We start from the raw sequence: 49,061 nt of genomic DNA, 5'->3' as shown, positions 1-49,061 counted from the left end.
TACTCCGCCTCCACCCCCGGCCCCGGCAACGGGCCGGCCACCGCCAGCATCGGCGACCACCCGGGCAGGTCGGTCCGAGGCACAGAATCCGCCGAGAAGCGCGTACTCATATACACCAGCATCCCCCCACACCCACCAAGCGGCGAATCAAACACCCGACCCCGCCCCGCCCCGGCCGCCCGATTCTCCGGAATCGCCGGGTCCGCGTAACGTCAGTGGGTGCGGGAGGGACTGCACGGTGTCCGCCACCCTTCGTGGGAGCAGCCATGAGTTCGATCGCGATCGCCGACTACGCACTGATCTCCGACCGCCATTCCGCCGCGCTGGTCAGCAGGGACGGCTCGGTCGACTGGCTGTGCTTCCCCCGGTTCGACAGCCCATCGGTCTTCGCGCGGCTGCTGGACGGGCAGGCCGGTCACTGGTCGGTCCGCCCGTCGGTCCCGTACGAGGCCTCGCGCCGCTATGTGGATCGCTCCATGGTGCTGGAGACCACCTTCCGCACCGCATCGGGGACGGTCACGCTCACCGATGCCCTGCTCGTCGGCGCCGACAACAACGGACACCGCCTCGGTGCGGGCGCGCCTCGTCTGCTGGCCCGCAGGCTCACCTGCACCGAGGGAGAGGTGCCGGTCGAGACGGAGTACCGTCCGCGCCCGGAGTACGGACTCATCGCGCCGATCCTCTCCGAGACGACGGGCGGGGTCACGTCGCGGGGTGGCGCCGAGTGGCTGGTCCTCAGCACCCCGGACCGCATGACCTTCACCGACGCCACGGCCCGTGGCTCGCTGACCCTGCGGGCCGGCGAGTCCGTCTGCTTCGGCCTGCACCGTTCCACCCTGGAGGAGACCCCGGCCCGTGTCTGGCCGCAGGAGGAGCTGGCCGCCCGTCTGGACTCCACCATCGCGGCGTGGCAGTCGTGGTCGGACCTGCACCAGGCCTACGACGGCCCCTGGCGGGACCTGGTGCACCACAGCGGCCGGGTGCTGCAGGCGCTGTCGTTCCAGCCCAGCGGTGCCATCGTCGCCGCCGCGACCACCTCGCTGCCCGAGGGCGTGGGCGGCGAGCGCAACTGGGACTACCGCTACACATGGGTCAGGGACGCCTGCCTCACCATGGAGGCACTGTGGGTCGCGGCCTGCCCCGACGAGGCCCACGACTTCTTCGCCTTCCTGGCGACCGCCGCGCCGTCGCTGAGCAAGGACAGAACGCTGCAGATCATGTTCGGCGTCGGCGGCGAGCACGACCTGACCGAACGCACGCTCCCCCATCTGCGCGGCTGGCGGGACAGCCGGCCCGTGCGGGTCGGCAACGGCGCGTGGTCCCAGCAGCAGATCGACGTCTACGGCGAGCTCCTCGACGCCGCCTACCGGCTCGAAGACCAGCTGGACAGGATCGACGACGACACCCGGCGCTTCCTCATCGCCTGCGCCGACGCCGCGGCGGAGCGGTGGACCGAGAAGGACCAGGGCATCTGGGAGGTCCGCGGCGAGCCCCGCCACTTCCTGTACTCCAAGGTGATGTGCTGGACGGCGCTGGACCGAGCCGTGCTGCTCGCCGAACGCCTCGGTGCGGACCGGGACAAGGTCGCCGGATGGCGGCGGACCCGCGACACGATCCATGAGACCGTGCTGCGCGAGGGCTGGAGCGACGAGGCAAACGCCTTCACCCAGTTCTTCGGCTCCACCGCCCTCGACGCCTCGAACCTGATGATGCCGATCGTCGGGTTCCTTCCCGCCCGCGATCCGCGGATGCTGGCCACCATCGACGCCACCGAGCGGAAGCTCACCGACGACGCGGGATTGGTGTACCGGTACCGCACCGAGGGCGGCGTCGACGGGCTCGCCGGCGAGGAGGGCACCTTCCTGCTGTGCACCTTCTGGCTGGCCCAGGCGATGGCCCTGGCGGGCCAGGCCGAACGCGCCAGTGACGTCTTCGCCCGCGCCGCCGGCTACGTGAACGACGTGGGGCTCCTCGCGGAGGAGGTCGACCCGGCCACCGGCGAGCTGCTGGGCAACTTCCCGCAGGCGTTCAGCCACATCGGCCTGGTCAACGCCGCCTGGGCGATCAGCGAGGCCCGGCAGCCCGTCGCCGCGTGACCGGCGGCGCCGGCGTGCGTCACGGTGAACGGGAACGGCGACGGCTGCGGCTTCGGCTTCGTCTGGGAGGTGGCCCCATGGCCCGGTTCTTCGCCTTTCTGCGGCGGCACCTGCGGCCGTCGATCGCCGCGTGCGTCGTCGTGGTGGCACTGGGCGCCTTCGCGCCGGTCTACTTCCAGCCGCACAAGCTCTTCATCAACGAGACGGTCGACGACCCGCCGCCCACCGACGCGGGGACGGCGACGGAACGTCCGGGTCCCGGCGGGAGCGTCGCCGTCCTGTCCGCCGGATAACCGATCAGCCGTGGTCACCCGGGCTCCGGAACCGCCCGTGTGCTGCGCCTTCCGGACGGTTCGCGCGTCCTGCGGCTGGAGGACCTGCGGGTGGAGAACGGCCCGGACCTGCGCGTCCGGCTGACCGCCGCCGGTCCCCGCGCGCCCAACGACGACTTCGGGCACGACCTCGCCGATCTCGGGGCCCTCAGGGGCAACCTGGGCAACCAGACCTACGGCATCCCCGGCGACCTCCGGCTCGACCGCTTCCACGCCGTGGTGATCCGGTGCCGCCGCTTCACCTACGCCTTCGCCGCGGCTCCGCTGTCCTCAGCCGGCGCGCCTTCGGTCACGGCGCCGGGGGCTGCTCGCTGACCCGCCGCCGCGCCTGCGGCCATCGCGTCCCCCCCACCACCGCCGACCGGAGTACGGACACAGGACAGGAGCGGCTCGGGGCCGATCGCCGGGGGCCACTCCGGGGCCCCGAGCCCGCTGACCACATCACACACCCGCCGGCGCGTTCCGGCGAGCCGGACTGATCCACCCGGGCTCCGCCGAGCCGTCGGGGCGCACTCGGAGCACTCAAGTCGTCACGGGACAGGACGGCATGACGCGGCGTCGGCAGGACCGCGGAGCGCTGCGGCCGGCCGTGTCACCCGGCGGCGTCCTTGACGCCAACATGCCACCGGTCCGCGGTGACACGATCGGCGCCGGCCGGGAAGGGGGGCCAGGCCGGCGCCGGATCGGAGCGGGGCCGTTCTCCTGCTCCGCGGGGCTCCGTGGGGGCCGGACCGCTCTCCGGCCGCCGTGGAGTCCCACCGCAGGTCTCCCGCGCCTGATGCAACCGTCAACCGGACGCGGTCATTCCCCGCCCCGTCCGGCGTCGGGGTGCCGCCGCCTCCAGTCGGCGGCGAGCAGGCCGAACAGCAGGTCGTCGGTCCACTCGCCCTTGATCCAGGTGTGGGCCGGGCGGCGGCCCTCCGCCCGGAACCCCACGCGCTCCAGCAGCCGGGCCGAGGCGCCGTTGCGGGCATCGCACTCGGCGGAGACGCGGTGCAGCCCGCCCACGGTGAACAGCCGCTCCAGCAGCGCACCGACGGCCTCGGTGGCGTAACCGCGGCCCTGGTGCTCGCGCGCGACGGTGAAGCCGAGATCGGCCTGCATCCGGTTGTCGTGCAGGCACACCCCGATGTCACCGATCAGCTCACCGGTGGCGGCGAGCTCCACCGCGTACTGGAACCAGCCCGGGTCGGCCGGATCTCCGGCGGCGAATTCCGCCACCAGTTCCTCGGCGGCCTCCGGCGGCACCGGTTCGCTCCAGCTCTGATAGCGAGCCACGGCCGGGTCGGAACGGTAGGCGGCCAGCGCCGGCGCGTCGTCCGGACGGAAACGGCGCACACGCAGCCGGGAGGTCTCCAGGAACATGCCCGCGATGCTCTCACGCCGGGGCGTCCCCGGCGGCGGCCCGGGAGTCACAGCCCCAGGGACACGGCGAGCCGGGTCAGCTCGGCGGTGCTGGTGATGCCCAGCTTGGCGCGGATACGGCGCAGGTAGGCGTCGACCGTGTGCTTCGACAGTCCCATGTGGCGGGCCGTCTGCAGATACGTCTGCCCGGCGGCGATGTGCCGCAGGGTCTCCCGCTCCCGCGGGGCGAGGGCCCGGGCGGCGTCTGGGGTCTCGGCGTGCGGCTCGGGGGCGTGGTTCATGGGGACTTCCTCCGGCGGATCGGATCGCGTCGGTTCGGTCCGGCCGCCCCTGCCCACGCCCTCGAAAGCAGGGAACCATTGCCGGATCGCCTTGGTTGCCCTTCTTCACGTCGGGCGAGGTATGTCCGGTTCCACACCGTTCCACACTTTCTGATGATTCTTTTACCTCCGCTGCTCAGTGCCCCTGTCCCGCCCCGGAGGCGGCGCCCCTGCCGGCACAGCGGCGCCTTGCGTTGGTGCTCGCCCGTCACAGGGATGATGCTGGTCAGTGGATGCCCTGGCCGAACTCGGTTCCTCCGCCCCAGCGGGGGAAAGAACCTAGCGAGGGCGTGATGACAGCCATGGAGCCACTTCCCACCGCCGCCGGTGACCAGCCGGACCCCCGCGGCACCGACGGCGCCACCGCCTACACCGCCACCGCCACGCTCGACGATCACGGGATCGTCACCGGTTGGAGCGCTCAGGCCCATCATCTGCTCGGCCACACGCCCGCCGAGATCATCGGGCATCCGGCCACACTGCTTCTCGCCGAGCCGCCGCCCGACACGCCCTCCCCCACGACGCGGCGCTGGGCCGGTACGCTCGCGCTCCGGCACCGGGACGGGCACACGCTCCACCTGCGCCTCCTCGCCCACCACCGTTCCGCCGACGCCACGGGGGCCGGCCACGACGGCGCAGACGGCGGCGACGCCCGCGGCAACGGCGGCTGGCTCGTGGTCGCGGCCGTCCCGGCGTCCGCCGGCGATCCACCGCCGCACGACGCCGTCCGCGCCTGGGCGTTCGCCCAGTCCCCCTGCCCCCAGGCGGTCTTCGACAGCGGCCTGCGCCTGACACGTGCCAACGCGGCCTTCGAGGACACCCTGGGCCTCGGCGAGGCCCAGATGCGCGGCCTCCGGCTGCCCGACCTCGCTCCCGGTGACACCGCCCGGCAGACCGAGACCCACATGCGGAACGTCATGAAGAGCGGCCGCCCGCAGCACGTACCGGCCCCCTTCACCGCCAACGGCTCCCCCGCCACCGCCGTGAAGCCTCCCGGGGCGGCCGACACCCCGGTCGGGCACAGCGGCACCCCGGACACCGGACCCCACGGCACCGGCCGGGCCGCCGGCGAGACCGGGACCTGGAAGCGCGCCGACACCGACCGGGACCTGCAGGCGACGCTCACCCCTCTCGCGGACGCCACCGGCGGCGTGCGCGGGGTGGTGCTGACCACCCACCCGGCCGCCGAGGACCCGCAGGTCCAGCGCCGCACGCAGCTCCTCCACGACGCCGCCACCCGCATCGGCACGACGCTGGACACCACGCGCACCGCCCAGGAGCTCACCGACATCGCGGTCCCCGAGCTCGCCGACTTCGCCGCCGTCGACCTGATCGACTCCTCCCCCGCGGCCCAGGCGGCGGGGGGACCGGTCACCGTGACCAGGACCGCCGCCACCTCCATCCTGCCCGGCACCCCCGAAGCGCTCATCGCCCTCGGCGACACCGCGACCTACCCCCCTGGCTCACCCCCCGCGCAGACCCTGGAGACCGGGAAGGCCGCGCTCTACGACATCACCGACGCCACCCTCGCCCGCTGGGCCGCCCAGGACCCCCGCGCCGCCTGGATCCGTGAAGCGGGCACCCATTCCGTCATCGCCATCCCCCTCACGGCCGGCGGCAACACCCTCGGCCTCGCCGTCTTCAGCCGCCACCGCAACCCGGTCCCCTTCACCGCCGACGACCTCGCCCTGAGCGAGAAGCTCGCCCATCGCGCCGCCACGGCGATCCACAACGCCCGCCGCTACGCACGCGAGCGCACCACCACCATGGCCCTCCAGCGCAGCCTGCTCCCGCACACCCTCCCCCAGCAGGCCGCCCTGGACATCGCCACCCGCTACCTCCCCGCCACCACCCACGCCGGGGTCGGCGGCGACTGGTTCGACGTGATCCCCCTGTCCGGCACCCGGGTCGCGCTCGTCGTCGGTGATGTCGTCGGGCACGGCATCCGCGCCTCGGCCACCATGGGCCGGTTGCGCACCGCGGTGCGCACGCTGGCCGACGTCGACCTCCCCCCGGACGAACTCCTGACCCATCTCGACGACCTCGTCATCCACCTCTGCGCGGACGACGAGGACGGCCAGGACACGGACACCGCGGGCGGCATCGGCACCACGTGCCTGTACGCCGTGTACGACCCCACCACCCGCCAGTGCAGCCTCGCCCGCGCCGGACACCCTCCGCCCGCCGTCGTGACGCCCGACCACGCCGTCCACTTCCTGGACGTCCCCGCCGGCCCCCCTCTCGGCCTGGGCGGACTGCCCTTCGAGACCATGACCACGAACCTCCCCGAGGGCACGGTCCTCGCCCTCTACACCAACGGGCTCCTGGATCCGCACCACCACGACATCGACCAGTCCCTGGACAAGATGTTCACGGCCCTCGCGCACCCGGCTCAGTCGCTCGACACCGTCTGCGACCGGGTGCTCACCACGCTCATCACCCACCGCCCGACCGACGACATCGCCCTCCTGGTCGCCCGCACCCGTACGCTCCCGCCGGACCACATCGCCACGTGGCAGCTGCCGAACGATCCCGCGACCGTCGCCCGGGCCCGCCACCACGCCACCACCCAGCTCACGTCGTGGGGCCTGGAGGACGCCTCGTTCACCACCGAACTCCTCGTCAGCGAGCTCGTCACGAACGCCATCCGCTACGGCAAGCCCCCCATCCAGCTGCGCCTGATCCACAACAACACGGCCCTCATCACCGAGGTCACCGACACCAGCAACACCACCCCCCACCTCCGTCGCGCCCGGACGTACGACGAAGGCGGCCGCGGTCTGCTCCTCGTCGCCCAGCTCGCCCACCAGTGGGGCACGCGCCACCACCCGCGCGGGAAGACGATCTGGACCGAGCAGGCCCTCACCCCCGCCTAGTACGAAAATCCCCCGTACCGGCGCGCGCACGAGAAGGAACTGCACCTGATCCTCGCCTCACGCGACCTGACCACGTTCCGCCATCTGCATCCGGCCCGGGCGGCCGACGGCACGTGGAGCACCTCCGTCACCCTCCCCGAGGCCGGCGACTACCGGGTCTTCGCCGACTTCACCCCCGCGGGAGAGGACAGCGGGAACCTCACGCTCGGCGCGGACCTCTCCGTGGCCGGCGAGTACCGGCCGGGCCGCCCCGCCGAGCCCTCACGGACGGCGACCGTGGACGGCTACACCGTGACCCTCCACGGCGGACTGCGGCCCGGCTCGCCGGAGGAGCTCCGGCTCAAGGTGGCCAAGGGCGGCCGCGAGGTCACCGACCTGCAGCCGTACCTCGGCGCCTGCGGTCACCTGGTCGCCCTCCGCTCCGGCGACCTGGCGTATCTCCACGTCCACCCCGACAGCGCGCCCGGCGACGGCGCCACCGCGCCCGGGCCGGACGTCTCCTTCACCGCCACGGCACCGAGCGAGGGCTCGTACCGTCTCTTCCTCGACTTCAAGCACGAGGGCAGGGTCCGCACCGCCGCCTTCACGGTCACGGCCGGACCGGCCGACGCGCACGCGGAGGACGGCGGGGGCACCGGCCACGGGCACTGACGGCGGGCGGGGCCGGGCGCGGGCCGGGCTCAGTTCGAGCGGCGGCGCAGGCGGCGCGCGCCGAGGACGGCTCCCGCACCCGCGATCAGCGAGGCTCCGGCGATGCCGCCGAGGCCGGTGATGTCGGGCCGGCGCTCCCCGGTACCGGTGTCCGCCAGCGTCGCGCGGCCGGACCCGGCGGCGGTGGCGGCCTGGAGGATCAGGTCGGCGACGGCGTCGGGGTGCGCGATCAGGGACACGTGGCAGGAGTCGATCTCCACGGTGTGGGAGTGGGCGCGCTTCGCCTCGAAGCGCTCCTGCTCGGGGTTGATGGTCATGTCCTGGCGGCCGACGAGAGCCCAGGACGGGATGGTCTTCCAGGCCGCGACCTTGGCCGTCTCCGAGAATGCGGTGGTGGCCGCGGGCCGCTGGGTGACCCCCAGCAGGTTCGCCTGGCTCTTCGGCAGGCACGCGGCGAAGACCGGGTGCACCTTGTCGCGCTTGAGGTACAGATCGGTGCCGCTGACGCCGCCGCCCGCCCGGTACGGCACCGCGTCGGTGGCACCGGCCAGGGCGCTGGGGAACCGGGCGGCCAGGGACATGCCGCTCTCGCCGACGTCGGGCATCAGCGCGGAGATGTACACCAGCGACTTCACCTGGGGGTGACCGGCCGCCGCGGAGCTGATCACGGCTCCGCCGTAGGAGTGGCCGGCCAGCACGATGGGGCCCTTGATGCTGTCCAGCACGGAGGAGATGTAGGTGGAGTCGCTGTACAGGCCGCGCAGCGGGTTGGCCGGGGCCATGACCGTGTAGCCACGGCGCTCGAGGCGTTCGATGACCCCGTTCCAGCTGGAGGCGTCCGCGAACGCCCCGTGGATCAGGACCACCGTGGGTTTCGTCCCGGTAGTGCCCCCGTCCGCGGCAGCCGGGACTGCCGGGGCGGCGCACAGGGCCAGGGCGCACCCGGCAGCAGTGACGTGGGCTCGGCGTATGCGACGCCGGGAGCCGGGAACCAGAGTTGCCGCCATGCCGTTCTCGCTTTCCTCGAGGCTTACGGCACGTGAGTCTTCACGGCTCCGCGGCGACAGGCCCGGCCGCGTCCGCCGACCGGGTCACGGAGGTGGGCCGTCGGGGTGAAAGCGGCGCGGCACGGGTGGGGGGGCCTCCGGCGTCAGCCGTGGTCCAGGAAGCGGTGCGGGTGCGCCGGGTACACACCCATGATCCGCACCTCGGAGGAGAAGAAGCGCAGCTCCTCCAGGGCCAGCGCCACGCTGCCCTCGTCGGGGTGTCCCTCGACCTCGATGTAGAAGCGGCTGGCCTTCAGCCCGGCGCCGGCCTGGTAGCTCTCGATCTTGGTGAGGTTCACCGCGTTGCTGGAGAACCCGCCCAGCGCCTTGTAGAGCGCGCTCGGGATGTTCCGTACGGAGAAGAACAGGCTGGTCATCATCGGCGTGCCCGCGTCCGGCGGGAGCTCGGCGTCCCGGGACAGGACGACGAAACGGGTGGTGTTGTCGGGGGTGTCCTCGACGCCGCCGCGCAGCACCTGCAGCCCGTACAGGGACGCCGCGCCGGGCGGGGCGAGCGCCGCGTGCCGGAGGTCGCCGAGCTCCGCCACCTCGCGGGCGGCGCCCGCGGTGTCGTCGCTCACCAGCGTCTGCCAGCCGCCCTCACGGACGACCTTCCGGCACTGGCCCAGGGCGTGCACATGGCTGCGGACGCACTCGACGTCGTCCAGGGAGGCACCGGGCACGCCCATCAGGTCGAAGCGGATGGGCAGGAAGTACTCCGCGATGATCGACAGGCCCGCCTCCGGCAGCAGGTGGTGGACGTCCGCGACGCGTCCGGCGGCGGAGTTGTCCACGGGGATCACCGCCAGATCCGCGGTGTCCAGCGCGACCGCCTCCAGGGCCTGCTCGAAGGTCGTGCAGGGCAGTTCCCGGCTGCCGGGATACAGCCGCGACGCGGCGGAGGCGGAGTTGGACCCGGGTTCTCCCTGATAGGCGATGGTCACCATGTGCGTATCGGTATCTCCGGATCGGGGGCTGTGCGTTCGGCGGGGCCGCGCCTCGCATGCTACTGCGCCCTCCGCGCGCGCCTCGTTCCCGTCCGAGGGCCGGACGGCCGCAGCGGGAACACCAAGCGCAGATCAGTCGCGGTGCGGGCGGGTGACCCCGGTTGGTCGGCGCCGCCCGGGGGTACCACAGGTTCTGCACCGCCACGACGGTGGCGATGGTCCGCGCCTCGGTGAGCTGGGCGTCGGAGACACCGCTGAGCCCGAGGTGGCGGATCAGTCCCTGCTCGCAGCCCGGCCAGGGTGCCGAACTCCGCGGCCAGGGAGTCGTCGCTGGCGCCCTCCACCGAGCCGGGACGCAGAGGGACCACGTCGAGGGCGTCCAGGCCGAGGCGCCGCAGGTTCTCTCGGACCTGCACCCTGAGGTCCGCGGGCTCCGGGGACGGGATCCAGCTGCCGTCCTGGCCGCGCCGGGCGCCGACCTTGGCGGCGATGCGGAGACCGGCCGGGTAGGGGTGCAGGGCCTCCTTGATCAGTTCGTCGACGACGGCGGGGCCGTAGAAGTCGCTGGTGTCGATGTGGGTGACGCCCGGCTCGACCGCCTCACGGAGCACCGCGAGGGACTGGTCGCGTCCCGGGCGGGCCGAAGACCCCGGGGCCGGCCAGTTGCACGGCGCCGTAGCCCATGCGGCTGATGCCGAGGTCGTCCGCGAGCCTCAGGTCGCCGGCGGGCACATCCGGGGTGGGGCTCATGCGTCGCACCTGTCGCGCGTTGACGTGATGTGGATGACGGACCAGGTCGGCCCTGGACGTCCTCCACTGTGCGCGGCGTCCGGCGCAGGCGGCAGTGCCCCGTTGTTCCTGGGGGTGAGGGGACCGTTCACCTCACCCGGGAGGGCGAGGCGGCCGGTGTCGGGGCGGCGAGGCCGGCGGCCCCCCTCGCGCCGTGAGGTGGAGACCCCACGGCGCGATGACCCCTTCGCGGCCCTGGCCCTCGCGACGGGTCGCGTCGACGCTCGGGCCGCCCGGTGGCACACGGGCGTGCCTCAGCTGAGCGTCCTGAGGGCCGCCGCCTCGTACGGGGCCAACTCGTCGAACCGGCCGCCGAGCACCTTCGCCGCCCACTCGGGGTCCTGGAGCAGCGCGCGGCCGACGGCGACCAGGTCGAACTCGTCGCGCTCCAGGCGGTCGAGGAGGTTGTCGATGCTCTCGACGCGGGCGAGGTCGGCGCCGACCCTCGCGCCGCGCGCGCCCTCGTTCTCCAGGACCTTGATGAACTCGCCGTCGAGGCCGACGGATCCGACGGTGATGACGGGCTTGCCGGTGAGCTTCTTCGTCCAGCCCGCGAGGTTCAGGTCCGAGCCGTCGAACTCCGGGAGCCAGTAGCGGCGCGTGGAGGCGTGGAAGGCGTCCACTCCGGCCGCCGCGAGCGGGGTCAGGATCGCCTCGAGCTCCTCGGGCGTCCCGGCGAGCCGTGCGTCGTACGCGTTCAGCTTCCACTGCGAGTAGCGGAAGATCACCGGGAAGGACGGGGAGACCGCCCGGCGGACGGCGGCCACGACCTCCGCGGCGAACCTGGTGCGGGCCACCGGGTCGCCGCCGTAGGCGTCCGTGCGGTGGTTGGTGCCCGCCCAGAGGAACTGGTCGATCAGGTAACCGTGGGCGCCGTGCAGTTCCACTCCGTCGAAGCCGATCCGTTCGGCGTCCGCGGCGGCCCGGGCGAAGGCGCCGACGACGTCGTCCAGGTCCTGCGGGGTCATCGCCCTGCCGGGGCCGACGGCGTCGTCGAGGCGCAGCCCCGAGGGACCGACGGCGGGGGCGTCCGGGTACGGCGGCTGGCCCTCCCTGCGGGCCATGCCGATGTGCCACAGCTGCGGCACGATCGTGCCGCCCGCCGCGTGCACGGCCTCGGCGACCTTCGCCCAGCCCGCCAGCTGCTCCTCGCCGTGGAAGCGCGGGACGCGGTCGCTCTGCCCGGCGGAGGGGTGACCGACGTAGGTGCCCTCGGTGACGATCAGGCCCACCCCCGCGGCGGCGCGGCGGGAGTAGTACGACGCCACGTCCTCACCAGGGATGCCGCCCGGGGAGAACTGGCGCGTCATCGGCGCCATCACGATCCGGTTCGGAACGGTCGTGCCGTTCAGCGTGAGGGGGCGGGACAGGATCCGGGCCGCGCGGGAGGCGGATTCGGAAGCGGTGAGGGTCACAAAAGCTCCTGAGGGGGGTACGGGAGCGCCGGAGCGCCGCAGGTATGTGCATGCGCATTGAATATTAGAGCCGCCAACCGGCCCGGCCGCTGCGGTATTCCCGCCCGTCCGCGCGATCCGCCATACGCGTCGGGGCACGCCAACTCATCGCATGGGAAGATCAATTGACGCACCGGCAGCATCCGGCGGGGCGGGCAGTCGGTCGGCGCGCGGTCATGGCGCCCGCGTTGTTGATCGGCAGGTCGATCGCCCCGGTCTCCGCGGTCAGCCGGAACTGACCGCCTCGGTCCCGCGGCGGTCGGTTCCGGTAGACCGGCGCGGCGTACGGGTCCGTCGCACGGTCGCCCGCCGGGCGGCGGGCGACCGGCGGGGCGGCTCAGCTGGTGATGGCCTTCGTCTCCAGGAACTCCTCCAGCCCGGCCCGCCCCATCTCGCGGCCGTTTCCTGACTGCTTGTAACCGCCGAACGGAGCCAAGAAGTTGAGCCGTCCCCCGTTGACATCGACCTGACCGGCCCGCAGGCGGCGGGCGATGGCCATGGCGTGCTCCGTCTCGCCAGCGACCGCGCCGTTGAGGCCGTAGACCGTGCCGTTGGCGATCTCGACGGCGTGGTCGTCGCCGGTGTACGGGATCACCGTCAGCACCGGGCCGAAGATCTCCTCCTGGGCGATGACGGACGCCGGGTCGACGTCGGCGAAGACGGTCGGCCGGACGTAGGCGCCGGTCTCGAAGCCCTCCGGCCGGCCCGGTCCGCCGACCACGAGGGTGGCGCCGTCGGCGATGCCCCTGTCGATGTAGGAGGTCACCCGTCGTCGCTGGACCTCCGAGGCCAGGGGGCCCATCCGCGTGCCCTCGTCCGCCGGGTCGCCGACCGCGTACTCGCCGGCCGCCTCGCGCAGCAGCGCGACGACCCGGTCCTGCAGTTCCGCCGGAACCAGCATGCGCGTCCAGGCGCCGCAGGCCTGACCGGCGTTGCCCCAGGCGTACGCGAGGCCGCGGGTCACGGCCGCGGGCAGATCGGCGTCGGGGAGAATGACGTGGGCGGCCTTGCCGCCGAGCTCCAGCGCCACGCGCTTAACCGTCCCCGAGGCGACGGCCGAGACGCGTTTGCCCGCGGCCGTGGACCCGGTGAAGGACACCATCGCGATGTCGGGATGCGCGGCGATGGCCTCCCCCACCACGGGCCCGGTGCCGTGGACGACGTTGAGCACGCCGTCCGGCATCCCGGCCGCGGCGGCGATCTCCGCGAGGATGCGCGCCGTCAGCGGCGCGGCCTCGGAGGGCTTGAGGACCATGGTGTTGCCCGCCAGCAGTGCGGGCACGACCTTCGTCACCACCTGCTGGAGGGGGAAGTTCCAGGGGGTGATCGCGCCGACGACGCCGATGGGTTCGCGGACCACCAGCGAGTTCGCGATGCGCTCCGTCCACGGGAAGCTCTCCGCGGCCTCCACCGCGGCGGTGGCCGCGAGGACGGGGAAGCCCGCCTGGGCCGTCCTGGCGAACGCGATCGGGGCGCCCATCTCGAGGCTGATGGCGCGCGCGATCTCCTCCGTGCGCTCCGCCATGCCCGCGATCACGCGGCGTACGACGGCGATCCGCTCCCCCGGCGTGGTGGCGGCCCAGCCGGGGAAGGCCGCGGCGGCCGCCTCGACCGCCCGGTCGACGTCCTCGGGTGTGCCCTGCGGGACGGTCGCGACGACCGCTCCCGTGGCGGGGTTGACCACCTGGAGCACGGGGCCCGCGGAGAGGACCGGGCGGCCGTCGATCCAGTGGGCGGGGGCGGGGAAAGCGGGGTGGGTGTTGTCGTTCATGGGTCCCAGGGAAGCAACGCCGGAACGTGGTAACCAGGGACAGTCGGTCCCGTGACGCGGGCCACACTCGGGGCGTGCCGGCCGGGCCCCCGCCGTCAGATGAACCGCTCGTCCGTCAGCAGGACTTGCCGGAGCCTGGTGTCGCTCTCGCTGCCGGGTTCCGCGATGAAGACGGTGAGGATCTGGGACTGGTCGAGGTCGAGCAGGCTCTGCCCCCGCACTTCGAGAGTGCCGACCCGGGGATGGTCGATGCGTTTGGGCGGGCAGTACGGCCCGAGCACGGGCCGCTCGGCCCACAACCCGGAGAACTCGGCGCTGGTGTCCAGCAGCGCGTCGACCACGGCGGCGACCCGGGCGTCGCCGCCTCCGCTCGTGTGGGCCGCCAGGAGCTGCGCGGTGAGTGTGCGGCTGTGCCCGGCGTGGTCCTCCGCGGGGAGGGGCCGCCGGGTCGCGGGGTCGGTGAACCAGCGGTACGCCAGTGAGCGCGCGAGGCCCGTGTACCGGGTCTGGTCGCCGACGAGCAGCCGCGCCGGGCGGTTCTGCGCGAGGGTCTCGCCCAGGTGGTTGACGATCTGCGCGGGTGTGTTCTCCAGGCGGCCGAGGATCCGAAGGATCCCGGGGTTGACCTCGTCGGCCGGTCCGCCGCGTCGCGGGGCGGGGTGGCCGGCGAGCCGCAGGAGGTGGTCGCGCTCGTCCGGTGAGAGCCGCAGACCGTCGGCGATCGCCGCGAGCATCCGCTCGGAGGGCCGGGGGCCGCGCTGCTGCTCGATCCGGCTGTAGTAGTCGGTCGACATGTTGCTGAGGACGGCGACCTCCTCGCGGCGCAGTCCGCCGGTGCGCCGGCGGCGGGTGCGCGGCAGCCCCACGTCCTCCGGCTGCAGCGCCTCGCGGCGGCTGCGCAGGAACCGGGCCAGTTCAGCGCGGCTCACAGGCTGATTCCCTCCTCGCCTGCCGGCGGAGTTCATGCACGCTCCCCGGCACGTCGTGCAACCCGCGGGGCCGGCGAGCCTATTCCGCCGGTCCGCGGCGCGCCGTGCCGGCGGGGGCTCCGGACATCGCCGACGGCTGCGCGCGGAAGGCCACTTGAGCATGGACCACCCGTCCTCCGGGCTGCGGGGAGTGCGGGGTGCGGTTCGGCTGCCGGGCGGTACGGGAAGGGTCCCGTTCCGCCGGGGACGAGCGGTGCCACCAGGGGCTTATGCGGCTTTTACCCGACTCCTTCCGGCCGGTCAAGCCCCGAATCCTCGGAACGTGACCGGCCCGGCCGACTCGGGCCTACTGGAGATGCGGGCCTCACCGAGCAGGAAATGAGGCAGCGGGAAGGACGGAGATTCCTCGCCGAGGAAATTCCCTCTTTCGACACCGGAATACATCTGGGGCACCCCGGTCGCCCCTTTCGACTCATAAGGAGAAAGTCCATGACCCGCAACATTCACACCCAGGATGAGGTTCGTCCCCGGCGGCGTGGTTTTCGTTTCGCGGCGCTGTTCGCGTCGGCTGCTGTGATCACCGGCGTAGTGGCGCTGCCGGCCTCGGCGGCGACGCCGGAGACCGCCAGGGCGACGGCCAGCGTGGTCACCGACGGCGGAAAGGGCGGCGCCGGAGGGGCCGGCGGCAGCAGCGTCTTCGGCCCCGGTGGTGCCGGTGGTTCCGGTGGTTCCGGTGGCGGCAGCGTCTTCGGCAACGGCGGTGGGGGCGGCGCCGGTGGTGCCGGTGGCGGCAGCGTCTTCGGCCCCGGTGGCGGCGGCGGTGGCGGCGGTGGCGGCGGCGACAGCGTCTTCGGCAGCGGCGGCAGGGGCGGCGCCGGCGGCACCGGTGGCGGCAGCATCTTCGGCAACGCCGGAAGCGGCGGTGGCGGCGGATTCGGTGGCGGCAGCGTATTCGGTCCCGGTGGCGCCGGCGGCAACGGCGGCGGAGGCGGCAACAGCTTCTTCGGCAACGGCGGCAACGGCGGCAACGCCGGTGGCGGTGGCTCCAGCATCTTCGGGCCCGCTGGGCCCGGTGGAGCCGGTGGGGCCGGGGGATTCGGCATCTGACCGTCCCGGGGTGGGGGCCTTCACGGGCCCCCACCCTTTTCTCTTGCTCGATGGAACGGAGAACAAATCATGTCGAGCCGTTTGTTGAAGCGTCCTTTGATTCTGGCCCTCGCGGCGACCGCATTCGCCACGGGCACGGCGTGCGCCGCGCAGACGCCGCAGAGCGCACCGGAGGGCGCCCGCCCTTCCGCGGCCGCCGGTGATCTCCACGAGCGGCATGCCCACTGCGGCCGGGGCGGCAGGGGCGGCGCGGGCGGCGCACCCGGGCAGCCGGGCCAGCCGGGCCAACCCGGGCAGCCGGGGTGCCTGCGGATCGGTGATCTGCCGGACAAGGCGAAGGACGACCTGTCGATGGTGGACAGGATGCAGATCGTGATGGCGGTGCTCACCGGGGACGTCGAAGGCAAGGAGGTCGCCCGGAAGTACCGGATATCCGAGAAGGAGATCGACAAGTGGCAGGAGCAGTTCCTGGACGCCGACTGGTCCGCGCTCCTCGGAACGGGATTCCCCTGCCGTCCGTGACACCGCGCGCGGACATACGGCCCGGTCGGCCGCCCGACCGGGCCGTCACCGGCTGTGACGGGCCCGCGGTCGACGCTCCGCCGCCGTCCCGGCCCCGTCCGGCGCAACCGCGACGGCCGTCGGCCTGCGCGGCGATCACGGACCGGGCAGCCTGGGGAGCGGAGCCCGCCCGGTCGCCATCGCACGCCGACCGGGCGGGCCGCTGTCGTCGTCATTCCCACGTTCCGGTCGCAGGCCGCGCACCAGACGACGAACCGGTCGTCCACCGTCAGCCCGTGCCCGCGCTCCGGGCACGATCTTCCCGCGTCGTTCTCCATGCAGCCCCTCCCCTTGATCAGCCCGGCCGGGGAAGCGTTGTCGACGGCGCAGACGCCCTTGCGGCCCTGGACGCGGCTACCGCCAGACCGCCGGGTCGGTGCCCCAGCGGCCCGGCGGGCGGGTCCAGTCCGCGGGAGCTCCGCGGTATCCGAGGGGCGGTCGCGCATGCACCAGGCGGCCGTAGGGGGAGTCCGTCTCGGCGAGCCACTGCCCGGCGTCGTAGGCCTCGCCACCGCCGGGTCCGGCGGCACCGGGGCGGATCCCGTGCATCAGCCAGGACGCCGTGCCCGCGAGCGACAGCCGCAGCAGCCGCCCGCCGCCGTGGCGGCGGCCGTCGGTCAGGGCGCGCATGACGGCGGCGGCCAGCAGATAGCCGGTGCCGTGGTCGAGGGCCTGGGCGGGCAGGACCCCCGGGCGGCCGTCCGGCCCGGCCTCGATCGACGCGATGCCGCTTCCCGCCTGCACCAGGCTGTCGAACCCGCGCCACTCCGCCCGGGGACCGGACCAGCCCCATGCGCGGAGCTGGGCGACGACCAGGCCCGGGCGCCGCTGCGACAGTGCCTGCGGCGACAGGCCGAAGCGGTCCAGCGCGCCCGGGCGGTAGCCGGTGATCACCACGTCAGCGGCGGCGAGCAGCTCCTCGAAGACCCTACGGTCCGCCGGCTCGGCGAGGTCCAGCCGTGCCGACCGCTTGCCGAAACCGGTGTCCGCGTGGGCCTCCTCGTCCTCCCGCAGTCGCGGACCGTCGACGCGCAGCACGTCCGCGCCGAGCAGCGCAAGCGTGCGCGAGGCGACGGGTCCGGCGATGACCCGGGTCAGATCCAGCACCCGGACGCCCGCCGCGGGCAGTTCGGCGGGCGTCAGCGCGCGCGCCTCGGCGTCGTCGGTCCGCGCGAACTCCACGAGCGGCCGTGGTTCCGGGCTCGGGGCCCGTACGGCGACGGCCAGCCCGCCCGCCGCGTACACGGTCCTCTCGACCTCCGCCGCCGGTCGCGCCGCCAGCTCGTCCGCCATCCGCCCCGCCAGGACGTCGTCACCGCCGGCGTCGGCGAGGCCCAGGGCGGCCAGCAACCGGGCCCGGTGGTGCGGGTAGTTGGCGTGGGTGCGCACCCACCCGTCCGCGGTGCGCCAGAAGCCGGACAGCGGGGCGAAGGAGGTGACCGCGCGGCCGTCGATCCGCAGATGCCGCTCGCTCACGAAGGCGGTGGCAACCGCCCCTTCGTCCACCCGCACCGGGGGCGGCGACCCACCGGTGCGGAGCGCCAGCAGCTCGGCGGCGGCGAGGGAGCAGACCCCGACCGTGGCCCGTGCCAGCAGGCGCACCGGCAACCGGGCGGGCAGGACTCCCGCCACCTCCCGGTACGCCACGCACTCCGCCGGTTCCGGGGAGCCGCCGAGCGCGTCCCAGGCGTCGGCGGTCGCGGTGTCGGTCATCTCGGGCATGAGGTCGTTCCTCCTGGTGAGGGCGGACGTTCAGCGGGGCGGGCGGCGACGGTACAGGCCCTCCTGGACGACGGAGGCGACGAGGCGGCCGTCCCTGGTGAAGAACTGACCGCGGGCCAGGCCGCGGGACGACGCGTAGCTGGGGCTCTCCATGGCGAAGAGCAGCCATTCGTCGGCGCGGAACGGGCGGTGGAACCACACGGCGTGGTCCAGCGACGCGGCCTGCCGCTCACCGGGGTGGTCCGCGTAGGGCAGGCCGGCCGTCGCCAGCAGCCGGATGTCGGAGAAGTACGTCAGGGCGCAGGCGTGCAGCAGCGGCCCTCCCGGCAGGGAGTCACGGGTGCGCACCCACAGTTGCTGGCGCGGCCCCTGGCCGACGCTGGGCAGGCCCTTCTCCGGGTCCGCCACGCAGCGCGACTCCAGCACGGCCTCGAAGACGGAGGGGCCCCGTCGCGCCCGGGCGTACTCCCAGAGTTCGGGCAGCCCCTCGGGGCCCGGTGCGTCGGGCGCGTCCGCCTGGTGCTCGGGGCTGTCCTCCTCGCGGTGGAAGGAGGCGGAGAGGCTGAAGATCACGTCGCCGTTCTGGATCGCGACCACCCGCCGGGTGGCGAAGGAGCTCCCGTCCCGGGTCCGGTCGACCTCGTAGACGATCGGCCGGTCCGTGCGGCCGGCGCGGATGAAGTAGCCGTGCAGGGAGTGGACGAGCAGATCCGGGGCGGGCAGGGTCGAGCCCGCCGCGATGAGCGACTGCGCCGCGACCTGTCCGCCGAACGCCCGCAGCGGCACTCCGGCGTGGCAGACGCCCCGGTAGAGGTTCTCCTCCAGCCGCTCCAGGCCCAGCAGTTCGGTGAACGGCGTGGCCGGTGCCGCGGGGTCGGGGACGTCGCGCTGCATGGGTTCACCGCCGGGATGCGTATCTCTGTGTACGGCGCACATGGTACGGCCGCTGACCAGGCGGAACACGGCGGGGCCGGGTCGGTACCCCGCCTCAGGACATGTCGGGTTCGGGCATGTCGGGTTCGGGCAGCGAGAAGAATGCCGTGATCGCCCGCACGATCCGTTCCTCGTCGTCGTCTTCGCCGAGCTCCGCCTGCGGCCCGACCACGTTCGCCGCCGTGAGGGCGGGCAGCAGCAGGTCCGGCTCCTCGCCGCCCCGGTGGCACAGAGCCTCGAAGCCGAAGCACGTGATCAGGCGTCCGTCGCGGTAGTACAGGAAGTCGGGGCGGTGGGCCTTGACGCTGCACGGCTCGGTGACGAAGACGACGAGTTCGCCGCCGTCCGCGCACAACGGCCCGTAGGCGGCGGGCTTGTCGCCGCCGGCTTCCCAGCTGTACATGTCGTGCATCATCAACCCCCAATCGGGGCCCTTGCCGTACGCGAGGGGCATCCGCCGCGCCGCGAGGAGTCCTCGCGTCAGCGCGTCCAGGGACATGCCCCGGAAGAAGACGACGTTGGTGTCCCAGGAGTGGTGGAGCGGGCCGGGAATCCAGTGCTTCACGCACGCCGGGCACCGTAGAGAAGCCCTGTGACACGACGTGGGACACGCGCTACCGACGCGCCGCCCAGTGGTTCAGGGGCGTGCCGTCCGGGTCGAGGGTGAGCCACGTGCCGTCGCCGAGCGCCACCGGGTGGGCGCCTCGGACCGGCTGCGCGTAGCCGACCGGGCCCAGCGGACGCAGCGTCAGCGATCCCGCCGTCCTGGCGCAGCAGCGCGTGGGGGACGCCGCGGGAGTGCCGCAGGAGCGCGTGGCCGCCCGTCACCGAGGCGGCGTCGGCCAGTTCGACCGCCCCGGCAGGGCGGGCGTGGATCGTCATGGGGTCTCCTGGAGCAGCTCCGGGGCATCGGCACCGGCCCCTGACCGCGCGTGCAGAACGGCGACCGCCTCCTTGACCCGCCCCCGGCGGATGAGCAACTCCGCCAGACGGATCCGGTGCATGGCGCCCCCGGCCGGCGGCCGCAGGACCTCGATGGCCTCGTCCAGCCGGCCGGCGCCGGCCAGCACCTCGGAGAGGAGATATGCACCGCTCCAGGTGCCGGCGTCGGGGTGGGCACGCAGCTCCGCGATCGCCTGTTCCGTGCGGCCGCAGTACGACAGCAGCCCGATGCGCTCGCCGAACAGATCCGGCGTGGCGCCTCCGGTCCGCGCGGCCAGGTCGTCGATGGTCGCGAACGCCTCCTCGGCGCGGCCTTGGTCGGCCAGAAGCGTGCGGAGCGTGCGGAGGACCCATTCGGGATCGCCGCCCATCGACCGCGGCACGGGGCGCAGCACCTCGATCGCCTCGTCCGCCCTGTCGTTCCGGGTGAGCAACCGGGCGAGCGCGAACGCGGAGTTCGGGGAGCCCGCGGCGGCGAGCGGCCGCAGCGCCTCCACGGCGCCCGCCACGTCTCCGCGCCGCTGCAGAAGATCGGCCAGGCATTCGGCCGCCTCCTGCGCGCCGCTCCCGGCGATGTAGGTCCGCAGGTCGTCGAGCCGGTCGTGCCGTACCAGCAGCTCGGCGACCAGGTCGCGGCCGTTGACCACGACGACGTCGCAGGCGCGCAGCAGGGCCACCGCCTCGTCGACCCGCCCCTGCCGCTCACGCACCACGGCCAGCAGGTGCACGGCGTTCCACGGCTCGGCGTCCCATGGATCGCGTCCCCGTACGGCCTCGGCATGCGCCTCCAGGATCGCGGCCACCTCGTCGTCCCGGCCCAGCCCGGCGCTCACGTCGACGAACGCCTCGGCGAGAGTGCTGTCCTTGGTGTGCGGGCGCAGCAGTTCGTAGGCCTCGGCGGCACCGCCGTGCCGGGCCAGCAGTCTTGTCAGGTGTTCGAACAGGAACGGCATCCCGCGCTTGGCGCTCCGGCGGGCCAGGGCGATCGCCTCGTCCGCGCGCCCGCCGTCCTCCAGGACGTCGACGACCGCTCTGACCGCGCGCCACCAGTCCGCGCCGGCGAAGGGCGCCAGCACGTCCAGTGCGTCATCGTGCCGGCCCTGTCCGACCAGTTCCCGCGCCCACGCCGACGCGCAGACCCAGTCCCCTTCGCGCGCCTGCAGCCGCACCTCGTCGAAGTGACCGCGCTCGATCAGCAAGGACACGAGCGCGGGCGGAATCCACCCCTCGTAGGTGCGGTAGCGCCGTTCCAACTCACCGAAGTCCACGACACCGCACCCTAGTGCCGCTCCGTGGACGTCCGTGGAGGGTGTGATCGCGGCCGTGGCCGCATGGCAGGCTGCTCCGCGTGGTGATCAATGATGCGTCGCACGCCGGCGACGAGGTGTTGCTCGTTCGCCCTGCCCTGACGGACGCGGAGCTCAACGAGTTGTTCACGGTGTCGTGGCCGGATCACCGGCCGACCGCGTTCGCGCCGATGCTCTCCCGGAGCCTCACGTGGATCGCGGCGCGTCGCGCGAGCCGGCTGGTCGGATTCGTCAACGTCGTCGGCGACGGTGGCGCGCACGCCTTCGTCCTGGACACGACGGTGCACCCGGATGAGCGCCGCAAAGGGCTCGGCATACGGCTGGTACGGGCTGCCGCCGACGAGGCGAGGGCACGCGGTGCGCAGTGGTTGCACGTCGACTACGAGCCGCATCTGGAGTCCTTCTACGGGCAGTGCGGATTCCGGCCCACGGCTGCCGGGCTCATGCGACTCTGAGCGGACTCCTGTCGTGGGTCCGGCGGTACGGCCGCGCGGTCTCGTTGTGCCCGATCACGATGGGGACCGGCTCAGCGGGCGACGTCAGGCTCCCGGGGGCGTGGCGGCGGCCCGAAGCAAGCGCCCCGGTCGTGCTGGTGCTGATCATCATGGCGATCGGTCTCGTCACGCCCGCCGACATCCACCTGGCGGCCGCGGTGATCTGCGACATCCACGACGGCCTGCTGCGTTCGCCCATCCTGCCGACCCAGTACAGCTTCATGACGTCTGTTGCCGGAGTTACATTACGTAAGCGTAATGTAACTGGCGCGGGCTTCACCCTGCCGTCGCCCGCCGGGGGCCGCCGGGGTGCCGAGCGGCCGGGGCGCCGCTATCGTACCGACTGGACGGTATGAGCCGATCACCCGCGAGCCCACCAGGGAGCCCCGCATGCCGCGCGCGAAGTCCAACGGTATAGAGCTCGAGTACGACACCTTCGGCAGCCCCGGCGATCCGGCACTCCTCCTCGTGATGGGGCTCGGCGCCCAAATGACGCTGTGGCGGCCGGAGTTCTGTGCCGCCCTCGCGGACCGGGGCTTCTTCGTCGTGCGCTACGACAACCGCGACGCGGGCCTGTCAACGGGCCTCGACGAGCACCCGGTGCCGGACATCGGCGTCGTGCTGTCGGGCGACACCTCCGGCGTGCCCTATCTGCTGGCCGACATGGCGGACGACGCGGTGGGCCTGCTGGACGCGCTCGACCTGAGGGCCGCTCATGTCGTCGGCGCGTCGATGGGCGGCATGATCGCCCAGCAGTTGGTGATCGACCACCCGGAACGCGTGCTGTCGCTCTGCTCCATCATGTCCACCACCGGCGACCGATCGGTCGGCCGCGCCTCGGCGGAGGCCATCGCGGCCATGCCCGGCCCGAACGGCGCCCCGCTGACCCGTGAAGCGGTCATCGACGAAGCGGTGCGGCGGGCGGCCGTGATCGGCTCGCCTGCCTACCCGCCCGCTCCGGAGGCGCTGCGGGAGCGCGTCACCGCCGCCTACGACCGCGCGTACCGGCCGCACGGCTACATGCGCCAGTACGCCGCCATCCTCGCCTCGCCGGACCGCACCCCAGGGCTGCGCTCGGTCGCGGTGCCGACGGTGGTCGTGCACGGCGAGCAGGACCCGCTCATCGACCACAGCGGCGGCCGGGCGACCGCGGCCGCGATCCCCGGCAGCGAACTGCTGCTGATCCCCGGCATGGGCCACGACCTGCCCGAGCAGGTGTGGCCGGCGGTCGTCGACGCGATCGCCCGCAACGCGTGCCGCGCTTCCTGACCGGAGACGTCCACGGCGACCGGCGCCGCCGGGACACGCCCCGCCGCCCCGCCGACGCACCTGCGCCGGCGGGTGGGACGACGTCGAGGCTCCGCTACCGCCCCCCGGCACCGACGCCGGGCCGCCGGGCCTGCAAGGATCCGGCGGGGCAGCGACCGCGGTAGCGGCGCGGGCGCACCGCGAGGAGCTGATCGCCGCGGACAGCGCCGGCTGAGGACGGCCCTATCGCACCGACGCCGCCGGCGGACGCTCGCGCAGCGCGCCGTAGCCGATGAAGTACGCGGGCACCCGCTTCAGCCACGGCGTGGTGTTGAGCAGGCCCGCCAGCCGTTGCGCGCGATCGGTGTCACCGAGCGGGGAGCGTCCCGCCAGCACCGGGGCGATGAACCGCTCGTGGGCCAGACGCTGCAGGGCCTGCGTGGCGGCCGTCGTCGGCCAGCGACGGCGCTGGACGGCGCGTACGTCCCGCAGGCCGACGCTCCCGCGGCGCAGCGGCTCCACCAGGTGGCGCGCGGTGGCGACGGCGTCCTCGACGGCGAGGTTGATGCCGATGCCGAAGACGGGCGACATCGCGTGCGCGGCGTCGCCGATGCAGAGCAGCCCCGGGCGGTGCCACCGGTTCAGGCGGTCGCAACGTACGTCCAGGAGCTTGACCTCGTCCCAGGAGCGGACCGCGCGCACGCGGTCGCCGAGCCACGGCACGGCGGCCGAGAACTCGGCGAGGAACCGGTCGAGCCCCGCCGCCCGGCGGTCGGCATCGGTGCCCTTGGGGATCAGCGCGGCACACTGCCAGTACTCGCCGCGGTCGATCATCGCGGTCAGGAAGCGGTCCCCGACGCCGCCCACCAGCCCCTGCGGATCGCCCGGGTGCCGGGGCACGCGGAACCACCAGGCGTCCATCGGACAGCCGAACCGCCGCAGGCCCAGTTCCGGCCGCGACCGGGCCAGTGACGCCCGGCCGTCGCAGGCCACCGTCAGGGTGGCCCGCAGCTCGCCGGTCCGGCCGTCGGAGGTGCGGTACCCGACCCCCGTCACGCGGCCGCGCTCCTCGATGAAGGAGGTCGCCTCGGTGTTCATGCGCAGGGTGAAGGAGGGCTCGCGGCGGGCCTCGTCCGCCAGCAGGTCCAGCAGGTCCCACTGCGGCACCATCGCCACGTAGTTGTACGGGCCCCGCAGCGCGCCGATGTCCGAGACGGTGACCAGCGAGCGTCCCGCGCCGATCGGCAACTGCACGGTGGTGACGCGGCGTTGCGGGAGCGCGGCGAACCGTTCGGCCAGGCCGAGCTCGTCCAGCAGGGAGAGGGTGGAGGGGTGCACGGTGTCGCCGCGGAAGTCGCGCAGGAAGTCGCCGTGCTTCTCCAGGACGGTCACCGCCACACCCGCCCGGGCCAGCAGCAGGGCGAGCACCATGCCCGCCGGTCCGCCGCCCACCACGCAGCACGTGGTCCGTTCCATCACAGGCCACCCTCCGCCGGCATCTCGACCCAAAAATAACGGGACATATTATAATTGAACGGTGTAATTCACTGCAGCCATGAGGTGCGACGCACTCCCGGAGGCCTGATGAACCAGCAGCCGGTCCGCCTGCCCTACACCGATCCGGCCTTCGTCGCGGATCCCTTCCCCCGCTACAGGGAGCTACGCCAGGAGGGCCCGGTGCGCCGCGCGGTCATCTCGGGCGACCTGGAGGTCTGGCTGGTCACCCGGTACGAGGACGGCCTGGCGGCGCTGGCCGACCCACGGCTGAGCAGCGACGTCCGGGACTCCGCCGACCCCCGGCTGCTGGAACGGCTGCCCACCAACGAGCGCCAGGCGATGCTGCGCACCATGCTGCGCGCCGATCCGCCCGATCACACCCGGCTGCGGCGGCTGGTCTCGAAGGCCTTCACCGCCCGCCGCGTGGCCGAGTTGGAGCCGCGCGTCCAGGCGGTCACCGACGAGCTCCTCGACGCGATCGTCCCGGCCGGCCGCGCCGACCTCGTCGAGGAGTTCGCGCTGCCACTGCCGGTCACGGTCATCAGCGAGCTGCTGGGCGTGCCCGTCTCCGACCGCCACGACTTCCAGCGGTGGACCGACGAGATGATCCTCCAGGGACCGCAGGCGCCGGACCTGGCCAGGTTGGAGGCGGCCTGGCGGCAGATGCACGGGTATCTGAGCGCGCTCATCGACGCGAAGCGGCGAAGCCCCGCGGACGACCTGCTCAGCGCGCTCGTCGCCCGGCACGACGACGAACAGCGGCTGGACGCGGACGAGCTGATCGCGATGGCCTTCCTGCTGCTGGCCGCCGGATACGTCACCACCGTCAGCCTCATCGGCAGCGGCATCGCCGCGCTGCTCGCCCACCCGGCCCAGCTGCGCGCCCTGCGGGACGACCCGGGGCTGCTGCCCGGCGCGATCGAGGAGTTCCTGCGCTACGACGGGCCGATCAACCCCGGCATCACGCGCTTCACGCGGGAGGACCTCACCATCGCGGGCGTGGCGATCCCGCGCGGCGCGACGGTGGTGATCGCCTCGGCCATCGCCGACCGCGACCCGGCGCGCTTCACCGACCCGGACCGCCTGGACGTCACCCGGGAGGACAACGCCCACCTCGCCTTCGGCCACGGCATCCACTACTGCCTGGGCGCACCGCTGGCCCGGCTCGAGGGCAGGATCGCCATCGGCAGCGTCCTGCGCCGCCTTCCCGGCCTCGCCCTGGCGGTGCCGCCCGGCGAGCTGCGCTGGCGGCCGGGCGTACTGCGCGGCCCCGAGCGCCTGCCCGTCACCTTCGGTTCCGGCGGCGGGGCGTGAGACCGCATCCCCACCGCCGGGCCGGTCAGAGGATCTGCTCGGTGTCGATCCGGACGTCGACGCGCTTGTAGGCGTCGGGCTGCTGGGTGAGCACCGGCAGGCCCGTGGACAGGGCCAAATGCGCGGCGTGGGCGGTGGCGATGTCGGTGGCGCGTTCGTGCGCGATCTGCGCGACGGACCAGCACGCGGCCTCACCGAGCGGCCGGAAGACGAAGCACGGCGCCGCCAGCGCGTCCTGGAGCCGTTCGTACACCTCGCCGAGGACGGACTCGGTCAGGCCCTGCGCGAAGGGGACGGCCGGCACGTACAGCGGGACCGCCGCCTGCGCGGAGCGGATGACCCGGGCGACCATGTACGGCCGTCCCAGGGCGAGGGCCCGGACGGCGGTGTGGTCGAGGATGTAGCCGCCGCTCACGCCGCCTGACCCGGGTCGGCGGGAGGAACGGTCTCGAAGCCGCGCCGCGCGTCCGCGGCGGTGACGGCCTCGACGGCGGCGTCCCACTCACCCGGGTGGTCCTGGCGGGCGCGGCCGGCCAGCCAGTCGACGGCGCGCAGCGCGCGCTCGGTGCGCTGGAGACGTTCGGTGACGGCCGCTTCGATGAAGGCGGACCTGTTGCCGCCGGGGCCGCCGGCCAGCTTGTCGACCGCGGCGACGGTCTCCTCGTCGAGGGTGATCGTGACCTTCTGCTTCGCCATACGGCCACCTTACCGACGTATGGCCGAACGGACGAGGATCTTCGCGATGCCGGACGCCCGCGTGTCGGACCCGGATGGGACGATGTCCCTCGCACGCGCAGGCTCAGGGGAAGGCTTCACAGGCAATGGCAATCATCCACCGCACCACGCTGACGCCCACCAAGCTGGAACTGCTCACGGTGTGGCTCCCCCGGCAGCCCTGGTACGCGGGCGCGGGGCGGCAACCGGAACTGGTCAAGGCCGGCGGCTTCCGCCTCGACGACCCCCTCGGTGAGGTCGGGGTGGAGTTCATGGTCGTCACCGACCAGGACGGCGGCGCCTACCACGTACCCCTCAGCTACCGCGGGGCGCCGCTCGCCGGCGCCGCGGACGACGGCCTGATCGGCACCACGGAGCACGGGGTGCTCGGCAAGCGGTGGGTGTACGACGGCACGCACGACCCGGTCGTGGTGGCGCAGTTGCTCGCCTTCATACGGGGTGAGGCCGAGGCACAGGCCCAAAGCGAGAGCGACACGCCCGACCCGACCGTCAGCCGTCACCACACGGGACCGGCGGGGGCCGCCGCGACCGGCGCCGGTTCCGTGACGGACGGGCCGCACGGCACGACCGACATCGCCGTCGACGGCGGCCCCGCCGGACGGCTGGTCCTGCGGGTGGCCCGCGCGCTGCGCCCCGGCACGGCCGAGCCCGCCGGCGATGTGGTCGGGCATGTCGGCGCCCGCTGGCAGCAGCCGGACGGCAGCGAGGCCCGCGCGCTCTTCTTCACCCTGCACAAGGCCCCTGTCGCACACTGAACCCGCCGGCGGGGGCCCTCGCGGGCGCCCGCGAACTCCGTCCGCTCTGTTGAACCGCTCGGCGCCTCGATCAAGCGCCCCGGCGGGGGACTTCGACGCGCTTACGCGCTGCCCCTCCGCGTCGTTTCACGACAAGTGAGGTTTGCCGGCGGCCGGGCATCGGTGCGACGCGATGTGTTCTAACCGAACTCGCCCTCGCGCACACCGTCTCGGAACGCCGCCCATTCCTCCGCGGTGAACCGCAGTGGCGGCAGGTCCCTGCGGTTCGAGTCACGGACCGCGACGGCTCCGCCGCCGAGGTCCGCCACCTCCACGCACTACGGCCTGTAGGGCGTCTGGCTCTTGCTGCTCTTGACCCAGCGCGCTTCCGTCAAGTCGAGCGCGTACAGTTCAGCCTTCCCCGCTTCCATGAGAAGCTCCGTTCGTCGCTCTTTTGTGCGCCTTCAACCACCCTTCTCCTTTTGTTCCACGCTTGCAAACGACGAGGCGGGCACCGGATCGCGACGACCGGGCAAGGCCCGGCCCGGCGGACCGGGGCGCCGCGGAGCGCGCACGAAACCGCGTGAAGAGAGTTGCGCCTGGTACGCATGGTCGCTCTGGCACGGTTCCGGCGCGGGAACACCCGCCGCGTGCGCCACTCCACTGCGCAGGCGGCACTGGTCCATCGGCAGCGGCGGGGGGCGTCACCCGAGGGGCGTCACGCCGCCCAGACGCGGGAGGCGTGGAAGTCGCGGCCGAGGATCTCCTCGATCCGCTCCGAGCGGTAACCGCGTCGCTCCAGGAGCCGGATCAGCTCCCGGAACTGGTCCACCCCGCGCAGGTCGACGACGAAGGGGTGGGTGTCGGCACGCTCCCCGCCGCGCCGACGCCGCCTCGCGGCGCTGCGCCACGTGCCCGGCGAGCGCGGTGCGGTCGGCGTCGAGGTCGTCGACGGCAGTGTTGGTGCCGTCGGTGCCGATGCCGACGTGGTCCTCGGCGCAGACGTTGACCGCGTGGTCGATGTGCTCGACGACGTCGGCGGCGCGGGCGTCGACGGTGAGCCGGTCGCTGGAGGGGTTGAGGTGCGCGGCGGCCTCGGCGGACGCGTGGGCGTTGGGGTTGTCGAGCCGGCCCAGCGCGTTGACGATCAGGGGCGTGGGGTCATCGGGCATCCTCGAACTCGGCGCGGTCGAAGCGGCGTCCGCGCTTGACGGTCAGGGTGACGCTGCGCAGGTTGGCGATGTCCCGCAGCGGATCCTCGTCCAGGACAACGAAGTTGGCGAGCTTGCCTACCTCGACGCTGCCCATGGTGTCCTCGGTGCCCGCGGCACGGGCGCCGATGAGGGTGGCCGAGCGCAGCACCTCGGCTGCCGGCATGCCGCAGCGTGCAACGAGGAAGGCCAACTCCTCGTGCAGGGCCGGGAACGGGGCCTCGGGGGCGGTCTCGTAGTCGGTGCCGGTGGAGATCGCCACGCCGGCCCGGTGCGCCTGGGCGGTGACGGCGGCGGCGAGCGCGGTGTTGGCGCGGGCCCGGGCGGCGTCCTCGGGGCCGTCGCCGGCGAGTTCGTCGCTCTCCCACATGGCGGCGGTCGCGTCCAGGACGGTGCCGCGGCGGCGCATGAGGGCGAAGAGCTCCGCCAGCCGGGGGTCGTCCCCCGCGGCGAACCGGGCGTGGTCGACGGGGGGTTTGTCCTTGTAGCTGGTGAGCGCGTCGGGTGTGCCCTCGAAGGCGAGCAGGGTGACGTGCGAGATCGTGTCGACACCGGCGGAGACGACCTGGCCGGGGGTGGCGGGGAAGACGGTGGCGTGGGCCCAGACGGGGATGTTCTGGCGGTGGGCCTCGGCGGTGACGGCGGCGACCGTGGCCTGGTCGAGGTCGGCGTAGATCTTGATCGCCGCGGCGAACGTGCCGCGCGCCATGGCGACGGCGAGGGGCAGGTCGGTGGCGGCGGTGATCGCCTGCATCCAGGGGACCTCGCCGGGTACGGCCCCCTGGGACACCTGGTGGGTGCGCGGGTCGTCGAAGAAGCCCGGGCCCGCCATCAGCGCGGCGTACCGGATGTCCGGACCGGGGATCTCGCCCACGAGCGTGGCCCGGGCGAGATCGCCGATCTGCCGCAGGTCGTCGGCCATGTCCCGGACGGCGGTGATGCCGCTGAACACGTGGCGGCGCAACGCCGCCTCGGCCGCGGGGCGGTCCGGCGGGGTGGCCAGGTGCTGGTGGGAGTCGATCAGCCCGGGGATCACGAAGCGCCCGTCGAGGTCGAAGACCTCGGCCCCGGTGGGTGCTTGGGCGGCGGGATCCCCGTCGGGGGCGACGGTCAGGATCGTCTGCCCCTCGGTGAGGATCGTCGTCCCGGGCCGGGGCGGGCGGCCGGTGCCGTCGAAGACGGTCGCACCGCGGTACACCGCGATCGTGCCCGCCGTCGGCGCCGCGTAGGGAGTGGGGGCGCCCGAGGGCTGGTCGGCCATGCTCACCTCAGCTGAAGTTGTCGCCTTGTGTTGTTGCGCTGTACGTAACATCTGTATCGTGTGTGGAAACAGTCGGTACTGTACTCCAGAGCCGCCGGAGCACCAGTGAGGAGTGGCCGCGATGCCCGAGGCCCCGCGTACCGCGGTGGACAAGGCGCTCGACCTGATCGAGGCCGTCACGCGCGCGCCGCATCCCGTCCGCCTCACGGATCTGGCCGGCGAAGTGGGCCTGCACCGCGCGACGGCGTACCGGATCCTGCTCGACCTCGTACGCCGGGGCTGGGTGCTGCGGGCCGGCGACCGCTATCTGCCCGGCACCGCGGTACTGCGGATGTCGGCGGCCGCCGCCGGCAACTCGCTCACCGCTCTGGCCCGCCCCGTGCTCCAGGAGCTGTCCGACCGCACGGGGATGATGGTCAACCTCCAGGTGCTGGAGGCCGACCGGGCACGGGTGATCGACGTCGTCCGCCCCGAACGGCTCGCCATGATCAGCCATCTGCGGGGCGAGGCGCTGCCGGCGCACCGGTTCGCCGGCCCCGTGGCGCTGGTCGCCGCCCTCGACCCGGCGGCCCGCGCCCCCTACCTGCGGCCCGCCGAGGCCGACGGGTACCCGCTCGACGGTGACGACGGGCTGCTGGCGGACATCGCCCTCGCCGAGAGCACGGGGGTCGCCGTCGAGCGCGGACGCAACGAGAAGCTGGTCGCCTCGATCAGCCGTGCCGTGACGCCCGGCCCGGGCGCTCCCGTCTGCGCGCTGACCGTCGTCGGACCGGACGCGGAGTTCGACGAGCCCCGGCTCGCCGGGGTGGAACGGCTCCTGCGCGAGGCCACCGGCGAACTCCAGCGCGTTCTGACCAGCCCTCAGGGAGACATCGTATGAGCGACGGCACCCTCGTCCTGGACCGCGCGCAGACCTTCGCCGCCCTCGACCCGCGCCGCGTCGTGGAGGCAGTGGCGACGGCCCTGGTCGCGCTCTGCCGCGGCGAGGTCTCCGCGCCGCCGCGCATCGCCGCCCGCACCCCGGCGGGGCTGCTCGGCGCGATGCCCGGGTACGTGCCGGGGCTGGGTCTGGCCGCCAAGCTCGTCTCGGTGTTCGGCGATCCGTCCCGGCCCGGGCGCAGCTCCCACCGCGGGATGGTCGCGCTCTTCGACGAGCACGACGGGCGCCCGCTGGCCCTGATGGACGCCGAGTCGCTGACGGCGGTGCGCACCGCCGCGGCGGCCACGCTCAGCGCGCGGGCGCTGGCCCGCCCCGGAGCCCGGAGCTACGCCGTGATCGGCACCGGCGCCCAGGCCAGGGCCCAGCTCGCGCTGCTGGCGGAACTCCACCCGGCCACCGCGGTCCTCGTCGGCGGCCGCGACACGCGCCGCGCCCGCGAGGCGGCCGCGCTCCACCCCGGTGCGCGCGTGGCGGGCGGCATCGAGGAGGCGGTGCGTGAGAGCGACGTCGTCTTCTGCTGTACCGGGGCCACCAGCCCGGTCGTACACCGCTCGTGGCTGGTCCCCGGCACGCACGTCAGCTCGGTCGGCGGCTCCCACGGCCCCGAACTGGACGCGGCCACCGTCCGGGACGCCGCCCTGTTCGCCGAGTGGTCCGGCGCGGCGGGCTCACCTCCCCCGGCGGGCGCCCACGAACTGCAGGACCTCTCCCCCGGCCGGTCCGTCACCCTGCTCGGCTCGGTGCTGGCCGGCGACCACCCCGGCCGCGGCCCGGGGAGCACCGGTCCGACCGTCTTCAAGTCCACCGGGCACGCGGCGCTCGACGTGGCGGCCGCCCACGTCGTGCACGCCGTCGCCCGCGCGGAGGGTCTGGGGACGATCGTGGACCTGTGACGTACGCGGGGATCCGGACCCACCTCCCCGCGCACGACGAACGATGCCGTTCCCGACCTGACACAGACCAGGAGCGCGACCTTGCAGCAGCCACAGCACCAGCCGCTCGACGGCGTCACCGTCGTCTCCCTCGAACAGGCCGTCGCCGCGCCCTTCGCGACCCGCCAACTGGCCGACCTCGGCGCCCGGGTCATCAAGGTCGAACGCCCCGGCGGCGACTTCGCGCGAGACTACGACAAGGCCGCGGGGGGCGAGTCCGCGTACTTCGTCTGGTGCAACCGCGGCAAGGAGAGCGTGGTCCTGGACCTCAAGCAGGACGGCGACCGCGCCCTGCTGGACCGGGTCCTGGCGGCGGCCGACGTCTTCGTGCAGAACCTCGCCCCCGGCGCCGCCGAACGGCTGGGCCTCGGCGCGGAGGTGCTCCGCGCCCGCCACCCGCGGCTGATCTGGTGCGGCGTCTCGGGCTACGGCGACCGCGGCCCGTACGCGGCGAAGAAGGCGTTCGACCTGCTCGTGCAGTGCGAGTCCGGGCTGGTCTCGCTGACCGGCACGCCGGAGGCCCCGGCGCGGGCCGGGATCTCCATCGCCGACATCGCGGCCGGGATGTACGCGTACACCGGGGTGCTGTCCGCGCTGTACGAGCGCGAACGCACCGGCGAGGGCAGCGCGTTCGACGTCGCGATGCTGGACGCGCTCGGCGAGTGGCTGGGCCAGCCGCTCTACCACGACCTGTACGGGAGCGCGCCGCTCACCCGCAGCGGCGCCCGGCACCCGTCGATCTCCCCGTACGGGCACTACCGGGCGGGCGACGGCGGCGAGGTCTTCATCAGCGTGCAGAGCGACCGCGACTGGGTCGCCCTGTGCGAGCGGGTGCTGGAGCGGCCGGAGCTGATCCGCGATCCGCGCTTCGCGGACAACCCGCTGCGCCACGCGCATGACGAGGAGCTCACCGCGATCCTGGAGGAGCGTTTCGCCCCCCTCGCCGCGGACGACGTCCTGGAGCGGCTGGACACGGCGGGAATCGCGGGCGCCCGGCTGCGCTCGGTCGCGGAGTTCGCGGCCCATCCGCAGCTCGCCGCCCGCGACCGCTGGCGGGAATTCGGCACGCCGTCCGGACCGCTGCGCGGGCTGCTGCCGCCGGTGACGGTGCGCGGGCGGGAAGCCCCGATGGGGGCGGTGCCGGCGCTGGGCGAGCACACGGACGCGGTGCGCGCGGAGTTCTCCGCCGCACGGGAGGACGGGCGGAGCACCCGGTAAATGATCACGCGGCGCTCCACGCGGGCTGCCAGGGGGAATGCCGGGTCGGCGACGGCCGATGCGCGGTGCGGCCCGCGCCGTACCGCGTTCCGCGGCACCGTCCTGGTCGTCCTCGGCATCGCGGTGCTCTCCCGGTTGTCCCCGGTCGCCGCCGCCGCGCATGTTCCTCCCCGTCAGGGGGGTGATCGTTCAAGTCGCAGCAGAGGGCAGCAAGCGCGGGTCGGCGCCCACTCGCTTCGCGTCACGGGCGGCATGGGCGCATACTCCAGGGCGGCGAAAGGATGCAGTCACCCATGACTTCAGGCAGGATCTCCGCGGCCGCCGCCGGCACATGGCTCCTCGGCGACATGAAGGTCAACCGGATCGGCTTCGGCGCGATGCGGCTGACCGGCAGCGCCGCCTTCCACCTCGGAACCCCCAGCGACCGCGGACGGGCCATCGGCGTACTGCGCCGCGCGGCCGAACTCGGCGTCAACCACATCGACACCGCGGCGTTCTACTTCTCGCGGCTGCGCTCCGCGAACGAGCTCATCAACTCGGCCCTGGCGCCGTACCCGGAGGACCTCGTCATCGCCACCAAGGTGGGTCCCGCGCGGGACGCCTCCGGCGAGTGGGCCACCGCGGCCCGGCCCGACCAGCTGCGCGGCCAGGTCGAGGAGAATCTGCGCCAGCTCGGCCGGGACCATCTCGACCTCGTCAACCTCCGCTTCATGGGCGCGACTTCCGTTGCCGAGCACTTCGGCGCCCTGGCCGAGCTCCGCGACGCGGGCCTCGTCCGCCACCTCGGGCTCTCCAACATCCGTCCCGAGCACCTGGCCGAGGCGCAGGCCATCGCCCCGGTGGTGTGCGTCCAGAACCGCTACGGCATCGACGCGCGCGAAAGCGAGGGACTCCTGCGGGACTGCGGTGCGCAGGGCATCGCCTTCGTGCCCTTCTTCGCCATCGCCGGCGACGGCCGAGAGCAGGGAGCCGGCCGTGCCGAGAGCGACGCGGTGCTCGCCGTCGCGAAGGCCCACGGCGCCTCGCCCGCCCAAGTGCGGCTGGCCTGGACACTGCGGCAGGGTGACCACGTACTGGCCATCCCGGGCACGGGGAACCCGGACCACCTGGTCGACAACCTGGCGGCGGGCGCGCTGCGGCTGACGGACGAGGAGGCGGCGCTCCTCGACGCGTCCGGCCGCCTCGCGGACTGATCCCGGCCGGGACGGCCTGCGCGCCGTCGCCGGCGCCGGGTTCAGTCGTGGGGGACGACCGCGACGGGGGCCTTGGCGTGGTGCAGCACCGCGTGGGTCACCGGCCCGATGTGCAGGCCGGCGGCCGCGTGGCGGACCCGCCTGCCGACCACGACCAGTGCCGCGTCGGCCGCCGCCTCGACCAGGTGGTGCGCGGCCCCGCCGACGAGGGAGTGCTCCACGACCTCGACGGCGGGGTACTTCGCCCGCCACGGCACCAGTGCCTGGGTGAGCGCGTTCGCCTGGGCGTCGGTCAGTTCGCGTTCCAGGTCGAGGGCGATCGCGGCGGGGTTGTAGCCGTAGGAGGCGGGCAGGTTCCAGCCGTGGACGACGCGGAGGCCGGTACGGCGCAGCGCGGCGGCCTCGAAGGCGAAGGCGATCAGGTCGTCGTGGGGACGGGCCAGGTCGATCCCGAGGACCACGTCCCGGAACGGCGTGTACTCGGAGACCAGTCCGTCCAGGTCCGGGCGGTGCTCGCCCTTGCCGGTCTGCCCGGCCCGTACGAGGACGACCGGCCGGGCGGCCTGGGCGACCGTCGCGGAGGCCACCGACCCGACGAGGAACCCGGCGAGCGCACCGAGGCCCCGGGAGCCCAGCACCAGCAGTTCGGACTCCTCGGCGGCCGCCGCGAGGGCCGCCGCGGGCTGCCCGCTCAGCAGCCGGGCGGAGATGTCCAGGTCCGGGTGGCGCCGGGCGAGTTCGGCGGCGGCGTCGCGCGGCACGGACTCGGCCCACCGCTGCTGGGCGTCGGGATCGACCCCGGCCACCGCGCCGGCCAGCGGGGCGTAGACGGAGGCGTACGGCTGCCACTCGTACACGTGCACGAGCTTCAGGGGCAGTCCGCGGCGCGCGGCCTCGCGGGCGGCCCAGTCCGCGGCGGCCAGACTCTCGGGCGATCCGTCGAGACCGGCGGTGACCGTACGGGACATGAAGTGCCTCCTGGCGAACGGGACGAAGGGCGTGGGCTGTTCACTCCCAGCTTCCCGACGGCGGCAGGGCCCGGACAGGGGCCGCCGGGGCCCGGCACGGGGCCGATCGGCCCCGGGTGGCGGGGTACGCCGTCCGGGACGGTGGGAGCAGCTCACCGCTGGGTGAAGCGTACGGGGACGTCCCGGGGTGCGGGGTGCGGGGATCCCCGGGCCGCGCGGGGGAGCCGGCTGAGCAGCGCCGTGCTGGTGCTGGTGCTGGTGCTGGTGGCAACCGCCGCCCTCGCCGCGGCATGGGTGGACTTCCTGTGGAAGCACCACGTCACCGCCGTGATGCTGAGGACCCTGACCCCGGGCACCGCCGCCCGGGCCCCCGCCGCGTGGCCGGCCGGCGGCGCGGCGGCGTCCGCAACACCCGGAAGGGGCGCACCCGGTGTCGCCCGGGCGCGCCGCGGCGGCACGACAGGGCGCCCGTCGCACACGGAGCGACGGACGGACCCGGTCGTGACGATGCAGGGGCGCCCGCCCACCGGATCTCCGCGGGCTCGCGCCGCCGGGGATCCTTCGGGCCACCGGCGCCCTCCGCCCGGGCCGAGTCCCCCGTACGCCCGCCGCGGCTGAGATCAGCGCAGCGAATCGGGCAGTTCCTCCCGGTGGACGATGCCCAGGCGCTGCGTCGCACGGGTCAGTGCCACGTACAGATCACTGGTCCCGAACCGCCCCGGCTCCACCACCAGGACATGGTCGAACTCGAGCCCCTTGGCCTCGCGCGGGCCGAGCAGCACCACGGGACGGGTGAGGTCGGGTTCCGCACCGGCGACGACTCCGTCGAGCGGGGCCGCGATCTCCTCGTGCAGCTCGCGCGGCGCGATCACGGCGAGGCGCCCCACCTCGGGCGTCAGCTCCGCGACGGCCCGCGCCACCGCGCCCGCCAGATCCGCACCGGCCTCCCGCGTCCACGGCTTCTCGCCGGTGGAGCGCACCGACCCGGGCGGCTCGAACGAGGGGTCCCGGTGCTGTACGACCCTGGCGGCCAGGTCCATGATCTCCGCGGGCGTACGGTAGTTGACCCCGAGCCTCACATGCTCGAAGCGGTCGCCGACGTACGGCTCCAGGATCCGCTCCCACGAGCCGACGCCCGCCTCCTCCGAGGTCTGCGCCGGATCGCCGACCAGGGTCAGCGAGCGGGTCGGTGACCGGCGCATCAGCAGCCGCCATGCCATCGGCGACAGCTCCTGCGCCTCGTCGACGACGATGTGCCCGAACGCCCAGGTCCGGTCGGCGGCGGCCCGCTCGGCCGCGCTCCGGTGGTCGGCCTCCTCGTGCCGCTCGGCCATCCGTTCGGCGTCGATGATGTCGTGGGCGGCCAGGACCTCGGACTCCTCGTCCTCGAACTCGTACGTCTCCGACCCCCGGGACACCTCCAGGACGCCCTCCGCGTAGGCGATCCGCTCCTGGCGCGCGGCCTCGGCGGCGGCCCGCTCGGCGCTGTCGTCGTTCCCGAGGAGTTCGGCCGCCTCGTCGAGGAGCGGCACATCGGCCGGGGTCCACTCGCCGTCGCCGGGAGCGCGGCGGATGGCCTCGGCGTCCTCGTCCGGCAGGTACACCGGCTCGGCCAGATAGCCGGCGAGGAACTCCTCGGGGGTGAGCACCGGCCACAGCTCCGCGACGGCGGCCCGCACCTCCTCGCTCGCGGCGACGCCCTTGCCGAGTAGGGCGATGTCGTCAGGGCCGAGGAAGTTGGGGCCCCCGTACGGATCCGCGCCGATGCGTTCGGCAAGCTGCTCGGTGAGGGCGTCGATGACGTGGAACGCGAAGTACGGGCGGGCGAGGTTGTGCGGCAGAAGGGTCTCGCGGGCCGCCTGCCGGGCCTGGTGCGCGATCTCCCAGTCCAGGACGAGGTCCCCGTCGTCGTGCCGGACGACCACCGGCGCGCCGGGTTCGGGCAGCTGCTGCCGGTCGCGCACGGCGAGGGCGAGCGCCTCGGCCATCCCAGCGGCGCCCTTGACGGCCGCCGCACGAGGGGTGTCGGTGCCGCGGGCGTGGACACCGGGGAAGAGCTCGGCCTGCGTCGCGAGCATGACCCCGGTCTCGCCCAGGGCGGGCAGCACCTCGCCGATGTAGCGCAGGAAGGCCGGATTGGGGCCCACGATCAGGACCGCGCGCTTGGCCAGCAGCTCGCGGTGCTCGTAGAGCAGGAAGGCCGCGCGGTGCAGCGCGACCGCCGTCTTGCCCGTGCCGGGGCCGCCCTCGACGACGAGGACACCGCGGTGCGGTGCGCGGATGATGCGGTCCTGCTCCGCCTGGATGGTCCGCACGATGTCGGCCATGCGGCCGGTGCGAGCGGAGCTGAGGGCGGCGAGCAGCACGGCGTCGCCGCTCGGGTCCTCGAAACCGCTGCGTTCGCGGTCCCCGAGATCGAGGATCTCGTCGTGCAGCTCGGTCACCGCGCGGCCCTCGGTGGTGATGTGCCGGCGCCGGCGCAGACCCATCGGCGTGTGTCCGGTGGCGAGATAGAACGGCCGGGCGACCGGTGCCCGCCAATCGATCAGAAGGGGCGTGTGCTCGGCGTCGTCCTCACGAATTCCGATACGGCCGATGTGGTGCGCGGCGCCGTCCTGGAGATCGATCCGGCCGAAGCACAGCGAGCCGTCGACCGCATTCAGGGCGGCCAGCAGACCGGAACGCTCGGCGACGAGCACATCGCGTTCGAGACGGGCCTGCAGGCCGTTCCCCACCGGGGTCAACGCGTCCTCGACGCGCTGGGCGGCGAACCCGCGCAGCGTGTCGACACGGTCGTACAGCCGGTCGACGAATTCCTGCTCCTTCTGCAGTTCGACGTTTTCGCGAGTTGACAAAATCTCCCCCTGTCGGTTAAGGTATTTCTTGTGGCCCCCAGTGAGGGGCTTTTTCTGTAGGCGCACAGAAACACTCAATATACGTGAGGAAATCCCCGTACCGCAATTGCGGTACGGGGATTTCCTGTGTCCGGGACCAACGCTGGGCCGCCCGTCGGCCGACCGGCCGGGTACGGCGAGCCGCGGCCGGCTCCGCGGTCAGCCGTCGCCCGCGGACCCGCGCACCACGGCGACGGGGCAGTGCGCGTGGTGCAGCAACGCCTGGCTGACCGACCCCAGCAGCAGTCCGGTGAAGCCCCCACGCCCCCGGGCGCCGACGACCAGGAGCTGGGCGGTCCTGCTCGCCTCGATCAGGGCCTCACGGGTGCCGCCGCGCACCACCCTCACCTCGACGGTGACCCCCGGGCAGCGCTCGCGACGGCCCGCGATCGCCTCCGCCACCATGCGCTCCTCGGCGCGGGCGAGCTCCCCGGGCGCGCTCGCGTACGGCATCGAGGGGTCCTGCGGCGGCGGCACCGGGGTGTTCCACGGAGTCCAGGCGTGCAGGGCGACGATGCCGGTCCCGCGCATCGCGGCCTCGCCGAAGGCGAAGTCGATCGCGTCCTCGCCGGCCGGGGAGCCGTCGACGCCCAGCAGGACCGGTCCGCCGGCGGCCGGCCGCTCCCGCACCACCAGCACCGGGCACCTGCCGTGGGCGGCCAGGTGCACCGCGGTCGACCCGAGCATCATGCCGACGAAGCCGCCCATGCCGCGGGATCCGACGACCACCAGCTCCGCGGCGCGCGACTGGGCCTCCAGCACGGTCAGGGGCTCACCGGTCACCACGGCGTGGGTGACGTCCACCTCCGGAGACACATTCCTGGCCCGTTCCACCGCCTCCGCCACCACGCGCTGCGCGGTGTTCCGCAGGCCGCCCTCGGCCGGGCCCAGCGAGGATGGGTCCAGCGGGACGTGCATGGCCGGCCAGAGGAAGGCGTGCACCACCCGCAGCCCGGCCCCGCGCCACCGGGCCTCCCGTGCCGCCGTCTCCACCGCGGCGAGACTCGACGCCGATCCGTCCGCTCCTACCACCACCAGGCCGCTCACCGCGCCTCCCGCACTCGCGCCGATCCGTTCCCCTCCCGGCCTCCCCCCGACGCGCGGGGGCGTCCCGGTCCCGTGGGGCCATCGGAGGGGCCGGGGTGCCCCGGATCGCCGGGGCGGCGTATGCGCCGGGCGCCGCGATGGCGGGGCGGCGCCGGCTCAGGCCCTGCGGTGGCCCCACGAGGGGCCGGTCTCCTCCCATTCGCGGTCCCACGCGGCGGCACGGTGGCGGTCGATGCGCACCCGTACGGCCCAGCCGCCCGCGAGCACCAGGGCGCAGGCGCCCGCGGCGGCGACGGTGCCGAACACCACGCCCTGGGCTTCGGCCTGCTCCGGGGTGAGCCGGTTCTGCTGCAGGTCACCGTTCCCGTCCAGCCAGACGCGGGTGGTGGAACCGGCCCGCCTGCCGGGCTCGACGCGGGCCTCGCCGGTGCGGGCGGAACCGTCGGGGGCGGTCCACCGGACGGTGGTGAGGACCTTGCCGATGGCGCCCGTGTACGGGTTCTCCACGGCCTTCCCGGCGTTCTCGGTGAGGACCGCCGTCGCCTGGTGCGTGCCCTGGCTCTGGCGGAGCTCGGAGTGCTCCACCGCGATCGCGGTGGCCGCGCCGACCGCCGGGGCCCCGGCCGCGATCAGCACGGCGGCCGCCGCACCCGTCCAGGCCTCCACGACGTCGCATCGGCGCCGCAGGGGGTTGCGGCGCCACCGCCAGAACACCGCCCTGCCGCCCATGGCCGTGCTCCCTTCCCTGTTCGATGACCGTCGCACGCGGTGGCACTCCGGCAGCAGGGGCCACATGGATCATTTCCGCCCGCGGATGGGTCCGTTCGGCCCATGCCTCCGCGCGCGGCCGGCACGCGCAGCGGATGTGACGACCGTCACTCCCCCACGATCGAACTTCCCCGCCCTCTCCGCGTCCTGTCGGTGTCCTCGACACCCTCTCGACACGGAGTACCGATGCTCACCGCCGACAGCGATCCCCTGGCCCCCGGCACGCACACCTTCGAGGTGGACGGGGTGCTCCAGCGCTACCACGTCCACGGCACCGGCCCGGTGTGCATCGCGCACTCCGGCGGGCCCGGCGTTTTTTGGGAGTACCTGCGCATGCCCGAGGTCGAACGGCACCTCACCGTCGTCTACCCGGAGCCGGTCGGCACCGGCGGCTCGGGCCGCCTCGCGTCGCACCCCCACGGCTACACCCGGGAGCTCTACAGCCGGTTCCTCGGGGCGCTCGTCGATCACCTCGGCGTTCCCGAGGTGCACCTGCTGGGACACTCGCACGGCGGCTTCGTCGCGCAGTACCACGCACTGCGCCGCCCCGGGCGCGTCGCCGGGGTCGTCCTTTACGACAGCGCGCCGGTCACCGGCCCCGAGCACGGGGCCGAGGCGATGCGCATGGTCCAGGAGTTCGCGGCGCGGCACGCCGGTCACCCCGGGCTGCCCGAGGTACTGGCCGCGTTCCAGGCGATCCCCGTCATCTCCGGCGATGCGGAGATGACGGCGGTGATCAAGGGGCTGCTGCCGTCGTACTTCGCCGACTACTGGGGCCGGGAGGAGGAGTTCGCGCCTCTGCGCGCCTCGGTGACCGGCACGCACATCTCCGGACTGGACGAGGACCTCACGCCCGATGTCATCGACGACCGTGAGCACTTGGGCGCACTCGCCGTGCCGGCCCTGGTCGTGGCCGGACGGCACGATGTCATCTGCGGAGTGCGGTGGGCGGAGGAGCTGCACAAGCTGATCCCCCGATCGGAACTGTTGATCCTGGAGAACAGCGGGCACTTCGGCCACATCGAGGAGCCCGGGCTCTTCGCGCAGGCGGTCGTGGGCTTCGTGACGGCCGGCGGCTAGTCGGGGCGGTGGTGGTCCGCGGAGGGCCGCGGGCCGCCGTCGTGGCGGCGCTGGGGGGAGACGCGGGTGCGGCGCGGCGGCGCGTGGCCGCCGCGCCGCGGGCCCCAGACGGCCTCGCGCCGTGTGACGGGGCCGGGCTGGGCGGTGGGCGGACGCCGTGACCTCCGCGTCCACCGCCAACCCTGCAGGTCACCGGAGCCGTGGCTCAGGTCGTGCCGTCGAAGTCCCCGTACGAGTGCTGGGTCGCCGCCGTGGCGTCGACCCCGTTGGTGACCCACGTCCCGAGGACCATCTCCGCGGTGATGCCCGGCCCGAAGCCGGCCAGCAGACCGCGGTGCCCGTCGAGGGCTGAACCCTCCTCGAACAGGCGGTACAGGGCGTCGAGGACGACGGCGCTCGCGATGTTCCCGTACTCGGTGAGTGTGGCCCGGCTGAAGCGGAACGCCTCCGGCGGGACCCCGAGGAAACGGCACAGGTCGTCCAGGATCCGTGGGCCGCCCGCGTGGATGATGTAGAAGTCCAGCTTGGCGGCGTTCCATGCGTGGTCCTCGGCGACCTGGCGCAGTACGGGAGCCAGGGGCTCCATGGTGCCGGGCACGCGCTTGTCGAGCTGGAAGTGGAAGCCCGTCTGGCGCACCGCGTAGGAGATCCACTCCTCGGTGTTGGGGATGAGATAGGAGGCGTTGCGCTCCAGCCTCATCCCGGTGCCGCCGCTGCCCCGGACGACGGCGGCGGCGACGCCGTCGCCGAACAGCCCGTTGGACAGCAGCGTTCCGACGCTCAGGTCCGTGGGCTGGTAGCACAGCGAGCAGAACTCGCAGGCCACGATGAGGGCGTTGGCCTCGGGGTACGCCGTGCAGAAGTCGTGGGCGCGGTTGATGGCCGCCCCGCCCGCCGCACAGCCGAGCTGGGCGATGGGCAACTGCCGGGTGTCGTGGCGGAAGCCCATCGTGTTGATGAGCCACGCCGTCAGCGAGGGCATCATGAAACCCGTGCACGAGACGTACACGATGAGGTCGATGTCCTCGGGTTGCAGCTCGGCCTGGTCCAGGGCCTGGCGCACGACCGCCGGCACCCGTGCCTTCGACTCCGCCTCGTAGATCTCACTGCGTACGTCGAAGCCTGGATGTTTCAGCACCTCTTCGATCGGCTGGATCAGGTGCCGCTTCTGTACGCCCGTGTGCTCGATGAGCTGGAGGGTCAGGTCGAGTTGCGGGTGGTCCTTGTGCAGCCGTCGTGCCAGCTCGAGCGTTTGTTCGCAGGTGATAACGTTGTCGGGAACAGAGATCACCGGCTTGCACAGAACTGCCATGATTGGCTCCATTTCCTGCCCCTCGGCGGGCAATGGTCCATGTGGCGCGCTGCCCCGATGTCCGGGGCAGGCCCGTACCTGTCACGAAAATGCGGTAGGGGGTACGGGCGCTTCAATCGCGCGTCCAGCGGAGCCGAAGTCCAATGGTGCCAAAGTCCAGTGGTGCCAAAGTCCAGTGGTGCCAAAATTCACGAGATCCCGGAAATTCCGGAAAGAGACGATCCGCAAGGCGGGACCGGCCGTTGTCGCGGTGGCTTCATGGCCTGTTCACTTTTGCGTCCACCAGGACAACGTACGTGAGAGCGGCGGATGTCGCATGTCGAGGGGCGACGGCCCGGTCACTGCGCGCACACGGGGACGGCACCGGCCCCGCCCCCGTAAGCGGGGCGGGGCCGGTGCCGGGGCCGGGATCCGGGTCGTTCACCAGCCGACGTGCAGGGCGACCGGGTAGCGCCAGATCGACGTGGCGCTCCACCGGACCTCGTCGGCGGGCTTCGCCAGCCGGAGGTCCGGGAAGCGGCGCAGCAGCTCCGTGAACGCCACCTGGAGCTCCATGGTCGCCAGGGGCGCGCCGAGGCAGTGGTGGCCGCCCCAGCCGAAGGTCATGTGCGGCGTCCCGGAGCGGTCCAGGTCCAGCTCGTCGGGACGGTCGAACTTCGCCGGGTCGCGGTTGGCCGTCAGGTAGGAGACGTGGACGACGTCACCGGCACGGATCAGCACGCCTCCCATCTCCACGTCCTCGACCGCGACGCGGGGGATGCCGACGCCCTTGCGGAACGGGATGTACCGCAGCATCTCCTCGATGGCCTGCGGGATGCGGTCGGGGTGCTCGCGCAGCAGGGCCAGCTCGCGGGGGCGGGTGAGCAGGGTGTAGGCGATGTTCCCGATCTCGTTCGAGGTGGTGTCCTGGCCCGTGATGAGCAGGACCATGGCCATGACGGCGAGTTCCTTGTCGTTGAGGATCTCGTCCCCGTCACGGGCGGTGGCCAGCACACTGACCAGGTCGTCGCCCGGGCGGGCGCGCCGTTCGGCGGTGAGCTTCGTGAAGTACTCCCGCAGATAGGCCTTCGAGCGAACCGCGTTGTCCCGGTTGTCGGGGCTGAAGTCCATCATGGTGCGGGCGTGGCCCCGCAGCTCCCAGCTGTCCTCATCGGGGATGTCGAGCACCTCGCAGATGGCCGCCAGCGGGAGCGGCGCCGCCAGGTGCTCCACGAGGTCGGCCGGGGAGCCGCTCTCCTCCATGCCGTCGAGCAGTTCGGCGACGACCCGCTCGATACTGGTGCGCATGTGCTCGACATTCCGCGGGGTGAAGCCCTTGGAGACCAGCGAGCGCAGCCGGCTGCTGTCCGGCGGATCCATCACGTTGATGGCCTCGTCCTGGACGATCGGCTCCGGCGTCATGCGGGGGAAGTCCCGGCCGATGACGGCGGCACGGCTGAACCGCCGGTCGGTCGTCACCGTCCGCACGTCCTCGTACCGCGTGACGAGCCAGGCCTCGCCCTCGCCGTGCGGCAGCTTGATGCGGGAGATCGGCTCGTTCTCCAGGAAGTACTTCAGCTGCGGATCGAATTCGAGGGCTTCGGCATAGTCGAAGGGGCAGTTCCGCGCGGAGGAACCGGATTCCATGCGAATACTCCAGTACACCTGGGCGTCAGGGGGGACATCTCACAACCAATCCCCCCGCGAGCACCTGTGACCACTGCAGGCAGCCCATCCGGGCGACCCGGGCCGGCCGCCGCGGCGGTCAGGCGTACGCGGCCGGGGACCGGGCAGCCGTCGGGAGAAGGACCCCGGCCCGGGAAGGAGAGCGCCATGGGACACGGTGGCAATGTCATCGCGGAACTGACCGCCGACCATCGCGAGGTGGAGGAGCACTTCGCCCGCCTGCGGGCCCTGCCGGCGGGCGACAGGGAACGCAAAACCGTGCTCGACGCGGTCACCATCGAGCTGGTCCGCCACTCGGTGGCCGAGGAGATGTACCTCTACCCGGCAGTCCGCGAGCGCGTCCCGGGCGGGGACGCGCTGGCGGACAAGGAGATCCGGGAGCACGCGGACGTCGAGCGGACCCTGAAGGACCTGGAGCACCTCGGCGTCGACGATCCCCGGTTCGACGACCTCGTCCGGACGCTGATCACCGACGTCACCGAACACCTCCGGGAGGAGGAGCAGCGGCTGTTCCCGAGCCTTGCGCAGGAGTACTCCTCGCAGGAGCTGTACGAGCTGGGCGAGCGGGTCCGCCGCGCGAAGAAGATCGCGCCGACGCGGCCGCACCCCGGCGTGCCCGACACGCCGCCCGCCAACAAGTTCCTCGCCCTCGGTGCCGGTCTCGTGGACCGCGTCCGCGACTTCGCCACCGGCCGCGGCCGGTCCTGACCGTCCCGCGGGGCCAGGTCCCGTCGACGTCGCCCCCTCGGGTGACCGGTCCCCAACGGCCCCGGGCGGACGGCCGTCGGGGAGGAACGCGGTCGCTCGGCGTGCCGGCACGGAAGGTGCCGCGCCCTCGGGGACACAGGGCGCGGCACCGTACTCCGGCAGACCGCCCGTCAGTAGTAGTGGCGGCGCCCCGCGACGGCGTGCCCCATGGCGCCCAGGACCCAGAGCACGAGGCCGATGACCACGAGGATGGCTCCCAGGGTCCACAGGATGGCGATTCCGGTGAGGAATCCGACGATCAGCAGGATGATGCCGAGGATGATCATGATGTACTCCCTTGCGCGACCCTGATTGCGTTGCCGCGTCCAGGACCGCTGGTACTGCGGATACGTGCCCCGGGTGAGCGACCGTCCAGGGCGCGTTCGAGTCCGGCCTCGCTCACGCAGGAGCGGCCGTCGATGGTGCGGTGCCCGGTCTCCGCGTCCGACCGGTCGTACGTGGGGCCCTGCCGGCGTGGGCGCGCTCCCTGTCGACCGCGCGGACGTCGATCTCCTTGGTCCGCTGCTCGCTCTCGCCCTGGTCCATCGCGTTCTCCTTGCCGTGCTCGTACTGCCGTTCACGCTTGCGACCGGAACCTGCCGGCATCGCGTTCACCGCATTCACCCCCATTCGTACACAGTTCGGCTACCCAGGTCCGGGCAGATCATGGCCACGCGATCCGGGAACCTTGTCGCACGTGACTCGACCCCGAGTGGGAGAGCGCTCTCAGGGGGTCGGACACCGCCATGACAGCGCCCCCATCAGCCCTCCATGCGAATGAGGCACAACCCAACAGGCCTCGCCCCAGGTGCGCTTCGACGACGCCACGTCGAGCGCCATCCCCTCCGCGACCCCGGCCGAATCCAAACAGTGAAGGCGCACAACCGGTCCCGACTTCTTTTGTTACATCTCTTGACCGATGTATCGCCTGGCGGGAAGGTGTTCCCGCCAGCTGAGAGCGCTCTCAAACCGTCGGCCCGTATACGTCCGACGTCGCGCCCGCCTGGCCCGCGCGCCCTGTCCCCGGCACCGATTCCGAGGAGGCACCACACCCGTGTCCGCACGTACGAGCACCGGCAGGCGGTACGCCGCCAGACCGCTGACCTTGATCGTGGCCGCCGCGGCCACCGTGACCGCGCTCTGCCTGGGCCTGCTCGGCTCGGCCAGGGCCGCAGTCCCACCGGCGCCGTCCGGTTGGACCACCGTCTGGAGCGACGACTTCAGCGGGGCCGCCAACACCCTTCCCAACGGCGACAACTGGATCATCGACACCGGCACCAGCTACCCCGGCGGCGCCGCCAACTGGGGCACCGGCGAGGTCCAGACGTACACCTCCAGCACCGCCAACCTCCGCCAGGACGGGACCGGCAACCTGCGCATCACCCCCATCCGGGACTCCGCGGGGAACTGGACCTCGGGCCGCATCGAGACGCGCCGCAGTGACTTCGAGCCCCCGTCGGGGGGCAAGCTGCGCATCGAGTCCCGCATCCAGATGCCCAACGTCACCGGGGCGGCCGCGGCCGGGTACTGGCCGGCGTTCTGGACGCTGGGCGCGCCGTACCGGGGCAACTACTGGAACTGGCCGTCCATCGGGGAGTTCGACCTGATGGAGAACGTCAACGGCGTCAACCAGGTCTGGGGCACCCTGCACTGCGGCACCAACCCCGGCGGTCCCTGCAACGAGACCGTCGGCCTGGGCGCCACCCACGCCTGCCCGGGCAGCGCCTGCCAGGGCAACTTCCACACCTTCGCCTTCGAGTGGGACCGCAGCGTCAGCCCGCAGCAGCTGCGCTGGTATGTGGACGGAGTGCAGTTCCACTCGGTGAACGCGGGCCAGATGGACGCGGCCACCTGGAACGCGGCCACCGGGCACGGCCACTTCATCCTGCTCAACGTCGCGATGGGCGGGGCCTTCCCCGACCCGGTGGCCGGGTACAGGACGCCGACCGCCTCCACCGTCTCCGGCGTGCCGATGCTGGTCGACTACGTCGCCGTCTACAGCTCCGGCGGCGGCACCACCCAGCCGCCGACCTCACCCCCGCCGACCGGGGGCACGGGCAGCGCCTACGGCACCCTCCAGGCCGAGTCGTACACGCAGCAGTCGGGCACGACCGTCGAGACCACGACGGACAGCGGCGGCGGCCAGAACCTCGCGTCGCTCGCGAACGGCGACTGGGCGCTCTACTCCGGCGTCGACTTCGGGACGACCACGGCCCGGCAGTTCAAGGCCCGGGTCGCCTCGGGGGCCGCGGGAGGTGTCAGCGGGCTGGTCGAGGTCCGGCTGGACAGCCGGAGCAACGCCCCGATCGGCAGCTTCGCCGTCGCCAACACGGGCGGCTGGCAGAGCTGGACGACGATCCCCGCCAACATCTCGGGCGTCACCGGCGAGCACGATGTCTATCTGACCTTCACCAGCGGCCAGCCGGCGGACTTCGTGAACGTCAACTGGTTCACCTTCAGCACCACATGACCCCACGTCGCCCGCGGTGGCCCCGGTCCGGACCCCCGGCCGGCCGCCGCGGGCGGCCGCACGCCCACGGACCCCGGACTCCCGGACCCCGGTCACACGTCCCTCGGGCGCGCGATGAGCAGGGCCACGTCGTCCCGGTCGGCGGGGTGGCGCAGTGCGGCGAGGAGCCGGTCGCAGGTCTCCTCCACCGATTCGTCGTGGACCCGGAGCAGCCGGAGGAGGTCGCCGAGGCGCTCGTCGATGGCCCGGTCGCGGGTCTCCACCAGCCCGTCGGTGTACAGGACCAGCCGGTCGCCGGGGTGCAGCCCGACGGTGGTGGTCTCGAAGGGCACGCCACCGACTCCCAGCGGGGTGCCGGTGGGCAGTTCGAGCAGTTCGGGGGGCCCGCCGGCACGCACCACGACCGGAGGCAGGTGGCCCGCGTTCGAGAAGTGGCACACACCGCGCGCGGGGTCGTAGACCGCGTAGACGCACGTGGCGATGTAGGGGTCCAGTCCGCGGGTGATCCGGTCCAGATGGCCCAGGACCTGGGCGGGGTCGAGGTCGAGGCCCGCGAGGGTGGAGGTGGCGGTGCGCAGCCGGCCCATGGTCGTGGCCGCGGGGACGCCGCTGCCCATGACGTCGCCCACGACGAGGGCGGCCTTGCCGTCGTCGAGGGGGATGACGTCGTACCAGTCGCCGCCCACCTCGCTGCTGGCCTGTGCCGCGCAGTAGCGGGCGGCGAGTTCCAGCCGGGGGTGGCCCGGCTGCAGCCGGGGCAGGAGACTGCGCTGCAGGGTTTCGGCGGTGCTGCGCAACTGCTGGTGGAGCCGGGCGTTGTCGATGGACACCGCGGCGCGGGACGCCAGTTCGCAGGCCAGGGTCAGGTCGTCCTCGTCGAAGGGCCGGGGGTCGCGGGCGCGTGCCAGAGCCAGGACGCCGAGGATCCGCCCGCGGGCGATGAGCGGCACCGTCATGGCCGTGTGGACCCCCGCCCGGGCGAGGATCGCGGCGGCGTCCCGGTCGCGGGCGACGCGGACCAGGCTCCGCTCGTCCGCGTGGGTGATCATCGCGGGGCGGCCGGTGTCCAGGCACTGGGTGGCCAGGTGGTCGGGCTCGTACGCGACGGTGCCGCCCGGTCGGGCGAAGGCGTGCATCGCCTCGCTGGGGTGGACGCACTTGGAGGCGAGCGCCCGGAAGCGCGGGCGGTCCTCGCCGGGCTCCCCGCCGTCGTCGCGCATGGCGGAGTCCAGCGCGTCCACCGCGGCGAAGTCGGCCAGTTCGGGCACGACGACGCCGGTGAGTTCCCGGGCGGTCTCCTCCACATCCAGGGACGTCCCGATGCGGGCGGAGGCGTCGGCGATCAGCGCCAGACGGCGGCGGGCGCGGTCGGCCTCCTGGGCCGACCTGTGCCGGTCGGTGACGTCCACCACCGAGGTCGCGAGGCCCAGGACGTGCCGGTGCTGATCCTCCAGCCGGTAGAAGGACACGGACCAGGCGCGGTCGTTGCCGGGGTCCGCGGGCGTGCGGCCGACGACGTGGCGGTCCACGACCGGGATCCCGGTCCGCAGGACCTGTCGCATGGCGTCCTCGGCCCGGCGGAACCTGGTGCCGGGAAGCACCTCCCGGAACCGGCGCCCGATGTGGTCGCTCTCGGGCACGCCGTGCATACGGGCCAGGGCGGGGTTGACGGACAGATACCGCAGACCGTTGTCGAGTACCGCGAGTCCGATCGGGGACTGGGCGACCAGGCGGAGGGAGAGGGCGAGGCCGCGCTCCAGGTTCTGGAGCGTGGGCCGGTCGGTGGCGATCCCCAGGGCGTAGTAGTCGCCCAGGTTGTCCATCAGCCGGACGTTGCGGAACTCAACCAGCCGCGTGGTGCCGTCCTTGTGGCGGATCGGAAACGCCCCCGACCAGCTGCGGCCGGTCTCCAGCACTTCGGCGAAGAGCCTGATCGCCTCGTCGCGCTGCTCGGGGTGGACGAGGAGCGGCGCGGCGTACCGGCCGACCGCCTCGCCCGCGGTGTAGCCGAACAGTTCCTCCGCGTGCGGGCTCCACATGTCGATGCGCCCGTCCGCCTCGAGCAGGACCGCCGCCACACCGAGGACGTCCATGAGCCCGCTGGGGCCGAGTGCGGTGGCCGTGGCCTCCACCCGGTCAGCGGCGAGCGGCTGCTGCTCGGCTTCCCTCATTGCAGGCTCCCTGG

At 73.3% G+C, this 49,061-nt stretch carries 46 protein-coding genes and 1 pseudogene; 19 read left to right on the top strand and 28 right to left on the bottom strand.

From position 1 onward, the window contains the following. Window positions 1-266: 266 nt before the first annotated feature. The 3 genes from ACWDAS_RS27620 (at window position 267) to ACWDAS_RS27610 (ending at window position 2,743) form a co-directional block, all read left to right on the top strand. The gene (locus ACWDAS_RS27620) at window positions 267-2,096 is read left to right on the top strand and encodes a glycoside hydrolase family 15 protein (RefSeq protein ID WP_450396073.1); all 1,830 of its coding nucleotides are present in this window, start codon (window positions 267-269) and stop codon (window positions 2,094-2,096) included. Window positions 2,097-2,173: 77 nt separating this feature from the next. Continuing rightward, window positions 2,174-2,389 carry a hypothetical protein gene (locus tag ACWDAS_RS27615; protein WP_450396071.1) on the top strand — a complete coding sequence of 72 codons (216 nt, stop codon included), beginning with the start codon at window positions 2,174-2,176 and terminating at the stop codon, window positions 2,387-2,389. Window positions 2,390-2,392: 3 nt separating this feature from the next. Continuing rightward, the gene (locus tag ACWDAS_RS27610) at window positions 2,393-2,743 is read left to right on the top strand and encodes a DM13 domain-containing protein (protein ID WP_450396083.1); all 351 of its coding nucleotides are present in this window, start codon (window positions 2,393-2,395) and stop codon (window positions 2,741-2,743) included. A gap of 486 nt (window positions 2,744-3,229) precedes the next feature. Here the strand turns inward: ACWDAS_RS27610 and ACWDAS_RS27605 are convergent, their stop codons facing one another. Together ACWDAS_RS27605 and ACWDAS_RS27600 are read right to left on the bottom strand one after the other, a co-directional pair. Continuing rightward, the gene (locus tag ACWDAS_RS27605) at window positions 3,230-3,793 is read right to left on the bottom strand and encodes a GNAT family N-acetyltransferase (RefSeq protein ID WP_450396068.1); all 564 of its coding nucleotides are present in this window, start codon (window positions 3,791-3,793) and stop codon (window positions 3,230-3,232) included. Between the two features lie 47 nt (window positions 3,794-3,840). Continuing rightward, a complete protein-coding gene (locus ACWDAS_RS27600; protein ID WP_450396065.1) occupies window positions 3,841-4,074 on the bottom strand; it encodes a response regulator transcription factor in 234 nt (77 codons plus the stop codon). Window positions 4,075-4,415: 341 nt separating this feature from the next. On the opposite strand from ACWDAS_RS27600, the gene ACWDAS_RS27595 reads away from it, so the two are divergent. Then, on the top strand, window positions 4,416-6,989 hold the full coding sequence (locus ACWDAS_RS27595) for a SpoIIE family protein phosphatase (RefSeq protein WP_450396062.1): 2,574 nt from the start codon (window positions 4,416-4,418) through the stop codon (window positions 6,987-6,989). A gap of 15 nt (window positions 6,990-7,004) precedes the next feature. Beyond that, a pseudogene (locus ACWDAS_RS27590) lies at window positions 7,005-7,640 on the top strand (hypothetical protein); the annotation flags it as partial. Window positions 7,641-7,669: 29 nt separating this feature from the next. On the opposite strand, the gene ACWDAS_RS27585 reads toward ACWDAS_RS27590, so the two are convergent. The 7 genes from ACWDAS_RS27585 to ACWDAS_RS27555 all read right to left on the bottom strand — a co-directional run bounded on the left by ACWDAS_RS27585 (window position 7,670) and on the right by ACWDAS_RS27555 (window position 14,576). Then, window positions 7,670-8,647: an alpha/beta fold hydrolase gene (locus ACWDAS_RS27585; protein ID WP_450396060.1), complete on the bottom strand. Its 978-nt coding sequence runs from the start codon at window positions 8,645-8,647 to the stop codon at window positions 7,670-7,672. A 143-nt stretch (window positions 8,648-8,790) separates the two neighbouring features. Beyond that, on the bottom strand, window positions 8,791-9,633 hold the full coding sequence (locus tag ACWDAS_RS27580; protein ID WP_450396057.1) for a prephenate dehydratase: 843 nt from the start codon (window positions 9,631-9,633) through the stop codon (window positions 8,791-8,793). Between the two features lie 59 nt (window positions 9,634-9,692). Then, on the bottom strand, window positions 9,693-10,244 hold the full coding sequence (locus ACWDAS_RS27575) for an aldo/keto reductase (protein ID WP_450396055.1): 552 nt from the start codon (window positions 10,242-10,244) through the stop codon (window positions 9,693-9,695). After that, a complete protein-coding gene (locus tag ACWDAS_RS27570; RefSeq protein ID WP_450396054.1) occupies window positions 10,234-10,383 on the bottom strand; it encodes a hypothetical protein in 150 nt (49 codons plus the stop codon). The genes ACWDAS_RS27575 and ACWDAS_RS27570 overlap by 11 nt, the downstream gene beginning before the upstream one ends. A 293-nt stretch (window positions 10,384-10,676) precedes the next feature. After that, window positions 10,677-11,837, bottom strand: a complete 1,161-nt coding sequence (locus tag ACWDAS_RS27565) for an NADH:flavin oxidoreductase (protein ID WP_450396052.1) — start codon at window positions 11,835-11,837, stop codon at window positions 10,677-10,679. A gap of 376 nt (window positions 11,838-12,213) precedes the next feature. Then, window positions 12,214-13,647: an aldehyde dehydrogenase family protein gene (locus tag ACWDAS_RS27560; RefSeq protein ID WP_450396050.1), complete on the bottom strand. Its 1,434-nt coding sequence runs from the start codon at window positions 13,645-13,647 to the stop codon at window positions 12,214-12,216. Between the two features lie 95 nt (window positions 13,648-13,742). Then, window positions 13,743-14,576, bottom strand: coding sequence for a helix-turn-helix transcriptional regulator (locus ACWDAS_RS27555; RefSeq protein WP_450396048.1), 834 nt, complete (start codon window positions 14,574-14,576; stop codon window positions 13,743-13,745). A 489-nt stretch (window positions 14,577-15,065) separates the two neighbouring features. Between ACWDAS_RS27555 and ACWDAS_RS27550 the strand changes: the two genes are divergently transcribed. Together ACWDAS_RS27550 and ACWDAS_RS27545 are read left to right on the top strand one after the other, a co-directional pair. Next, on the top strand, window positions 15,066-15,683 hold the full coding sequence (locus ACWDAS_RS27550; protein WP_450396045.1) for a hypothetical protein: 618 nt from the start codon (window positions 15,066-15,068) through the stop codon (window positions 15,681-15,683). A 69-nt stretch (window positions 15,684-15,752) separates the two neighbouring features. After that, on the top strand, window positions 15,753-16,205 hold the full coding sequence (locus ACWDAS_RS27545) for a DUF1153 domain-containing protein (RefSeq protein WP_450396041.1): 453 nt from the start codon (window positions 15,753-15,755) through the stop codon (window positions 16,203-16,205). A 393-nt stretch (window positions 16,206-16,598) separates the two neighbouring features. Here ACWDAS_RS27545 and ACWDAS_RS27540 read toward each other — a convergent pair whose 3' ends face one another. The 4 genes from ACWDAS_RS27540 to ACWDAS_RS27525 all read right to left on the bottom strand — a co-directional run bounded on the left by ACWDAS_RS27540 (window position 16,599) and on the right by ACWDAS_RS27525 (window position 21,109). Beyond that, the gene (locus ACWDAS_RS27540; protein ID WP_450396038.1) at window positions 16,599-17,966 is read right to left on the bottom strand and encodes a CoA transferase; all 1,368 of its coding nucleotides are present in this window, start codon (window positions 17,964-17,966) and stop codon (window positions 16,599-16,601) included. A 30-nt stretch (window positions 17,967-17,996) separates the two neighbouring features. After that, window positions 17,997-18,860 carry an acyl-CoA thioesterase gene (locus tag ACWDAS_RS27535; protein WP_450396035.1) on the bottom strand — a complete coding sequence of 288 codons (864 nt, stop codon included), beginning with the start codon at window positions 18,858-18,860 and terminating at the stop codon, window positions 17,997-17,999. Between the two features lie 94 nt (window positions 18,861-18,954). Then, window positions 18,955-19,464, bottom strand: coding sequence for a DUF6461 domain-containing protein (locus tag ACWDAS_RS27530; protein ID WP_450396033.1), 510 nt, complete (start codon window positions 19,462-19,464; stop codon window positions 18,955-18,957). 313 nt (window positions 19,465-19,777) lie between these two features. Then, window positions 19,778-21,109, bottom strand: coding sequence for a tetratricopeptide repeat protein (locus ACWDAS_RS27525; RefSeq protein ID WP_450396030.1), 1,332 nt, complete (start codon window positions 21,107-21,109; stop codon window positions 19,778-19,780). A gap of 80 nt (window positions 21,110-21,189) precedes the next feature. Here ACWDAS_RS27525 and ACWDAS_RS27520 point away from each other — a divergent pair, with 80 nt between their 5' ends. The 3 genes from ACWDAS_RS27520 to ACWDAS_RS27510 all read left to right on the top strand — a co-directional run bounded on the left by ACWDAS_RS27520 (window position 21,190) and on the right by ACWDAS_RS27510 (window position 22,911). Then, on the top strand, window positions 21,190-21,603 hold the full coding sequence (locus tag ACWDAS_RS27520) for a GNAT family N-acetyltransferase (RefSeq protein WP_450396028.1): 414 nt from the start codon (window positions 21,190-21,192) through the stop codon (window positions 21,601-21,603). Window positions 21,604-21,734: 131 nt separating this feature from the next. After that, entirely contained in the window at window positions 21,735-21,998 is a 264-nt protein-coding gene (locus tag ACWDAS_RS27515) for a hypothetical protein (RefSeq protein WP_450396026.1), read from the top strand. A gap of 34 nt (window positions 21,999-22,032) precedes the next feature. Beyond that, window positions 22,033-22,911: an alpha/beta fold hydrolase gene (locus tag ACWDAS_RS27510; RefSeq protein ID WP_450396024.1), complete on the top strand. Its 879-nt coding sequence runs from the start codon at window positions 22,033-22,035 to the stop codon at window positions 22,909-22,911. A gap of 222 nt (window positions 22,912-23,133) precedes the next feature. Here ACWDAS_RS27510 and ACWDAS_RS27505 read toward each other — a convergent pair whose 3' ends face one another. After that, window positions 23,134-24,366 (bottom strand): FAD-dependent oxidoreductase, encoded by a 1,233-nt coding sequence (locus tag ACWDAS_RS27505; protein ID WP_450396023.1) that lies wholly within the window; start codon window positions 24,364-24,366, stop codon window positions 23,134-23,136. 108 nt (window positions 24,367-24,474) lie between these two features. Here ACWDAS_RS27505 and ACWDAS_RS27500 point away from each other — a divergent pair, with 108 nt between their 5' ends. Further along, complete coding sequence (locus ACWDAS_RS27500) at window positions 24,475-25,701, top strand: cytochrome P450 family protein (protein WP_450396021.1); 1,227 nt, start codon at window positions 24,475-24,477, stop codon at window positions 25,699-25,701. A 25-nt stretch (window positions 25,702-25,726) separates the two neighbouring features. On the opposite strand, the gene ACWDAS_RS27495 is transcribed toward ACWDAS_RS27500, so the two are convergent. Together ACWDAS_RS27495 and ACWDAS_RS27490 are read right to left on the bottom strand one after the other, a co-directional pair. After that, window positions 25,727-26,116: a hypothetical protein gene (locus ACWDAS_RS27495; protein ID WP_450396019.1), complete on the bottom strand. Its 390-nt coding sequence runs from the start codon at window positions 26,114-26,116 to the stop codon at window positions 25,727-25,729. Next, complete coding sequence (locus tag ACWDAS_RS27490; protein ID WP_450396018.1) at window positions 26,113-26,397, bottom strand: ribbon-helix-helix domain-containing protein; 285 nt, start codon at window positions 26,395-26,397, stop codon at window positions 26,113-26,115. The genes ACWDAS_RS27495 and ACWDAS_RS27490 overlap by 4 nt, the downstream gene beginning before the upstream one ends. 125 nt (window positions 26,398-26,522) lie before the next feature. On the opposite strand from ACWDAS_RS27490, the gene ACWDAS_RS27485 reads away from it, so the two are divergent. Further along, window positions 26,523-27,191, top strand: a complete 669-nt coding sequence (locus tag ACWDAS_RS27485; RefSeq protein ID WP_450396015.1) for a maltokinase N-terminal cap-like domain-containing protein — start codon at window positions 26,523-26,525, stop codon at window positions 27,189-27,191. Between the two features lie 179 nt (window positions 27,192-27,370). Here the strand turns inward: ACWDAS_RS27485 and ACWDAS_RS27480 are convergent, their stop codons facing one another. The 3 genes from ACWDAS_RS27480 to ACWDAS_RS27470 form a co-directional block, all read right to left on the bottom strand. Beyond that, a complete protein-coding gene (locus tag ACWDAS_RS27480; RefSeq protein ID WP_450396012.1) occupies window positions 27,371-27,505 on the bottom strand; it encodes a DUF397 domain-containing protein in 135 nt (44 codons plus the stop codon). Between the two features lie 369 nt (window positions 27,506-27,874). Beyond that, on the bottom strand, window positions 27,875-28,342 hold the full coding sequence (locus tag ACWDAS_RS27475; protein ID WP_450396010.1) for a hypothetical protein: 468 nt from the start codon (window positions 28,340-28,342) through the stop codon (window positions 27,875-27,877). Further along, window positions 28,332-29,642, bottom strand: a complete 1,311-nt coding sequence (locus ACWDAS_RS27470; RefSeq protein ID WP_450396007.1) for an amidohydrolase family protein — start codon at window positions 29,640-29,642, stop codon at window positions 28,332-28,334. Before ACWDAS_RS27470 ends, ACWDAS_RS27475 begins: the two co-directional genes overlap by 11 nt. Window positions 29,643-29,763: 121 nt before the next feature. Here ACWDAS_RS27470 and ACWDAS_RS27465 point away from each other — a divergent pair, with 121 nt between their 5' ends. The 4 genes from ACWDAS_RS27465 (at window position 29,764) to ACWDAS_RS27450 (ending at window position 33,925) form a co-directional block, all read left to right on the top strand. Next, a complete protein-coding gene (locus ACWDAS_RS27465) occupies window positions 29,764-30,522 on the top strand; it encodes an IclR family transcriptional regulator (protein WP_450396005.1) in 759 nt (252 codons plus the stop codon). After that, window positions 30,519-31,475, top strand: coding sequence for an ornithine cyclodeaminase family protein (locus ACWDAS_RS27460; protein ID WP_450396002.1), 957 nt, complete (start codon window positions 30,519-30,521; stop codon window positions 31,473-31,475). Before ACWDAS_RS27465 ends, ACWDAS_RS27460 begins: the two co-directional genes overlap by 4 nt. Before the next feature lie 81 nt (window positions 31,476-31,556). Beyond that, complete coding sequence (locus ACWDAS_RS27455; RefSeq protein WP_450395999.1) at window positions 31,557-32,732, top strand: CaiB/BaiF CoA transferase family protein; 1,176 nt, start codon at window positions 31,557-31,559, stop codon at window positions 32,730-32,732. A gap of 293 nt (window positions 32,733-33,025) precedes the next feature. Then, a complete protein-coding gene (locus ACWDAS_RS27450) occupies window positions 33,026-33,925 on the top strand; it encodes an oxidoreductase (RefSeq protein WP_450395996.1) in 900 nt (299 codons plus the stop codon). A 41-nt stretch (window positions 33,926-33,966) separates the two neighbouring features. On the opposite strand, the gene ACWDAS_RS27445 is transcribed toward ACWDAS_RS27450, so the two are convergent. From ACWDAS_RS27445 to ACWDAS_RS27430, 4 genes are all read right to left on the bottom strand, one after another. Beyond that, entirely contained in the window at window positions 33,967-34,893 is a 927-nt protein-coding gene (locus ACWDAS_RS27445) for a universal stress protein (RefSeq protein ID WP_450395993.1), read from the bottom strand. A gap of 620 nt (window positions 34,894-35,513) precedes the next feature. Then, on the bottom strand, window positions 35,514-37,724 hold the full coding sequence (locus tag ACWDAS_RS27440; protein ID WP_450396080.1) for a HelD family protein: 2,211 nt from the start codon (window positions 37,722-37,724) through the stop codon (window positions 35,514-35,516). 222 nt (window positions 37,725-37,946) lie between these two features. Then, window positions 37,947-38,834: a universal stress protein gene (locus tag ACWDAS_RS27435; protein ID WP_450395991.1), complete on the bottom strand. Its 888-nt coding sequence runs from the start codon at window positions 38,832-38,834 to the stop codon at window positions 37,947-37,949. Between the two features lie 156 nt (window positions 38,835-38,990). Then, complete coding sequence (locus ACWDAS_RS27430; protein ID WP_450395988.1) at window positions 38,991-39,563, bottom strand: Rv1733c family protein; 573 nt, start codon at window positions 39,561-39,563, stop codon at window positions 38,991-38,993. Window positions 39,564-39,788: 225 nt separating this feature from the next. On the opposite strand from ACWDAS_RS27430, the gene ACWDAS_RS27425 reads away from it, so the two are divergent. Further along, entirely contained in the window at window positions 39,789-40,682 is an 894-nt protein-coding gene (locus tag ACWDAS_RS27425) for an alpha/beta fold hydrolase (protein WP_450395985.1), read from the top strand. 205 nt (window positions 40,683-40,887) lie between these two features. Here ACWDAS_RS27425 and ACWDAS_RS27420 read toward each other — a convergent pair whose 3' ends face one another. Both ACWDAS_RS27420 and ACWDAS_RS27415 read right to left on the bottom strand, forming a co-directional pair. Continuing rightward, entirely contained in the window at window positions 40,888-41,994 is a 1,107-nt protein-coding gene (locus ACWDAS_RS27420) for a type III polyketide synthase (RefSeq protein WP_450395982.1), read from the bottom strand. Window positions 41,995-42,414: 420 nt separating this feature from the next. Beyond that, on the bottom strand, window positions 42,415-43,620 hold the full coding sequence (locus ACWDAS_RS27415) for a cytochrome P450 (RefSeq protein ID WP_450395981.1): 1,206 nt from the start codon (window positions 43,618-43,620) through the stop codon (window positions 42,415-42,417). 186 nt (window positions 43,621-43,806) lie between these two features. Here ACWDAS_RS27415 and ACWDAS_RS27410 point away from each other — a divergent pair, with 186 nt between their 5' ends. Then, window positions 43,807-44,367, top strand: a complete 561-nt coding sequence (locus tag ACWDAS_RS27410; protein ID WP_450395978.1) for a hemerythrin domain-containing protein — start codon at window positions 43,807-43,809, stop codon at window positions 44,365-44,367. Between the two features lie 170 nt (window positions 44,368-44,537). On the opposite strand, the gene ACWDAS_RS27405 is transcribed toward ACWDAS_RS27410, so the two are convergent. Together ACWDAS_RS27405 and ACWDAS_RS27400 are read right to left on the bottom strand one after the other, a co-directional pair. After that, window positions 44,538-44,693, bottom strand: a complete 156-nt coding sequence (locus tag ACWDAS_RS27405) for a DUF6131 family protein (protein ID WP_450395976.1) — start codon at window positions 44,691-44,693, stop codon at window positions 44,538-44,540. 112 nt (window positions 44,694-44,805) lie between these two features. Then, entirely contained in the window at window positions 44,806-45,012 is a 207-nt protein-coding gene (locus ACWDAS_RS27400; protein WP_450395974.1) for a hypothetical protein, read from the bottom strand. Between the two features lie 448 nt (window positions 45,013-45,460). Between ACWDAS_RS27400 and ACWDAS_RS27395 the strand changes: the two genes are divergently transcribed. After that, window positions 45,461-46,876 carry a glycoside hydrolase family 16 protein gene (locus ACWDAS_RS27395; protein WP_450395973.1) on the top strand — a complete coding sequence of 472 codons (1,416 nt, stop codon included), beginning with the start codon at window positions 45,461-45,463 and terminating at the stop codon, window positions 46,874-46,876. A gap of 92 nt (window positions 46,877-46,968) precedes the next feature. Here ACWDAS_RS27395 and ACWDAS_RS27390 read toward each other — a convergent pair whose 3' ends face one another. Beyond that, the gene (locus ACWDAS_RS27390) at window positions 46,969-49,047 is read right to left on the bottom strand and encodes a SpoIIE family protein phosphatase (protein ID WP_450395970.1); all 2,079 of its coding nucleotides are present in this window, start codon (window positions 49,045-49,047) and stop codon (window positions 46,969-46,971) included. Between the last annotated feature and the right edge of the window lie 14 nt (window positions 49,048-49,061).

Source organism: Streptomyces sp. NPDC001070 (assembly GCF_053598835.1).
The sequence above is the reverse complement of the archived record's forward strand: the minus strand, read 5'-3'. Positions and strand labels throughout refer to the sequence as shown.

Coding starts and splice junctions, on each gene's coding strand:
- ACWDAS_RS27620 (WP_450396073.1), top strand. CDS start 267: ATGAGTTCGATCGCGATCGCCGACTACGCACTGATCTCCGACCGCCAT.
- ACWDAS_RS27615 (WP_450396071.1), top strand. CDS start 2,174: ATGGCCCGGTTCTTCGCCTTTCTGCGGCGGCACCTGCGGCCGTCGATC.
- ACWDAS_RS27605 (WP_450396068.1), bottom strand. CDS start 3,793: ATGTTCCTGGAGACCTCCCGGCTGCGTGTGCGCCGTTTCCGTCCGGAC.
- ACWDAS_RS27600 (WP_450396065.1), bottom strand. CDS start 4,074: ATGAACCACGCCCCCGAGCCGCACGCCGAGACCCCAGACGCCGCCCGG.
- ACWDAS_RS27595 (WP_450396062.1), top strand. CDS start 4,416: ATGGAGCCACTTCCCACCGCCGCCGGTGACCAGCCGGACCCCCGCGGC.
- ACWDAS_RS27585 (WP_450396060.1), bottom strand. CDS start 8,647: ATGGCGGCAACTCTGGTTCCCGGCTCCCGGCGTCGCATACGCCGAGCC.
- ACWDAS_RS27580 (WP_450396057.1), bottom strand. CDS start 9,633: ATGGTGACCATCGCCTATCAGGGAGAACCCGGGTCCAACTCCGCCTCC.
- ACWDAS_RS27570 (WP_450396054.1), bottom strand. CDS start 10,383: ATGAGCCCCACCCCGGATGTGCCCGCCGGCGACCTGAGGCTCGCGGAC.
- ACWDAS_RS27560 (WP_450396050.1), bottom strand. CDS start 13,647: ATGAACGACAACACCCACCCCGCTTTCCCCGCCCCCGCCCACTGGATC.
- ACWDAS_RS27550 (WP_450396045.1), top strand. CDS start 15,066: ATGACCCGCAACATTCACACCCAGGATGAGGTTCGTCCCCGGCGGCGT.
- ACWDAS_RS27545 (WP_450396041.1), top strand. CDS start 15,753: ATGTCGAGCCGTTTGTTGAAGCGTCCTTTGATTCTGGCCCTCGCGGCG.
- ACWDAS_RS27540 (WP_450396038.1), bottom strand. CDS start 17,966: ATGCCCGAGATGACCGACACCGCGACCGCCGACGCCTGGGACGCGCTC.
- ACWDAS_RS27535 (WP_450396035.1), bottom strand. CDS start 18,860: ATGCAGCGCGACGTCCCCGACCCCGCGGCACCGGCCACGCCGTTCACC.
- ACWDAS_RS27510 (WP_450396024.1), top strand. CDS start 22,033: ATGCCGCGCGCGAAGTCCAACGGTATAGAGCTCGAGTACGACACCTTC.
- ACWDAS_RS27505 (WP_450396023.1), bottom strand. CDS start 24,366: ATGGAACGGACCACGTGCTGCGTGGTGGGCGGCGGACCGGCGGGCATG.
- ACWDAS_RS27500 (WP_450396021.1), top strand. CDS start 24,475: ATGAACCAGCAGCCGGTCCGCCTGCCCTACACCGATCCGGCCTTCGTC.
- ACWDAS_RS27490 (WP_450396018.1), bottom strand. CDS start 26,397: ATGGCGAAGCAGAAGGTCACGATCACCCTCGACGAGGAGACCGTCGCC.
- ACWDAS_RS27485 (WP_450396015.1), top strand. CDS start 26,523: ATGGCAATCATCCACCGCACCACGCTGACGCCCACCAAGCTGGAACTG.
- ACWDAS_RS27475 (WP_450396010.1), bottom strand. CDS start 28,342: ATGCCCGATGACCCCACGCCCCTGATCGTCAACGCGCTGGGCCGGCTC.
- ACWDAS_RS27470 (WP_450396007.1), bottom strand. CDS start 29,642: ATGGCCGACCAGCCCTCGGGCGCCCCCACTCCCTACGCGGCGCCGACG.
- ACWDAS_RS27465 (WP_450396005.1), top strand. CDS start 29,764: ATGCCCGAGGCCCCGCGTACCGCGGTGGACAAGGCGCTCGACCTGATC.
- ACWDAS_RS27460 (WP_450396002.1), top strand. CDS start 30,519: ATGAGCGACGGCACCCTCGTCCTGGACCGCGCGCAGACCTTCGCCGCC.
- ACWDAS_RS27450 (WP_450395996.1), top strand. CDS start 33,026: ATGACTTCAGGCAGGATCTCCGCGGCCGCCGCCGGCACATGGCTCCTC.
- ACWDAS_RS27445 (WP_450395993.1), bottom strand. CDS start 34,893: ATGTCCCGTACGGTCACCGCCGGTCTCGACGGATCGCCCGAGAGTCTG.
- ACWDAS_RS27430 (WP_450395988.1), bottom strand. CDS start 39,563: ATGGGCGGCAGGGCGGTGTTCTGGCGGTGGCGCCGCAACCCCCTGCGG.
- ACWDAS_RS27425 (WP_450395985.1), top strand. CDS start 39,789: ATGCTCACCGCCGACAGCGATCCCCTGGCCCCCGGCACGCACACCTTC.
- ACWDAS_RS27420 (WP_450395982.1), bottom strand. CDS start 41,994: ATGGCAGTTCTGTGCAAGCCGGTGATCTCTGTTCCCGACAACGTTATC.
- ACWDAS_RS27415 (WP_450395981.1), bottom strand. CDS start 43,620: ATGGAATCCGGTTCCTCCGCGCGGAACTGCCCCTTCGACTATGCCGAA.
- ACWDAS_RS27410 (WP_450395978.1), top strand. CDS start 43,807: ATGGGACACGGTGGCAATGTCATCGCGGAACTGACCGCCGACCATCGC.
- ACWDAS_RS27405 (WP_450395976.1), bottom strand. CDS start 44,693: ATGATCATCCTCGGCATCATCCTGCTGATCGTCGGATTCCTCACCGGA.
- ACWDAS_RS27400 (WP_450395974.1), bottom strand. CDS start 45,012: ATGCCGGCAGGTTCCGGTCGCAAGCGTGAACGGCAGTACGAGCACGGC.
- ACWDAS_RS27390 (WP_450395970.1), bottom strand. CDS start 49,047: ATGAGGGAAGCCGAGCAGCAGCCGCTCGCCGCTGACCGGGTGGAGGCC.